The 41706-nt window shown below is 44.5% G+C and carries 41 protein-coding genes and 1 pseudogene (1 of these 42 running past the window's edge); 21 read left to right on the top strand and 21 right to left on the bottom strand.

Annotated features, from left to right (window positions below; all coding sequences use genetic code 11):
* Window positions 1-422 precede the first annotated feature (422 nt).
* Window positions 423-1661 carry a lipoprotein LipL46 gene (locus CH376_RS01630; RefSeq protein ID WP_100783880.1) on the bottom strand — a complete coding sequence of 413 codons (1239 nt, stop codon included), beginning with the start codon at window positions 1659-1661 and terminating at the stop codon, window positions 423-425.
* Window positions 1662-1726: 65 nt separating this feature from the next.
* Here CH376_RS01630 and CH376_RS01625 point away from each other — a divergent pair, with 65 nt between their 5' ends.
* The 6 genes from CH376_RS01625 (at window position 1727) to CH376_RS01595 (ending at window position 7235) form a co-directional block, all read left to right on the top strand.
* Window positions 1727-2992, top strand: coding sequence for an exo-beta-N-acetylmuramidase NamZ family protein (locus CH376_RS01625; protein ID WP_100783879.1), 1266 nt, complete (start codon window positions 1727-1729; stop codon window positions 2990-2992).
* On the top strand, window positions 2961-3584 hold the full coding sequence (locus CH376_RS01620; protein WP_100783878.1) for an LIC_11883 family protein: 624 nt from the start codon (window positions 2961-2963) through the stop codon (window positions 3582-3584). Before CH376_RS01625 ends, CH376_RS01620 begins: the two co-directional genes overlap by 32 nt.
* Window positions 3581-4432, top strand: a complete 852-nt coding sequence (locus tag CH376_RS01615; protein WP_100783877.1) for a DUF2797 domain-containing protein — start codon at window positions 3581-3583, stop codon at window positions 4430-4432. Before CH376_RS01620 ends, CH376_RS01615 begins: the two co-directional genes overlap by 4 nt.
* 45 nt (window positions 4433-4477) lie before the next feature.
* On the top strand, window positions 4478-5329 hold the full coding sequence (locus tag CH376_RS01610) for a M48 family metalloprotease (RefSeq protein WP_100783876.1): 852 nt from the start codon (window positions 4478-4480) through the stop codon (window positions 5327-5329).
* A gap of 191 nt (window positions 5330-5520) precedes the next feature.
* The gene (locus tag CH376_RS01600; protein WP_100783874.1) at window positions 5521-6693 is read left to right on the top strand and encodes a DUF2157 domain-containing protein; all 1173 of its coding nucleotides are present in this window, start codon (window positions 5521-5523) and stop codon (window positions 6691-6693) included.
* Window positions 6690-7235: a GDYXXLXY domain-containing protein gene (locus CH376_RS01595; protein WP_100783873.1), complete on the top strand. Its 546-nt coding sequence runs from the start codon at window positions 6690-6692 to the stop codon at window positions 7233-7235. Before CH376_RS01600 ends, CH376_RS01595 begins: the two co-directional genes overlap by 4 nt.
* Here the strand turns inward: CH376_RS01595 and CH376_RS01590 are convergent.
* The 5 genes from CH376_RS01590 to CH376_RS01570 are packed head-to-tail and all read right to left on the bottom strand — an operon-like array spanning window position 7207 to window position 11925.
* Window positions 7207-8082 carry an NAD(P)-dependent oxidoreductase gene (locus tag CH376_RS01590; RefSeq protein ID WP_100784075.1) on the bottom strand — a complete coding sequence of 292 codons (876 nt, stop codon included), beginning with the start codon at window positions 8080-8082 and terminating at the stop codon, window positions 7207-7209. The two genes, CH376_RS01595 and CH376_RS01590, sit on opposite strands and share 29 nt — an antisense overlap.
* Before the next feature lie 30 nt (window positions 8083-8112).
* Window positions 8113-8862, bottom strand: coding sequence for a mammalian cell entry protein Mce (mce, locus tag CH376_RS01585; protein WP_100783872.1), 750 nt, complete (start codon window positions 8860-8862; stop codon window positions 8113-8115).
* A gap of 33 nt (window positions 8863-8895) precedes the next feature.
* Window positions 8896-9660: an ABC transporter ATP-binding protein gene (locus CH376_RS01580; RefSeq protein WP_100783871.1), complete on the bottom strand. Its 765-nt coding sequence runs from the start codon at window positions 9658-9660 to the stop codon at window positions 8896-8898.
* Between the two features lie 4 nt (window positions 9661-9664).
* Entirely contained in the window at window positions 9665-10444 is a 780-nt protein-coding gene (locus CH376_RS01575; protein ID WP_100783870.1) for an MlaE family ABC transporter permease, read from the bottom strand.
* Entirely contained in the window at window positions 10441-11925 is a 1485-nt protein-coding gene (locus tag CH376_RS01570; RefSeq protein ID WP_165781670.1) for a hypothetical protein, read from the bottom strand. The genes CH376_RS01575 and CH376_RS01570 overlap by 4 nt, the downstream gene beginning before the upstream one ends.
* Here CH376_RS01570 and CH376_RS01565 point away from each other — a divergent pair.
* Window positions 11881-12936, top strand: a complete 1056-nt coding sequence (locus CH376_RS01565; RefSeq protein ID WP_100783869.1) for a D-alanine--D-alanine ligase — start codon at window positions 11881-11883, stop codon at window positions 12934-12936. The two genes, CH376_RS01570 and CH376_RS01565, sit on opposite strands and share 45 nt — an antisense overlap.
* Here the strand turns inward: CH376_RS01565 and metW are convergent.
* From metW to CH376_RS01550, 3 genes are all read right to left on the bottom strand, one after another.
* On the bottom strand, window positions 12933-13550 hold the full coding sequence (metW, locus tag CH376_RS01560; RefSeq protein ID WP_100783868.1) for a methionine biosynthesis protein MetW: 618 nt from the start codon (window positions 13548-13550) through the stop codon (window positions 12933-12935). The genes CH376_RS01565 and metW overlap by 4 nt on opposite strands.
* A gap of 7 nt (window positions 13551-13557) precedes the next feature.
* The gene (metX, locus tag CH376_RS01555) at window positions 13558-14658 is read right to left on the bottom strand and encodes a homoserine O-acetyltransferase MetX (RefSeq protein WP_100783867.1); all 1101 of its coding nucleotides are present in this window, start codon (window positions 14656-14658) and stop codon (window positions 13558-13560) included.
* Between the two features lie 112 nt (window positions 14659-14770).
* Window positions 14771-16075, bottom strand: coding sequence for an O-acetylhomoserine aminocarboxypropyltransferase/cysteine synthase family protein (locus CH376_RS01550; RefSeq protein WP_100783866.1), 1305 nt, complete (start codon window positions 16073-16075; stop codon window positions 14771-14773).
* 301 nt (window positions 16076-16376) lie between these two features.
* On the opposite strand from CH376_RS01550, the gene impL63 reads away from it, so the two are divergent.
* Window positions 16377-18029: a cytoplasmic membrane protein ImpL63 gene (gene impL63 / locus CH376_RS01545; RefSeq protein WP_100783865.1), complete on the top strand. Its 1653-nt coding sequence runs from the start codon at window positions 16377-16379 to the stop codon at window positions 18027-18029.
* Here impL63 and CH376_RS01540 read toward each other — a convergent pair.
* The 4 genes from CH376_RS01540 to CH376_RS01525 all read right to left on the bottom strand — a co-directional run bounded on the left by CH376_RS01540 (window position 18026) and on the right by CH376_RS01525 (window position 21556).
* Window positions 18026-18790 (bottom strand): 16S rRNA (uracil(1498)-N(3))-methyltransferase, encoded by a 765-nt coding sequence (locus CH376_RS01540; RefSeq protein ID WP_100783864.1) that lies wholly within the window; start codon window positions 18788-18790, stop codon window positions 18026-18028. The two genes, impL63 and CH376_RS01540, sit on opposite strands and share 4 nt — an antisense overlap.
* 15 nt (window positions 18791-18805) lie before the next feature.
* The gene (locus tag CH376_RS01535) at window positions 18806-19228 is read right to left on the bottom strand and encodes a hypothetical protein (protein ID WP_100783863.1); all 423 of its coding nucleotides are present in this window, start codon (window positions 19226-19228) and stop codon (window positions 18806-18808) included.
* Between the two features lie 60 nt (window positions 19229-19288).
* The gene (gene fcpB, locus CH376_RS01530; protein ID WP_100783862.1) at window positions 19289-20116 is read right to left on the bottom strand and encodes a flagellar-coiling protein FcpB; all 828 of its coding nucleotides are present in this window, start codon (window positions 20114-20116) and stop codon (window positions 19289-19291) included.
* 135 nt (window positions 20117-20251) lie between these two features.
* Window positions 20252-21556 carry an AAA family ATPase gene (locus CH376_RS01525; RefSeq protein ID WP_420843515.1) on the bottom strand — a complete coding sequence of 435 codons (1305 nt, stop codon included), beginning with the start codon at window positions 21554-21556 and terminating at the stop codon, window positions 20252-20254.
* 89 nt (window positions 21557-21645) lie between these two features.
* Here CH376_RS01525 and fliN point away from each other — a divergent pair, with 89 nt between their 5' ends.
* Window positions 21646-22170: a flagellar motor switch protein FliN gene (fliN, locus tag CH376_RS01520; RefSeq protein WP_100783860.1), complete on the top strand. Its 525-nt coding sequence runs from the start codon at window positions 21646-21648 to the stop codon at window positions 22168-22170.
* Window positions 22171-22508: 338 nt separating this feature from the next.
* On the opposite strand, the gene CH376_RS01510 is transcribed toward fliN, so the two are convergent.
* From CH376_RS01510 to CH376_RS01500, 3 genes are read right to left on the bottom strand one after another with little or no spacing between them, the layout of a single operon-like run.
* Complete coding sequence (locus tag CH376_RS01510; RefSeq protein WP_100783858.1) at window positions 22509-23456, bottom strand: SPFH domain-containing protein; 948 nt, start codon at window positions 23454-23456, stop codon at window positions 22509-22511.
* 1 nt (window position 23457) lies between these two features.
* A complete protein-coding gene (locus tag CH376_RS01505) occupies window positions 23458-24399 on the bottom strand; it encodes an SPFH domain-containing protein (protein WP_100783857.1) in 942 nt (313 codons plus the stop codon).
* A gap of 31 nt (window positions 24400-24430) precedes the next feature.
* A complete protein-coding gene (locus tag CH376_RS01500; protein ID WP_100784073.1) occupies window positions 24431-24895 on the bottom strand; it encodes an NfeD family protein in 465 nt (154 codons plus the stop codon).
* Between the two features lie 111 nt (window positions 24896-25006).
* On the opposite strand from CH376_RS01500, the gene CH376_RS01495 reads away from it, so the two are divergent.
* The 6 genes from CH376_RS01495 to fliM are packed head-to-tail and all read left to right on the top strand — an operon-like array spanning window position 25007 to window position 30440.
* Entirely contained in the window at window positions 25007-25447 is a 441-nt protein-coding gene (locus CH376_RS01495) for a heme-binding domain-containing protein (RefSeq protein WP_100783856.1), read from the top strand.
* A 22-nt stretch (window positions 25448-25469) separates the two neighbouring features.
* Window positions 25470-26882, top strand: a complete 1413-nt coding sequence (gene argH, locus CH376_RS01490; RefSeq protein WP_100783855.1) for an argininosuccinate lyase — start codon at window positions 25470-25472, stop codon at window positions 26880-26882.
* Window positions 26879-27754 (top strand): peptidylprolyl isomerase, encoded by an 876-nt coding sequence (locus tag CH376_RS01485; protein WP_100783854.1) that lies wholly within the window; start codon window positions 26879-26881, stop codon window positions 27752-27754. The genes argH and CH376_RS01485 overlap by 4 nt, the downstream gene beginning before the upstream one ends.
* Complete coding sequence (locus tag CH376_RS01480; protein ID WP_100783853.1) at window positions 27751-28380, top strand: hypothetical protein; 630 nt, start codon at window positions 27751-27753, stop codon at window positions 28378-28380. The genes CH376_RS01485 and CH376_RS01480 overlap by 4 nt, the downstream gene beginning before the upstream one ends.
* A 57-nt stretch (window positions 28381-28437) precedes the next feature.
* Window positions 28438-29418, top strand: a complete 981-nt coding sequence (locus tag CH376_RS01475; protein WP_100783852.1) for a hypothetical protein — start codon at window positions 28438-28440, stop codon at window positions 29416-29418.
* Window positions 29415-30440 (top strand): flagellar motor switch protein FliM, encoded by a 1026-nt coding sequence (gene fliM, locus CH376_RS01470; RefSeq protein ID WP_069607178.1) that lies wholly within the window; start codon window positions 29415-29417, stop codon window positions 30438-30440. Before CH376_RS01475 ends, fliM begins: the two co-directional genes overlap by 4 nt.
* 277 nt (window positions 30441-30717) lie before the next feature.
* On the opposite strand, the gene CH376_RS01465 is transcribed toward fliM, so the two are convergent.
* The gene (locus CH376_RS01465) at window positions 30718-30939 is read right to left on the bottom strand and encodes a ferredoxin (RefSeq protein WP_069607179.1); all 222 of its coding nucleotides are present in this window, start codon (window positions 30937-30939) and stop codon (window positions 30718-30720) included.
* Here CH376_RS01465 and CH376_RS24775 point away from each other — a divergent pair.
* The 5 genes and pseudogenes from CH376_RS24775 (at window position 30905) to CH376_RS01440 (ending at window position 37116) form a co-directional block, all read left to right on the top strand.
* Window positions 30905-31085, top strand: a pseudogene (locus CH376_RS24775) (hypothetical protein). The gene CH376_RS01465 and the pseudogene CH376_RS24775 sit on opposite strands and share 35 nt — an antisense overlap.
* Window positions 31086-31181: 96 nt before the next feature.
* Window positions 31182-32111 carry a surface adhesin Lsa33 gene (gene lsa33 / locus CH376_RS01455; protein ID WP_100783851.1) on the top strand — a complete coding sequence of 310 codons (930 nt, stop codon included), beginning with the start codon at window positions 31182-31184 and terminating at the stop codon, window positions 32109-32111.
* Between the two features lie 330 nt (window positions 32112-32441).
* A complete protein-coding gene (locus CH376_RS01450; RefSeq protein WP_165781669.1) occupies window positions 32442-33518 on the top strand; it encodes an AraC family transcriptional regulator in 1077 nt (358 codons plus the stop codon).
* A gap of 160 nt (window positions 33519-33678) precedes the next feature.
* Window positions 33679-34764 (top strand): AraC family transcriptional regulator, encoded by a 1086-nt coding sequence (locus CH376_RS01445; RefSeq protein WP_100783849.1) that lies wholly within the window; start codon window positions 33679-33681, stop codon window positions 34762-34764.
* Between the two features lie 162 nt (window positions 34765-34926).
* Complete coding sequence (locus tag CH376_RS01440; protein ID WP_100783848.1) at window positions 34927-37116, top strand: NHL repeat-containing protein; 2190 nt, start codon at window positions 34927-34929, stop codon at window positions 37114-37116.
* A 438-nt stretch (window positions 37117-37554) separates the two neighbouring features.
* Here the strand turns inward: CH376_RS01440 and CH376_RS01435 are convergent, their stop codons facing one another.
* Window positions 37555-37821 (bottom strand): SemiSWEET transporter, encoded by a 267-nt coding sequence (locus tag CH376_RS01435; RefSeq protein WP_100783847.1) that lies wholly within the window; start codon window positions 37819-37821, stop codon window positions 37555-37557.
* Window positions 37822-37838: 17 nt separating this feature from the next.
* Window positions 37839-38240 (bottom strand): preQ(1) synthase, encoded by a 402-nt coding sequence (queF, locus tag CH376_RS01430; protein ID WP_100783846.1) that lies wholly within the window; start codon window positions 38238-38240, stop codon window positions 37839-37841.
* A 96-nt stretch (window positions 38241-38336) separates the two neighbouring features.
* Between queF and guaA the strand changes: the two genes are divergently transcribed.
* Window positions 38337-40148, top strand: coding sequence for a glutamine-hydrolyzing GMP synthase (gene guaA, locus CH376_RS01425; protein ID WP_100783845.1), 1812 nt, complete (start codon window positions 38337-38339; stop codon window positions 40146-40148).
* On the opposite strand, the gene CH376_RS01420 is transcribed toward guaA, so the two are convergent.
* Both CH376_RS01420 and CH376_RS01415 read right to left on the bottom strand, forming a co-directional pair.
* Window positions 40149-41420: an adenylate/guanylate cyclase domain-containing protein gene (locus CH376_RS01420; protein WP_100783844.1), complete on the bottom strand. Its 1272-nt coding sequence runs from the start codon at window positions 41418-41420 to the stop codon at window positions 40149-40151.
* A gap of 2 nt (window positions 41421-41422) precedes the next feature.
* Window positions 41423-41706 carry the 3' portion of a pyridoxamine 5'-phosphate oxidase family protein gene (locus tag CH376_RS01415; RefSeq protein ID WP_100783843.1) on the bottom strand. 121 nt of this gene lie beyond the right edge of the window, so the window shows 284 of its 405 coding nt (coding positions 122-405); the start codon falls outside the window, past its right edge; the stop codon is at window positions 41423-41425.

Genomic DNA, 41706 nt, shown 5'->3' with positions numbered 1-41706 from the left:
TCCTCCACCCGATGAGGGTGGGGACCGCGAACTTTTTTACGGTAAGAATTCCGTTAGGACGAGTCTTGATATGGAGTTCCGTATTTTTCCCGGTGAAAATTACTTTAGATTTTGCAGTAGCTCCCACAAAATATCTTCCTTGAATAATGTTTCGCAATGAGTGCGGGATAAAATCGGGGAGACTTTCTCTATCATAAAAATCGGCTCTTAGCAAGGAAAATTTTCTCTCCCACAATCTTGTAGGAAGTACGACAAGATTCTCCTTAGATTTCCAAATCTTCGAAGTTCTTTGCGATCCTTCTCTTTTAAAAACTTGAAGGTTTGGTTTTATCAAAACGATACGTTATGCGGAATTGTTGGCGGGCAAAAAAATACCCGGAAATATTTCCGGGTATTTTTCTTCTGGATCGAGAAATTGAAATTTACTTCAGAGGTTTGAATTCTAAAGTCACAACTCCTCGAGTTGCCGATTTCACTTCTAACGACTTGCTGGATAAGAAAGAAAATCCTCTGTCTTTTTTGTAGACCAATTCTTCCTGGAAGAGGGAATCTTTTCCGGGATAAATCACTTCCCACTCGGAACCGTTTGTATCGGAAGTTCTTACGTTCACTTCTTTTGCGGCGGTAAACTCGGTAAGGTCGTCTTTGAACTTAGTCGCCTCGTCCGCATTGAGTCCGGTGAACTTCAGAACGATCGGATTATTTTCGGTAAGGTTAAACCATTCTTCTTTTAACTGCGTGTTTACTTTTTTAGAAACGGAGGCCGCCCACTCGGAGACCGCTTTTTCTCTGGAAACTTTTTGAGTGATGTCAGCGCCGCGTCCGTCCGCAGTTCCGCTATCTACGATTTTTCCGTCACCCCAAAGAAGAACTACTTTGTAAGTTCCAGTCGCAGCGGTGTTGTAGATGGTTCTTTCCAGAGACTTTCCGTTTACGGAGTCCAGAGGTTGTTGGTCTTCCGTTTCCACGGTTCCCAAAACCAGAACTTCCGCTTGTAGGGCTTCCGCAAGAATTTTGATCAAAGGAGATCCTTCGACTTTTTCCGGATCCACTTGATTCTTGCTTACTTTTTTCGCTGTCAGTGCGGGATCGATGATCTTGTTCCCGTTTTTCTTCAGAGCTTTGATGATTTCGGCTTCTCCGAAATTGTTCGGACCGGCCGGAAACACAGGAGCTCCTCCGACTTTTCCGAGAACCAAAACCGCAACTCTAGGATTTCCAACATCGGCAAGAAGATTGTCGACAGCGGTGGAAATTTTAGATTCTTCCACTTCGCATCTTACCGTGAGTTTCAGCATCGGCTGGGTATCGATCTTTCCTTCCGCTTCGTCTACGATATCATAACTTTTCACAAAAGCGTCCGTCTTGGAAAGAAGGCTGGAACCTAAACTTTCTCCGTCCGAAGCCTTGCTCTTGTTGCTGATTTCTTCTCCGATTACTTTTCTAACCGCGTTTATTTTTGCGTCTTTCAAAGCCCTTTGTTTTGCGATCTGTTTGTCGCCGTTGTAGATAGGAGCTTCTCCGATCACGGTAACTTTGTTACCTTCTTTTTCGTAGAATTCTTTTTTCTTTCCACGTGTGGATCCGGAAGAACCGCAGTTGACTGCGAACGTAATAACTGCTAGGGCTGCGATAAGCCTGATGGTAGGGAAACGATTCATTTTGTCGTTTTTCTCCTTGAAGAATAGGTTTGGGGGATTTTCTTAAACAAAATAGGAATTTTCGGATGCTCTACACAAAAATAAAGAAAAAATTCTTTCTCTTAGTCATTTTTTTTCTCTTCCTTCCTTCGGTTGCCTGCGCTGAAAAAGGCTTTCGGAAACATATTTCCGATTCAAAGCTTGTTCCTTCTGAAAACGAATTCTACTCCAGTATCCTTCCCGGACTTTCGGGAAAGAATGTCATTCTCATCACAAATCCTTCGGGGATCGGAAGAAGCCCGGAGAAAATTCTTAAAGAATTTAAAAAGCACGACGTAAAAATCAAACATCTCATCGGTTTGGAACACGGATTTCTCGGATTGGAAGAAGACTTCAGTAAATCACCCGTGACGGTCGATGAGTTTTTCAATCTTCCCATCTATCATATCTATCGGGTCAAAAACGCAGAGCTCCCCGCGATTCTCAAAGGCGCGGACGCAATCCTCTTCGACGTGCAGGACATGGGAATGAGATGTTATACGTATCTCACGGTTTTAAAAAGAATCATGGATGGAATTCCCGATCCCGCTTCCACAAGATTGATTCTTCTCGATCACGTAAACCCGGCGCTGTATCTGAAAGGAAGAGGGGAAATCATCGATAAAAAATTTCTCAACTTCGCCGGAGAATTTCCTTCTCTCTTTTTCAGCGGACTTACGTTGGGAGAATCCGCGAATTTTTATAACAACGAATATCTTGCTAAAAAAATTCAGTTGGAAGTTCTATCTCCCAAAAATGCGAAACGTTCCTTCGACTGGGACAAGGAGGGAATTCCTTGGACGACTCCTTCTCCGAATCTTCCGATGGTGGATTCCGCGATCAATTATCTCGGACTCGTTCTCTTGGAAGGAGTGAACGTTTCCGTAGGACGTGGAACCACGGCGCCCTTCGTCTATTTCGGTGCGCCTTGGATGACCGAGCCGGAAAAATTGGCGGAAGAATTAAATCAGAATTCCGGCGGAGATTATTATTATCAAACCGTGTTTTTCAAACCAGTCTTCGGACCTTTTAAGAATGAGATCTGCAGAGGACTTCGCCTAACCGTCGTCAATCGGAAATACGACCCGCTGAAGATGGCTTATAAGCTGATCACCGGCGTCAAAAATTCATACGGAAAGGATTTCAAATGGAGATCTTATCCGGATGGAACTCATAATATAGATTTCCTTTGGGGAACCTCCTCTTTTCGAAACGCGATCGAATCCGGAAAAACTTACGAACAGTATTCGGAATTTTTGAGTTCCACCGAAAAAGAATACAATGAGAAAATTAAAAAATACTATCTCTACTAAGATGAAAAAAAAGATAAACTCTCTGAGACCGAAGATATATGTTTTTATTATATTCTTTATTTTGAATGTGTCTGTCGGTGCCGACGGACATTCTTGGAAGGAATATCAGCTCAAGGAGTTGATCGGAAGGCTGAAATATTATACGTATGCGAAAGTCGCCCAAAGTCTTCGGGGAGTTTATCCCGCGAGCCAGGAACAACAATGGGAAAAGTCGGATTGTTTCGTATCCGTTCCCGAACTTCCGGGGCCTTTCTTTTGCGGTTTGCTTCGTCACCAACATCCGTCCTCGGTTTCCGATTCTTCTCTAAATGCGGAGACAAATCAAAACCCGGCTTCCAAAGAATTTAAGAATGTTCAACTCTATACCGGAACTACAATTTCCGGTAAGAACGTGGTGCAGATCTCTTCGGAGGAAAACCCGGGAGATTCTCTACGGGCCTTTTATCTTTCCAATGGACAGATCAGCCATTATGAGTTTCAGGATCGTATTCTGATTTTTGATTGGTCCGGTTCTAAGCTGAACGGGATTCTGGAAGTGAAAGTGGATCCGATTCTAAGACCGCTTTCCGGAAGAGAATTGTTATTTCCATGAGACAAATCGCTTCCGGTTTTCTGAGAATGATGGACCACGAAGGAATCGATCCGGTCCGATATATCTGGAACTGGGCGACCTATGATTCGGAATCGTCTGAAAAACAGGAAAGTCATATACAAGAAAATTCTAATATTCTAAATTCTCTCGGAAAAAAATACAAACTCGAATTTACGGGAAGAATCCGCTGCGTTTCCTGCGGAAGAATCACGAAAAAAAGTTTCAATCAAGGAAACTGTTTTACCTGCTTTCAAACCCTCGCGGAAAACGATCTCTGTATTTTAAGGCCGGACACCTGCCACTATCATCTTGGAACTTGCAGGCAACCGGATTGGGGCGATTCTCACTGTTTTCGTCCGCATACGGTTTATTTGGCGAACAGTTCCGCGATTAAGGTCGGAATCACAAAGGAGAATCCGGTCTCAAACCGTTGGGTCGATCAAGGCGCCGTGCAAGGAATTCCTTTGGTGGAAGTCACTTCGAGAAGAGACGCCGGAATCATAGAAAAAGAATTGTCCAAGGTCTTATCCGATCGCACTACCTGGCAGAAGATGGTCGCCGGCGATCCGGAAGAGATCGATCTTTCCGAAAGAAAAAAAGAGTTCTTACAAAAAATAGAGGACTTGGATCTCGATCTGGACTATCGTATTTCTCCGCAAACGGAACCGACTCGGATTCGCTATCCCGTTCTAAATTTTCCGCAAAAGATTCTTTCCCTTTCGCCTGAAAAAAATCCGATCATCGAAGACGTTCTCACCGGAATCAAGGGGCAGTATCTCCTCTTCCAATCCGGAGTGATCAATGTGCGCGCCTACGGAGGTTACGAGGCGACCCTCAGCGTGGAATAAAAATTCTGCTATGATTCTTACTTCCTCCCTAAAAAGAATGTTTGTATGAAAAAGATCGCGGTGAAGTTGGCTCTGTTGATATCCGTTGTTTCGTTTTGGAGTTGCGGCGTAATTATAGAATCCGTCGTTCCGGTCGAGTTGGATCTCCAGATCGGAAAATCGTTTTTAGAAAACGCTAAGGAAGGAAAAGAGGGAATGCATATCCTCAAGAATGCGGTTCTTGAAAAATATGTAAAGTCCGTCGCGGACAAAATTCTAAAATCCGATAAGATCCAATACAAAAAAGAATTTCCTTATAAAATCTCCATTCTCGACGACGACGATACGATCAACGCCGTATGTACTCCGGGAGGATATATCTTCGTCTACACGGGTCTTTTGAAATTGATCCAGGACGAGGCTACGCTCGCAGCCATTCTTGCACACGAGATCGCGCACGCGGAAAAGAGGCATTCCGTAAAACAGATCATCAGTTCTTTAGGAATTTATTTTACGATCTACATCGGTCTTACGATCTTTTTGGGTTCGGAAGCGGCCAATCTCATCAATCTTGGATCGAGAGTGGGCGGAGAAATTCTTACCCTCGCTAACAGCCGTTCGGCGGAAGCGGAAGCGGACGAAATGAGTTTCGAATATTTGAAGTCCACGAAATACTATCCTGGCGCGCTGGAATCCTTCTTTGTTCTCATCGAGAAAAAAGAAAAAGAGGAAGGCGGGGTGGATCCGGACAAACGTGTGATCAAATTTTTATCCACACACCCTTTGAACGAAGATCGAATCGCGGAAAATCAAAAACGTCTGGAGAAGATCGGAAACCCGAAGCCGACCGCGGAAAATCTCTACGCGGCTCGTTATCAATCCGTAATGAAGCGCGCTTTCGGATCCGAAGAGGAGTAAACGTTAGGCGGAATCGATTGCGTTCGATAAGACCGCGGCTGATCGGTTTTCGATTTTTAGATTCCCTTTTCTCGAAATGAAAATGCGGTTTAATAAACAAGTCGCTTTGGCATTTCTCCTCCGATTTTCAAAATTCTTGATAGGGAAAACTTCTTGTATTTCCATCCGTCCGCAGTAAAATTCTGCCATCTATGCGTCTGGAACACAAATTAAGAAAATGGGTGGAAGCGGGGCTGATCGGCAAGGAACAATCCGAATCGATTCTCAGTTTTGAGGAAAGCCGAAAAACTCCTTACTTGTATTATTCTTTTCTAATATTAGGAGTTGTGGTGATCGGAATCGGGATCATCGCGATCATCGCCGCAAATTGGGAGGAAATTTCCGATTTTGTAAAATTAGGCGCGGCTCTTTTCGTATTGGCCTCAATCGCGATGGCCGGGTTTTTAAAACGGGAAAATCCGAATCTTCTAAACGTGCTGATCGTTCTCAATTCTATTTTGATTTTAGGAATGATCGGTTTGATTTCGCAGGTTTACAACCTCGAAGGAAAATACTACGAAGCTGCGATGCTCTGGTGTATTCTAAATTTCTTATTTTTGATATCGACGGATTCGAAAACGTTTCTTCATCTTTGGCTGATCGGGTTTCAGATTTTTGTCACGGGATGGATTTTCGAAAAAGAATATTCCTTGGAGACTCTTTATTGGACCGACTATTTTTATTTTTCCGCGGTCGGTTACTTCACTCTTTGGTTAGCTTCTGAAAAGTTTTCTTTGGATTCGAGAAAGGGATCTTTGTTTCTCTGGGCCGTTTTGTTTTTGATCGCAGGAAGTTCTTTTCGCGGATTTATCGAAAAAAGTCCGCCCGAATCTCCGGATGATTTAGGTTGGATCTTTTTAAACCCCGACATCTCCTGGCTCCGTCTTTCTTTGCGTTTCCTTTCTTTTTTTCCGGCGGCTTATCTTTTGATTTCCAATTCCGAGTTTTCGAAGAGTCAAAAAAAATCACTGGGTTTGAGTGCTGTCTTTTTGTTCCTTCTTTACTTTCCATTTCCGTTTCAATACGTGAAAGCGGTTTCGTCTTTTTCTTATGTTTGGAACTATTCGATTTCCCTGCTGCCTGCTTTTCTGTTCCTTCTTTTTTGGTTGGGAATCGCGTCCGCCTTTCGTTCTCACAAAAAAATCTTCGACCTTTCGATTGCGATCATCGGGATCCGATTTCTATTTTTTTACTTCGATGTCTTCGGCTCCTTGACTTACACGGGTTTCGGATTGATTCTTTCCGGAATTTTAATCATCGGTTCGACGGTCGGATATTTGAAATACAAGGGTAAGGTAAGAACCTTACTCGGAGGAGAAGAATGAGAATTCTAAAATATCTGCTGCTCGTTTCCTTTGGAATTCCGGTTTTATTTTTCGCTTCTGAAATTCTTTATCTTGAGTTTGGAAAAAAATCCGGGAAGGAATTGATTCTTCCGATCCAAGGTTATGATCCGAGGGATTTGCTCGCGGGACATTATTTGAGATATAATATTTCCTACCAGACGGAAGCTCTTTGTTCGCAGATCGATTCGGAAAGGATTTTGAAAAGCGAAACTTCGAAGAATTCTCACTGCGTATGTTATTCTCATTCCGGAAAAATTCTGGAAGGAGAAGGATTCTTTGTGGAAGATTGTAATCCCGATTTACTCAAGAACGGCAATTACTGTCGGGTTTATTTGCGCGGAACCTGCGACTACGGCAGATTCAAGATCGGGAACGAAAGATATTACGTGAATGACGAAAAAGCGCGAGAGTACGAAGCCCGTCTCAGAAAAGAAAAGAACGTTCACATTCGTTTGAGAGTGGACGCAGAGGGAAAGGCGATTACGGAGGCGCTCATCTGGGAGGACGGATCTTCGCAGTAACTTCGTTGAGGCTACAGAAATCGTCTTCCCCAAATCCCGCTTGTATTCCTTTGTCAAAAATTTCAGGAAGATTTTGACAAAGGGAAAGTTTTGTCTTGGATTCTTCCGCGAGTTGCATCGCGTGATAGACGTCCTTTCTCATGTTCTTGAGCGAAAAATGGGTTTCGTAGTTTCCGCCGAATACGAATGGAAACTTGAATTCTGCGATTCCCGATTTTGCCGCGGATTGAAGAAGGATTTCCTTTAGTATTTCCGCATCGACGCCTGAATTTTGAACGAGCGCAAACCCTTCCATATAGATTTCGAAAATTCCCGCTTGGATCAGATTCAAGGCGAGTTTGGCTTTTTGTCCGTCTCCGACCTTACCGCAATAGACCGTATTTTTTCCGCAGATATCCAGGAAGAATTGAACGTCTACGACTTCTTCCTTCTGAGCTCCGATCATAAAAAGAATCTGCCCGTCTCTTGCGGCGTTTTTCGATCCGGTCATAGGTGAATCGTAAAATCGAACGTTATTCAGCGCGCATTCTTTCGCCAAACGAAACGTGAGAGGAAGGGAAGTTGTTCCGCAATCCAGGATGACCTTCGGATTCGTTTCCAATAAACGAGATCGTAAAACCTCTTTTTCGACGACTTCGTCCTCGGTCAGGCAAAGAACTACGAGATCGCTTTCCGCCGCCGCTTCAGTCGGTCTTTTAAAAACTTTGGAATTTTCTCCTTCGAGATCACGGATCTTTTCGGCGTTTCTTGCGTAAAGCCGGACCTTGTGGCCTGCGTTTAAAAGATTCGAGGCGATTCCCCGGCCCATAATCCCTGTTCCTATGATTGAAATGGTATATTGGTTTATCATAATATAGAATAAAATTAAATTAAAATATTAGAAAGCGCTTAAAGCGGCTCTGATGAAGCTCGTTACGGGCGCTTGTTCTCTTGTGTCTTCAAGTCCTTCTCTTAGTTCGCGCAGAACGATTTGGGCGTCCGTCAGAACCGTGTTTACGTTTTTGTGAACGTCGTCGTTGTTGATCAATCTCCCCAAACTTCCGTCTCCGGTGTTGATTTTTGTGGTGATATCGGCTATATTGGAGAACGTTTTTCGGATATCGCCTCGGTTCTCGGAGATAAGTTCGGACAAGCTCACGAGCGGATCCTGAAGTACCCGTCCTTTCAGAGCCCCGGCCGTTTTATAGTCGATCATCGTAACAGGAGTCGATCTCGTTTTCAGTTTTTGCGATTCCGGATCGGTCGTTCCCGGATCGATCGATATGACTCGACCGGTCAAAAGACTTTCGTTTTTGATGATGATATCGTAGTTGTCGTAAAGTCTGATCTTTTCCTTCAGGAGGAGGGTGACTTCCACTCTGGTTCCGATTCCCAGATCCCCGCTTTGCACTTCTAATCCGTTCTCGTCGATTTGTATGAGTCGGATCGAGGAAACATAGCCGAAGGGAACTCCTTGTACGGTGACTTTGTTTCCGACTTTGATTCCTTCGGCGTTTCGAAAAGTGATCTTCATAAATTCTCCGCGCTTTTTGACGGGGCCGCCTTCGGTGATGATCGTAAAATAACCTACGACTCCGACGGCCGCGGTAAAAATGATTCCGACGAGTAAATAACGCAGTGAACTCATATTCGTTTCTCCTAATAGATCTCTCGTTTGTTTCTATTTTGTTTCCAGGATCATGGGACCCTTGGTTTTTCCGTGAATGAATTGTTGTATCAGCTCGTTCTCGGAGTTTTGGATCTCTTGGGCCGTTCCAGTAAATACGATCTTGCCCTTGTAAACGAAGCTGATTCTATCCGCGATCATGTAAGCGCTGGACATATCGTGAGTTACCACAACTTGTGCGGCTCCCGTTTCTTTTTGAATTTTCAGAACCAACTCGTTGATCACGTTAGACATCACCGGGTCCAAACCGGAGGTCGGTTCGTCGTAGAGTATGATCTCCGGGTTTGTAGTGATCGCTCTTGCGATTCCGGCTCTTTTTTTCATTCCCCCGGAAATATCGTTCGGAAAATTATCCTTTGCGATCACCATATCCACTAATTTTAATTTTTCCATTACGATTTCTCGAATTTTATCTTCGGAAGCGAGTTTGTGTTCTCTCAAAGGAAGGGCGACGTTGTCGAAGACCGTCAGCCAGTTGATCAATGCTCCCGACTGAAACAGAACTCCCATTCTCGCGCGAAGTTTTTCCTTGGTCTTCGTGTTCACTCTGGAAATACTTTCTCCGAAGATATAACATTCTCCGGCGTCGGGTTCGAGAAGTCCTGTGATATGTTTGAGCGTAACCGACTTTCCGGTTCCGGATGGGCCCACGATCACAAGGGTCTCTCCCTTTTTTACCTGGAGATCCAAGCCGGAAAGAATCTTCCTGCTTCCAAAACTTTTGTGAATGTTTTTGAGTTCGATTGCGAGGGGTTCCATTTTTCTACTCTCTATAAAGAAGCGCCGTGATCATATAACCCGTAAAGATCACCATCAAAAAGGAAGTTACTACGGATTCCCTGGTCGCGCGTCCGACCCCGATCGCGCCTCCCGACGTTCTAAGTCCGTGGGAACAGGAAATCGAAGAGACGATGACTCCGAAGATAAATCCTTTGAGAATTCCCACATACAAATCCTTGAGTCCAGGGATGGACGCGATTCGATCAAAGACGTCCCTAAAATAAGTGAAGTAATCGATTCCGAGTTGGAAATATCCGACGATCGCGCCTCCGATAATTCCCAGTATCGTGGAATAAATACAAAGGACCGGTACCATTACGGAAAAACCGAGGATTCTCGGAAAGATCAAATAACGCACCGGATCGATGGACATCACTTCCAACGCGTCGATTTCTTCGGAGACTTTCATCGTTCCGATCTCGGCGGCCATTGCGGATCCGATCGACGCGGAAAGAATCAAAGCGGTCATAAAGGGAGACATCTCCCTAGTCAAAGTGATCGTCATCAAAAGACCGATTTGTCCTTCCGCTCCGAAGTCTTTTAATCCGAGTCCGGTGTTAAGCGACATGATCATTCCAGTAAAAACGGCGACGATCGATACGACTGAGATGCTTCCGACTCCTGTGATATACATCTGATCCAGGATTTCCTTTCTTTTGAAAAAGCTGTAGGGAAGGTTTAGAATACTCTCATATACAAGGAGAATGGTAAACCCGCTCGCGTAAAAGAATTCGGTGGATCTGGATTTTAATTTTTCGATCATATTTTGATAAACCAGAGCAGTTGTAGATTCCGATTCGATTCGATTCTTTCATAACCGATGAGACCGTAAAGGAATTTCCAGGACGTTTTTTCGGGCGTCAGCGAAAGTTCCAATACGAACGGAATACTAGCGTGAAATTCGGTTTCAGTCCATCTCTGAGAATAGGCCCGCATCAAAACCGAGAATCTTTTTTCTCCGTTGGAAAGTTTTTGATATTCCACGAGGGACCAAAGCGGATCCCAGATCCGATCCACGACTTCGGACTTGATCGGAAAAAGGGATAACAGATTCCAGGCTACGTTTCCCTCTCTGTCTTTTTGGTATTTAAAAAAAGGCCAGACTTTGAGATAACGTTCGTCCCGATCCCACTGAACATAACGTCTTCTCGAATTGAAAAAAAACGGAATCAAAAACGTGTCGTCCGATTGGATATGATACGTGTCGGATTGAAGGTGAAAGTAGAACGGACTTACGAAAGTAGTTTCTTTGGAAGCGAAGCGGTAGTTCCCGTAAAAGGGAAAAAGTATTAGCTTTTTATAATCCTCGTCCTGGTTGCTTCCGTATTGGATAAAAAAGAATAGCGCGTTGAAATCCTTTTCACCCGTTCGATTGTCGTATCCGTATCCGATAAACGATCCCAAAAGCGGAAGAATGAAAAACCCGCGCGATTTCATGTTGCCTGCTTCCGAGTCCTTGAATCCGAAAAACGGAAAGAAGATCGCATAACGCACCGGTTCTTTTTTGTCCTGATAGGTTGTTCCCCACTGAAAGAAAGGCCAGAGAAAGGAATAACGTTCGTATTTGCCGCGGTGGATCTTTTTGGAGAAGAGAGGAAAAATTCTGAATTCTTCTCTCGTTTCCGAAGAACCGTAAAGAAAGATCGGCCATAAGATTCCGGTCGCTTCGTAGTCTTTGTATTTCCAATTGGAGTAGAGCGGGAAAAGCGCGAAACTGAGTTCGGAATAGGAAACCTTGTTTCGCATTCTTCCTAAGAACGGGAAGAAGCCGAAATACTTTTCTCTCGCAGTATCGCCCGATCCCCAAAATAAAAGCGGACTTAAGACGTCCGAATCTTCTCCCGTGTCCTCGTGCAACTGAGAAGTTCCCGTGATAAAAAAGAGAAAGGTCCAGACTTTCCAATATTTGGTTTCTTCGCTGTAATAGACAGGATAAAGGACGGTCTGAAAACGATACGCGGACTTTTCCTCTTTGTAACTCGAATAAAAAGGACGGAAGATGATTTCGGATTCTCCCGCTCTGATTTCCTTCTGATACAAAAACCAAAACTGATCATACTCCGATTTGAATTCTCCGATCGGCTTGGAAGGATATTCCGAAAAGATGTTTTCAGAGGAGAAGAGAAGAATTAGGATGCAAAAGATTCTAAACTTCTTCCCGAAGTTCGAACCGAACCCATTTTTTTTGGAGAAATTTTTTTGGCTAAGATCGCAGTCTTTTTTGGTGGCAGTTCTACGGAACACAGTATCTCGATTCGAACCGGATGTTTTATTTGTAAGACTCTGCATACGATGGGACATTCGGTCAAACCCATTCTCTTAACCAAGGACGGAGGTTGGGTCGTTCCTTTAGATTATCGGATGGAGATTCCATTTGAGTCAGTCAATTCTCCGGATTCTTTTTTGGAAGAATTTGAAAAAAGGAACGGCGTAAAAAAATCTCCGATTCTTCCGAGCCTCGACGCGGAGATCGTCTTTTTAGGACTTCACGGCGGAAAGGGCGAGGACGGTTCGATTCAGGGGTTCTTGAGCGTATTAGGAATTCCATATACCGGGTCGGGTGTGACCGCCTCGGCGATCGCTATGGATAAGACCCGGGCGAATCAGATTTTCCTGCACGGAGGACAGAAAGTCGCTCCGTTTTTTGAGATTCGCAAATCGGAATACGAAACTTCTCCTGCCGCCGCCGTTTCCAAGCTCGCGAGTCTCGGGTTTCCCCAGTTTCTCAAACCGGTCGAAGGAGGCTCCAGCGTTTCCACGCATAAGATCGGCGATTCTTCCCAACTCGAAACCCATTTGGCAACCATGTTTCAAACCGATACCAAGGTGATGAGTCAGGCCTTTCTTGCAGGAACCGAAGTTTCGTGCGGTGTTTTGGAACGTTATCGAAACGGAGAATTACAAACGATCGCGTTACCCGCAACCGAGATCGTTCCAGGCGGAGAATTTTTCGACTTCGAGTCCAAATACAAGTCGGGAGGTTCTAAAGAAATCACTCCCGCGAGAATTTCGGACGATCAGATGAAACGTGTAAAGGAACTCGCGGTTTCCGCGCACAGATCTTTGGGTTGCAGAGGTTATTCTCGAACCGATTTTATCATCGCAAACGGCGAACCTCATATCTTGGAAACGAACACGTTACCCGGAATGACGGAGACGAGTCTCATTCCGCAGCAAGCCGCCGCGGCAAAAATTCCGATGGAAGAAGTTTTCTCCGATCTCATAGAAATCGGTCTGAAACATTCCCTTTCTTAAGAGATTACAAAAAGCGCAAGTTTGGAAAAGAAGTTGGGTCTGAATTTCACACGGCTTAGATCTCGGAAGTAGGCCCGGTCTTCGATCTTAAATTTTTGGATCTCGCAGAATTCTATAAAGTCCAGGACTGAAAGAAAGTGAAGATTCGGCGTGTTGAACCAGCGATAGGGAAGAAGATCCGTCACGGGAGTTTTTCCCGTCGTCAAAATCGTCCAGCGAACGTTCCAGTGACCGAAGTTAGGAAACGCGACGATGACTTTTTTTCCGATCCGTAAGGATTCTTTCAAAATCTCTCCCGGGTTTCTCGTTTCCTGAATCGTCTGGTTGAGAATCACAAAGTCAAAACGTTTGTCCTGATGATGCTCGAGTCCTTCGTCGATATCGCCGTGATGAACATAGACCCCGCGTTGGATACATTCCACGATGCAGTCTTCGTCTTTTTCGATTCCTTGTCCGCGGATTCCTTTTTCCTTGAGGAGATAGAGGAGCGTTCCGTTCCCACAACCGAGATCCAAAACTCTCGAACCGGAAGGAATTAGATTGAGAATGTAGGCAAAGTCCGGTCTTTCTTTGAGAGTGAGATCGACGGATGTTTTTTTTTCCAGTGGAGTCATGATCGGATCAGTTCGAACCTTCTAAAAATCCTTTTAAGATTTCGATTTGTTTCGTATTTTTGAGAAGAAACGAATCGTGTCCTTCTCCGGATTGCAGTTCCAAATAAAAAACCCTTTTGTCCGCCGCTTCGAGAGACTTTACGATTTCTCTGGATTGAGCCGGCGGATACAACCAATCCGAACTGTAAGAGACGACTAAAAATCTGCAAGTCGCCGGGGCAAGAGCTGCGGTCAATTCTTTGCCCTTTCCGAGACTGTAGTGGTCGAGAGCCTTGGTCACGTAGATATAAGAATTCGCGTCGAAACGATCCACAAAACTTTCGCCCTGATAGATGAGATAACTTCCCACGGCGAAGTCTGTGGAAAGAATGTTTCCGCGAGGCGGGTTTCTGCCGAACTTTTCTCTCATCTTGTCATCGGAAAGATAGGTGATATGTCCTACCATTCTTGCGAGCGCCAAACCCTTGCGCGGAGAATTTTCGTCGTAGAGGCCGTTGTTCCAATTCGGATCGGAGACGATAGCCTGTCTTCCCACTTCGTTGAAGGCGATCTGCATCGCGGAGTGTTCCGCAGTCGAAGCCATCACGATGCAATTGAAAAGAGAATCCGGATAAGCGATGCTCCATTCCAAGGCTTGCATACCACCCATAGAACCTCCGGCGACGCAGAGGAGTTTGTTGATTCCTAAGGATTCCACCAAAAGTTTCTGAGCGCGCACCATGTCCTGGATCGAAACGAAAGGAAAACGGGAGCCGTAGGGCGTGCCGGATTCCGGATGAATCGAAAGAGGACCCGAAGAACCTTTGCAACCGCCGATGACGTTGGAGCAGACGACGAAGTATTGATCGGTATCGAAAGACTTTCCCGGCCCGATATAGTCGTCCCACCATCCGGGTTTTTTATCGGAAGAAGAATTATAGCCCGCGGCGTGTGCGTCTCCCGAGAGGGCGTGACAGATCAGAATAGCGTTGTCTTTGGAAGGAGAAAGTCGTCCGTATGTTTCGTAGGCGATCGTGACGGGAGATAAAACGGATCCGTTGTTCAAAGGAAGTTCTTTGAACTCCGCAAATTTTGTTTCTACAATTCCGATCGATCCCGAGTCATTCATACAATTTGATAGCCACTTTCCTTTCCACCGGATAACTTTTCAGTTACTTTCTTGGACCGGCTTCGAAAAGAAAAGTGGCTTCCATGGCTAAAAAAGTTCGATTCCCTTCGGATCAAACTTTCTTCAGAGCTTCTTCCAAATCGAAAAGAATATCGTCGATGTTTTCAAGACCTACGGAAAGACGAACGAAGTCCGGAGTCACACCCGCTGAAAGTTGTTCTTCCGGAGTCAACTGTTGGTGAGTCGTGGAAGCCGGATGGATCGCGAGCGATTTTGCGTCTCCTACGTTTGCGAGTAAGGAGAATAATTCCAGACCGTCGATGAACTTCTTCGCTTCCGAGACTCCGCCTTTGACGCCGAATCCCAAGATCGCACCGTAGAGATCTCTCTTGTGATATTTTTTCGCAAGAGCGTAGTTCTTGTCGGTTTTCAAACCCGGGTAGTTGACCCAAGATACTTTCGGGTGTTTGCTCAGATATTCGGCGACGGCCAAGGCGTTTTCGGAATGTTTGCGGAGTCTAAGCGGAAGGGTTTCCACGCCTTGTATGATCTGCCAAGCGTTGAAAGGAGAAATGGCCGCGCCGGTGTCTCTTAAACCTTGCACTCTCGCTTTGATGATGTAAGCGATATTGACTCCGCCGAACGGTTCGAATTTTCCGAAGACGTCCCAGAACTTCAGTCCGTGATAACTCGGATCCGGCTCGGTAAAATTCTTAAACTTCCCGTTGCCCCAGTTGAACTTACCGGAATCGATGATGATACCTCCGATCGAAGTTCCATGACCGCCCAAAAATTTGGTAAGAGAGTGAACTACGATATCGGCTCCGTGTTCGATCGGGTTCACCAGATACGGAGAAGGGAGGGTATTATCTACGATAAAAGGAACCCCGGATTCGTGGGCGACTTTGGCGATGGCTTCCAGATCCAGTGTATCTAACTTTGGATTTCCGAGGGTTTCCGCGTAAAAGGCTCTGGTCTTGTCGTTGACCGCCTTTCTGAAATTTTCGGGATTGGAAGGATCCACAAAGTGAACCTTGATTCCCAGTTTCGGGAAAGTATAATGAAGAAGATTGTAGGTCCCGCCGTAAAGAGAAGCGGATGCGACGATCTCTTGGCCGGCTTCTACTATATTCAAAAGGGCTAAAGTTTCCGCTGCTTGACCGGACGCCGTCGCAAGCGCCGCGACTCCGCCTTCCAAAGCTGCGACCCGTTGTTCTAAAACGTCCGTGGTCGGATTCATCAGTCTTGTGTAAATATTACCGAATTCTTGCAGGCCGAAAAGTCTTGCGGCGTGATCTGTGTCCTTAAAAACGTAAGAAGTCGTTTGGTAGAGGGGAACGGCTCTGGAAGTCGTAGTTGGATCAGGTGATTGGCCCCCGTGGAGCGCGATGGTTTCTGGTTTATAATTTCTAGGCATAGAATCTAGTTCTCCTTTTTTTGAATCCTGGAAACTATATAGAATATGTCAAACAAAAATCTGTTATATTAAACTAAAAATCTGCTTACACGAATGGATTTGTCAAAAAATTTCCATTGCATTTTCTGCGGGTTCTGATTCTATTCTTCCTCTGATGCCAATTCATCGGATAATTTCCGCAATTTCAGCGGTTATAGATTCAGAAACTGGCACAATACGAACCGATAATGGTGTAGGAACCTTGACGGAGAGAATTTAACGAAGTTCCCCTTGGAATTTTCAATGGATAACTGATCCAACTATGATCAAACGCTCGAAATACTTCTTTTTATTTCTTTTTTTATTCTTAGTCACCGTTTCAGGGATCTTCTCACAGGGAACGCAGCTCTGGACCCCGCCAGGAAGGCAGTATATGCACCCGACGGATCCATTCACCTACGATATGGGGATCAACCGATACAATAAGGATTACTACCTCTATGTTGCCCCAACGGCGAATTTTAACTTCGGCGGGGATTTTGGAGCCTCTCTAACGGTTCCCCTGAACTTTCTTCTCTACGACGTCGAACCCAAGCAGGAAAATTCCAAGATCGGAAAGCTCCGCTCTTTCGATTACAACGAAAAGAGCGATTACCTTCGTTTGATCAACAATATCTGGTTCGGTCAGTTTGGGAAATATACTCCCGGAGAAATCACGTATTCCGCTTATTTGGGGAAGATGTTCGACGGTTATATCGGTCACGGAACGATTGTAAACCGTTATATCAACAATCAGAGATTGGACGTCTACAACGTCGGTCTTCAGGCGGATATGAACAGCGACTTCGGAGGAGTTCAGGTTTTTTCAAACTCGATCTACACTCGGGAGGTGAGTTCCGCACGCGTATATATCCGGCCGATCGCCGCCGGATTCAAACTTTTCGACATCATCACCGGCAGATCCAAAACCTTCGCGATGTTGACCGTCGGGCAGGGAAACGTAGCGGACGAGGCGGGGAGAAAAAAGGTCTATGAAGAAGTGGGAGCCGAAGAGAAAGAATCCTACCGCGCTTTGATCGAAGACCAAAAGACGAAGGAAAAAAAAGAAGAAATGATTCCCGCGGATAAAAAACCGGAGAAGAATCAGAATCTAAAAGAACTATTCAATCAGGATAATTTCGCAAATCGTTTTGCGATCGGTTATACGACCGCATTCGACAACAAAGCTCCTACCGAACTGAAATTCGATACGACTGGAAAACTCAGAGTGGACGACAACGACAATCCTCTCGTAAAGTCCGTCGAAAAACTTACGATTTCCGGTTACGACTTCGAATACAAACTTCTGAGCGCCAAATACATAGAGCTCACGCCTTATTACGACGTGAATAAAATCAAACAGATCGACGGCGCTCATGGAACTCACTACGGTGCCGTTCTTCGTTTGGGCGGGAAAGACGTCTATGTGCAGATCAAACCGGAATATAGAAACATGACGTCGAATTATATTCCTATGTATTTCGACAGTTTTTACGAATTGGAAAGATATCAGAGCAATCTACAGAGCAACATTCCTCAGACAAAACTGGAAGCCGCGAAACTAAAGGATCCGGACGGACCGAAGGTAAAAGGATATTATACGACAGTCCTATTTAATTTTTATAAGATCGCGTTGGAAGGAAACTACGAGAACTATTCCGGACCGAATAACTCAAGGGTGTTCGTGGGAGTTTATCTTCCGATCGGAAGTCTGGTTCTTTTGAACGGCTATTATATGAAGAAGGGCTTCGACGAAAATAAGGAAGCCTTTAAGTTGGACGATCGTTCTCAAGGAGCTCTTGAACTCGCGATCAATCTCGGATTTGCAGCGGTTCGTCTTCAAAACGTAAGAAAATGGGTTTATGATACTTCTTCGAATCAGTATGTAGCTCAGGACGAACAGAAGGTGTTGTTTTCGAGCAATCTGACTTTTTAAAAAAGGGAAACCTCTTCCAAACGCGACAATAAAAAGGCTACCGCCGTTTCCGTTCGGAGCACTCGACTGGAAACCGTGACGTTTTCAAATCCGTATTTCTGGAAGAGTTCGACTTCCTTTTTTACGAAGCCGCTTTCCGGTCCGATCGCCGCCAAAATTCCAAAATTGGAATATTCAAAATTTTTGTTTTTCCGATTTTCGAAAATCCGAACGATCGATTTTCCCTTTCGATCGAGTAGAAATCGAAAGGGAAAGTTCCCGTTTTTTTCCGTTTCCAAAAGGATCGTTTCCGGGCGATTCTGAAAATCCAAATGAACCTTGGGAAGAAAAATGTTCGTTCCTTGTTCCATTCCTTCCCAAAGCTCTTTCTCCATTTCCTCCGATTTCCAAACGGGGGAGGTGAGATAATCCTTTCTGGAATTTTTAGAAAGAAAAAAACGAATCTCTGAGACTCCCCAGGTTCCTGAGAGTTCTAAAATTTTTCGAACCGTGGGAGGACGATTCACTGCGAGCAGAATTCGCACTTCCGGAAAACGGCGTTTCGGCTTTAAGATAGGTTTGTAAGTTCCTACGATTTCGTGCGAGTTGGATTCTTCGATCAGCCATTGTCCGAGGCTTTGATTTACGATTCCGGCCTTGATTCGATCGCCGATCCGCTTTTTGAGAATTTCCGATATGTGTTTTATTTTGATCGGGTCGGTGATACGGAAACGGTTAGAGTTCGCGATTCTCCATTCTTCTTTGCAAATGAGCAGATTCACTGATGCAAATAAGAATCAGATTTGAAACTTGGGATTCGCTTCCGGTTCGGAAGGTGGATTCGGAACGGAAGGTTCTTCGGGAACAATCTCCTGCGGTTCTTGGGAAGAATTCGGAATCGGATTTGAGTTCGGGAGATCGGTAAACGGAGAAAAAAAACAGGTTCGAACGATTCCGATCGCAAGAAGAATCAATAGTAAATTTCTGGCGAATCGTTTTCCGGGGGTTTGTCCCAGAGTTCCTAAATCCTGAAACTTCGTTTTGACGCCGGAAAAGGAATTCTTTAAATTCTCCCAAAAAGTTTCGAGAGAAGTTTTTCGATAAGGGCTGTTTGGCTTCGAGTCCGTTTCGAAATATCCGGACTTATATTGACCGGTAGAATCCGGATCGAATAGGAATGATTCATAGCACCGCGGACACCGGACGGTCAGTTTTCCCAAATCAATGGGAATCCTGAGTTCCGTCTGGCATCGGGGACAGGGGAGAATGTAACGCACTTCTTAGTAGCGGAGAGATTCCTTCAGAGCGTCTACGTTCTCTTTATAATTTTCGTTTCCTAACTGATCGTTATAATCGAAAATTTTGGTAAAGAGTCTATCAAACTGATCCAGGTGTTTGATATAAAATTCTTTTTTGAAAGAGTTGCGGATCGGGTGAGTTTTGGTGTTTTCAACGCCTGCGAGAATGTATTTTCCAACACCTTTTTCGGCAGGGGTTTCTGGACGACCATACTCCGGATAATTGTCTTTTTGAAAGAAAATTTCGATCTTATCGTTATGACCAGGCTGGCTGTTCGGTCCTCTGTCCATAACTTCGGAAATGATCTTATCTTCCAAAATCATATTATTCTTATAGATTTTTGATTTCAGTTTATTGATGTTTCTCGGAGCTTCGGTTCTTGGCTCGGGATCGTTGCTGTTCTGTCCTTCGTAATAGATTTCCATGTACTTCGCGAGAGAACCTTGAACGGTTTTGTTCAAACCTCTTTCTTCGTCGCGGATGAAATCGTATACTTCCACACGAATACAATTGTTAGCCGGATCTTCCTGGTTGAGAGCGGGGGCGCATTCGTCGTTGTTCGCTTTTCCCTTGAAAAGAACCGTTCTGAAAGGAAGAACTCGAACTTTCATTTTCATAAGAACCGTATGACGTGTGAGTCTTTGGTTCAGTTCGAATACTTTTTCATCCAGTTTCTTTTCCGTATCCAAAATGGAAGCGCCCAATTGAGCGTCCGACGGTGATTTCTGATCTGCATTGGAATTTTGCTGAGAAAATACCGCAGTTGAAATTGCTACGAGAACCACTAAAAATAGCTTTTGAAGTTTCATTTCCCCTTGTCCTTAGTAAGCGGATATTTGAATTCTTAAATTAGGTTACGCCTAATTATAGAACCCTATGTGTATTATCGGAATAATAGACTCCGGATTGAATCAATGCACGACTTTTTATTGAAAAATCAGCGATTATTTCGAAGATACGGAGCTGGTTTCCAAATACAGTTCATACGGTGGTGGGACCGGATTCAATCCTTTTTCAATGAGGTAAGAAGCCCATTTTCTTTCCACGAGATCGCAGAAATCGCGTATGGTTCTTCCTGAATGTTCTTTCAATCCTTCGGCAATCTGCATTCTTTCCTTCTCTGTCAGATGAACGGCATATGTCTCCAGAACCTTCGCCCTTTCGCCAATATCCGGCAGAGGAAAGTAGATGGTTCGATCGAATCGAGAGAGAAGCGCATGGTCTAAATCCTGTTTTCGATTGGTGGCTCCTATGGTAACGGAGTTTCTTTGGCTGCTAAAGCCGTCGATCTTGCGTAAAAGGACGGAAAGGATTTTTCGAGTCGCTTCGAACATTCCTTCTTCTCTGCTTCCGGCTAAGGAATCGATTTCATCCAAAAAGATGAGACAGGCTGGAAAAAGGGCGGCCGCGTCAAAAACGTAAGCCATGTTTTGAGCGCTTTCCCCGTAGTATTTGCTCATGATGGATTCCACCGGGACGTAGATCAGAGGAAGTCCCGTCATACAAGATACGACCCTTGCCATAGTGGTCTTTCCGACCCCCGGATCCCCTTCGAAAAGAACTGCCCGAGGTCGGATATCGGTCGGAAACTTCCGGGTGAGTTTGGAAACTTCCGCGAGAAGATCCGGATTTTTGAGAGGAAGGATGATCGATTCTAAGATCTGTTGTTTTACGCCTTCGTATCCGGCGACGTGATCAAAGGTGACCGACTTTCCGTATTTTTCCGCGACGCCCGGATCAAACACTTCCACCCCTAAGGCCGCCAATAATTCTTCCGGCTTGGCCGTTTCTGCGTTGTTTCCGGATTTTAAGAATTTAAAAAGCGAGAGTGTGGCGAAAAGTTCTTCCCTTGTAAAATCGCCTTTTTTGGTGATTTCGACTCGATTTTTCGTTCTTCCCGAGTAGAATCGAAAGCGGATCGTATCGAGAAGGTTTTTTGTTTCGAATAGATTTTCGTTTAGGGCTTGGATGCAGTAGTAGCCGGGTTCGAAGGTATGAATTCTTAGATTTTCAATATGGTTTTTGAGAATCTGGAGACAATCCAAAAGGGCCGCTTTGGAAATCGAGGAGACTTGAAATTCTATCTTCAGATCTTTTTTTTCGGAAGATACGATGGGAAGTTCCGCGGCGGAGAAACCGAGGGTGGTCAATTCCCCGTGAAGAAAACTTTTCGTTTTCGTAAAATCCACTTCGGAGAGCGTACGGTCTTCGGAAGAAGAATCTTGTGTAAAAGGGGAACTCAAGCGAATAATACCTCGTTGGAATCTGAAAATACTCTTGTAGGAATCTTGGATTCTGTCGATTTCTTTACTATCGGATTCGGTTAGGAGAAGGAAAAATGGGAGAAGGGTCACTCTCACAGGAAGACATAGACGCACTATTAACGGGCGGAGGCGGAGACGCTGCTGCCGGAGGCGGCGGAGCGAGCGGGTCCGATTTTAATCTCAGCGGGGAATTGGATTCTCTGTTGGGTGGAGGAGGAACCGGCGGCGGAGACGCTTTGGGCGGTGGAGCGGATTCTCCTTCGTTTGCGGATATTTCCGCGGCGCTCGGACCTTCGGCCCCGCCAACATCGGCTCCGAGATCACCCAACCGGCAAGCCTCTCCGTCCCAATCGACGAACTTAAATCTGCTCATGGACGTGAATCTCGCTCTCACAGTGGAGTTGGGAAGAACGAATATGTTTATCAAAGACGTAAACGGTCTGAACGAGGGAACCGTCGTTGAGCTTGATAAGAACGTAGGCGAGGACTTGGACATTCTTGCAAACGGCCGTTTGGTGGGCCGGGGGAAATTGGTTGCAATGGACGATTTTTACGGAATTCAAATCACGGAAATCGTGGATCAAAGCAGAAGGTTGTAATTTTAGAAAAATAGAATATTCTAAATCTCTGTTAGATAAAAACCCGGCTGTCTTAGGCCGGGTTTTTTATTTCGATTCGATCTCTCGCTTCAAACGTCCGATCCGAAAACTTCGCAAGTTCCGCAATCTTTCCTAAAACAAATCCTTTTGAAAATGACTTGTTCGGTTATTTTCAAAAGGATTTGAAAGCCGATTTTCGATATCTTTTCATAGAAAGCGCCGAGTTTCGATTCTTCCTGCAAAAGAAACCTTTTCGACAAAAAAGGCTCGAAGTTTTTTTGTCCGATTTCTAGTAGAATTCGGCCCAACCGGCTCTTTTACGGAAGGACCAAAAATTCTTATCCTTTGGCCGAAGGAGTATCCGTGGTTCCCAAGACCGACTTCAAGATGGATCGGAAGTTCGTAAGATTCATCGGAAGTACGATTTCCGTTTTTTTGCCGGAGATCTTTTCGAATTCTTTTATAAACTTCTGACCGATTCTGAGTTTAACCGCATCTTTTCCACCTTTTGAATTGATGGATTGTGCGAGGAGTTCGATTCCCTTTGCGGTAGCGACCGCGATCGCTTCGACTTCTTTGGCAACCCCTTCCGCTTCGTTGATCCGTTTTTGTTTTTCCCCTTCGGATTTGTTGATCGCTTCCTCTTTGAAACCGAGGGAACGGTTGATTCTTGCGTCTCTATCCCCTTCGGAAAGTGAGATCTGCGCCTTTTTTGTGATTTGAGCTTTTTTCTCCTTTTCCATCGCCTCGAGAATCGACTTTGGAGGAGTGATGTTTACGATTTCGTAACGGTTGACTTTGATTCCCCAGGACTCGGTGGCTAAGTCCAACACTTCGAGAATTTTGCTGTTGATCGCGTCTCTCGTTTCAAACGTAACATCCAGATCCATCGTTCCGATGATCGCGCGCATCGTGGTTTGCGCCAATTGAGAGGAAGCGAATTGATAGTCGTTGATCCCGTAACTTGCCTTGTGCGGATCCAAAACTTTCAGATATAGAATTCCGTCCATCTCCACTTTTACGTTGTCTTTGGTGATACAGGTTTGCGGAGGAACGTCGGTCGCCTGTTCTTTCAGAGTGTGATAGTAGGCGTCTCTTTCGATAAAAGGCCAGAGAAGATGAAGACCCGCGTGTAAGGTCCTGCTGTATCTGCCGAATTTTTCCACGACGATACAATCCTGCGCCGAGACGATTCGGATCGAACGGTAGAGTTTATAGGCGAAGTAGATTCCGAAAAGGGTCCAGAAAATGGTGACAAACGTCGCTTGTGCGGATTGAAAAAACATCTTACTTTTCCTCCTTTCCCGTTTTGATTTCGGGAAGTTTGCCGGTGACTTTGGAAAGTCCTTCGAACACTCCGGCGATGTTTGCGAGTTCTGCGGGAAGAATCGTAGCCTTCGATTCGTTCAGGATCGTTCCAAGGCCCGTGAGATAGTCTTCCGTGATCTGCAAGTTGACCGCTTCGGAACCTCCTTCTCTTGAGATGGATTCGGCGATCATCTGGATTCCTTTCGCTTTCGCCGCGGCGATGACTTCGATCTCCAAAGCCTTACCTTCCGCTTCGTTGATCTTTTTCATCTTTTCTCCTTCGGAAACGTTGATCGCTTCTTCTCTTTCTCCGACCGAACGATTGATCCGCGAGAGTTTTTCCCCTTCCGAGATCGTGATCTCCGCGCGTTTGACTCGTTCCGCTTTCACTTGTTCTTCCATCTCGTGAAGAATTTCTTTAGGAGGAGAAATGTTTTTGATTTCGTAACGAGTGACCTTGATTCCCCAAGGATCCGTCGCTTCGTCCAAAGCGCGCACAACGTGAGAGTTGATGTCGTCCCTTTCCGCGAAAGTCTGATCCAGGATGAGTTTACCGATTTCGGAACGAAGCGTGGTTTGAGCGAGCTGTTGAGTCGCGAGCATAAAATTTTCGATCGCATAAGAAGCCTTATACGGATCCACCACTTTGAGATAAAGAATTCCGTCCACCGAAATGGAAACGTTATCCTTCGTGATGCACATCTGAGGCGGAATGTCGATTGCGATCTCTTTTAGATTTTGTCTGTATTTTACGACTTCGATGATCGGCCAAAGAAAATGAAATCCTGCTTCCAGAGCTCCTTTGAAAACTCCGACTCTTTCCACGACAAAACAATACTGTTGCGGTACGATGATAAACGTCTTCCGAATCAGATAGATCAACGCAATGAAGAGTAACGTGAATATAAATCCTGCTGTCATAAATTCTCCTTTTAGTTTTTTAATTTTAAGTTCATTCTTCCGGAAGTTCCAAGGGTTCCACGAGGAAGGTAAGATTGTCTCTGCTCAAAATTCTTGCTTGGCTTCCTTGAGGAATGCGGCTTTTTTTTGAAATCGCGTCCCATTCCACCCCTTGAAATAAAACCCTTCCTCCCTTTCTTTCCACGAGGACGTCTTTGACGACCGGAACGAGTCGTCCGATCTGATCGTCCGTTGGAACCGCGTGTTCGGTCTGAGCCGGAAAAATTTTTCGGATCGTCTGGCTGCCCACGTAAATCAGCCCGGTCGAAAGAGAAGCCCAGATTCCCAATTGCCAACCGAGGCTTAAGTCAAAAAAATACAATAGGATTCCGGTAAGAATACCGGCGGTTCCTAAAAAGGCGACGAAGGTTCCTGGAATAAAAAATTCGGCAAGAATCAGAAAGATTCCTCCGCCGATCCAGACGGTCACGGGTAGATTGGTAAGAAAATCAGGCATGAAAGACGCATTCTCCCGAGTGGAACAGATTCGTAAATTTTTTTCGGAGTTCAATCCGTTTTTTCTATTTTAAAAAAAAGGGAAAGGATCGAAATGATCCAAGGTAATCGTATGAAAAAGAAAATTCTTCTCGTTTTGTTAACCGCATTCGTTTTGCTCCAATTTCTCCCGCTGACCGCGCCGAGCGGAACCAACCCGAACGAAATCAAAGGAAACGAAGAAGTCAAAAAGATATTGAGGAAATCCTGTTACGATTGTCACTCCGATCTGACGGTTTGGCCTTGGTACACAAAATTGTTTCCGGTCAACGTCTATCTCTATCATCACGTGGAAGAAGGAAAAGCGGAATTGAATTTTTCGGAATGGGAAACCTTGAGCAAGAAGGACAAGGCGAAAAAAGGCGATGAAATTCTGGAAGCGCTTGAGGAAGGAGAAATGCCGCTTGGGGATTATATTCTTCTTCATCCGAACGCGAAAATATCGAAGGAAGAGCTGGAAGTTTTGAAAAACTGGATCCAAGGTTTGGAAGAAGACTTCCAGAAAGAACCGTAAAAAATAAACTGACGAAGTTCTTATGACTCAAAATGAAAAAAAACTCTGGGGCGGAAGGTTTCAAGAGAAAGCGTCTTCGATTTTGGAAAGAATCGGAGAATCCGTCTCCTTCGATCATAAACTCTACAAAGAAGACATCCAGGGAAGCGTCGCGCACGCGAGAATGCTCCAAAAAATCGGAATTCTAAACAAGGGAGAATTGACGCAGATCGAAACCTCGCTCTCACAGATCCGCAAAGAGCTGGAGGAAGGAAAACTCGAATTCAGATCGGAACTCGAGGATATCCACATGCACATCGAATCCCGTCTTACCGAATTGATCGGCGAGACCGGAAAAAAATTACACACCGCTCGTTCCAGAAACGATCAAGTGACTCAGGACGTAAGACTTTTTATTCTCAATCAGGGAAAGGAAATTCTAAGATCGATCGTAAACTTGAGAAAGTCTCTCTATGAAAAAGCGAAACTCAGTTTAGACGTGATCATTCCCGGTTATACGCATCTGCAAGTCGCTCAACCGATTCGTGCGTCACAGTACTTGCTTTCCTGGTTTTGGGCCTTGGAAAGAGATCAGGAATTTTTTCGTTTTGCCCTTGAGTCTTCGAGCGAACTCGCTCTCGGTTCTGGAGCGATGGCGGGGGTCAATTATCCGACCGATCGCGAATTCCTAAAAAAAGAATTGGGGCTCGCAAAAATTTCGCATAACTCCATGGACGGGGTCGCAAGCCGGGATCATATTCTACAATTCTTATTTGCCGCGAGTCAGTTGATGATTCACGCTTCTCGGATCTGCGAGGACATCATTCTTTATTCTTCTCAAGAATTCGGAATTCTAAAATTACCGGATTCCTTGACGACGGGTTCCTCCATCATGCCTCAAAAGAAGAATCCGGACATAGCCGAACTCATCCGCGGAAAATCGGGAAGGGTAGTAGGAAATCTAAATCATATTTTGGTTTTGTTGAAAGGTCTTCCTTCTACATACAATCGGGATCTGCAGGAAGATAAACTCGCGCTTTTCGATTCGATCGAAACCGTACAGATCAGTTTGGAAGGAATTCAAGCGATGGTCGAAGGTTGGGTCTGGGTTCCGGAACGGGCGGAGGCTTCTCTGAAAAACGGTTTCGCAACTGCGACCGATCTTGCGGATTTTTTAGTCGGACAAAAGAAAATTCCATTCCGCACGGCTCATGAACTTGTCGGATCCTTGGTCGGAATTTGCGTTGAAAAGAAAAAGACACTTTTCGATCTTCCCGAATCCGATCGAATTTCCATTTGTGAACACTTCGCGGGAAAAGAATACGAAGACGCCGTTTCTCTTTCTCTTTCCGCCGATAAAAAAATTTCCTACGGAGGAACTTCTCGGAAAAGACAGGAAGAACAATTAAAAATTGCGCTGGAATCTTTGAAGGAAGCTGAAAAATGGCAGTTATGAGAAAAATTTCCCTGATCTTAGTTTTACTTTGTTTTTTTGCCTGCAATCGAAATCCGTTTGCTGAATCCAGATATCAACCGGTCGCTTATTCTCCTTCTTCGGTGGTGGTTCCGAGACCGGATAACGCGGTCGTTCCTTTGCCGGATAAGCCCGCTATCTACGCGATCTTTCTTACAACTCAGGGAAATCTTGCGGTTGAACTTTTCGATAAGGACGCGCCCAAAACGGTTCAGAACTTTATTGATCTCGCACAGGGAGAAAAAGAATTCACGACTCGATTCGGACAAAAGGTAAAAAAACCTTTTTACGACGGACTTACGTTTCACCGAGTGATCAAGGATTTTATGATCCAAGGCGGATGTCCGAGAGGGGACGGAACCGGAGGACCGGGTTATGAATTCGACGACGAGATCAACGGTAAGTCCCTGGGTCTCGATAAGTTAAAAGCCGGAGAAGCTCCTTATTATCAGTATCAATTGCAAAGAGCGGTCGCGGGCGAACTTCAAATCAAAAGCAGGGAAGAAGCGGAATCGAAACGCGAACAAATCGAAAAGGCTTTCGAAGACGCGAAAAAATTATCGGTCCTTGAAATTCTTTTTAGAACCGGATACAAATACAATGAGACCTTAAACTCTCACAGGGCGATCAAAGGTTCTCTTGCGATGGCAAACGCGGGACCGAACACGAACGGTTCTCAATTTTTTATCAATCAAGTGGACACTCCGCATTTGGACGGACTTCACACGGTATTCGGACAATTGGTTTCCGGAAACGACGTCGTGGACCGGATCGTAAACGCAGGAAATTCGAAAACCGTAATCAAAAAAGTTTTGATCGTAGACAAAAGAACGGCACCAACCTCGACCCCATGACGACCGAATCGGACAAAACCAAAACGGGGAGTTTTCTCCCGGTTGTAAAGGAGCTGGCGGCTTATTCCTCCGGCTCCAGCACGAATCGAATTCTCGAAAAACTTTCCACGTTTTCGGTGCAAGAGTCCGAGTGCAGGGTCGCCATCATGGAGACCAACGACGGAAAAAATCTTCCGGATCATCTCGTAGGGATTCTGAGACTTTTTCGGATCGTAAATTTCAAAAGACAGGAAGTGAATTCGTATTACGAAACCGCGATGTCCAAATACGGAGTCATCAATTCTTTGACCGCGAAAAGAAGGCCGACTGACGACGAGGCGAGGATCAAACAGGTTCTAACCGATTACATTCTAAAAATTGAATCTTATTTCGAAAAGAACGATATTGGCGACGAGGCGTTGATCAAGGAGATCAACCGGTTTTTAACGGAACTCGAATCCTTCAATTTGTTAAACGAAGACAACCTTGGTTCCTTGGTTCTTTCTGCGAAAGCGATTTCACTTTTACAACCTCCGATGGAAAAATTGATCGCGTGTTACAAGGACTACGACCAGGTCGAATCCATCCTAAAACGCCTCATTCGGATCGGTGAAATGATCATCGAGGACGCAAAAGCCCCGGGTTGAAGTAAAAAGCGGGATTTTTTCAAAACTTTTCGGAGAAAGTGCCGAAAATAAACCAGAATGATCCGGATTCTCCTCGTCCTAATTTTAACTCCTTGGATCCTAACGGCCTTCCCGAAACGGGACGCACGAGGTTCCGTTTCCGAAAATTATCTCAAACAACAAGGAATCATTTCCTTGGATCTGAAAAAGATTCACTTCCGCGAGAATGATCGGATTCCCGTAAAAATGTCCATCACCAACACAGGAAATGAAGTAGTCAGAATCTTTCCTTCCGGAAGAGATTTGGAATCCTATCGAATCGTAGTTCGAGACGAAGACGGAAATCAAATTCCGGAAAGGGACGACGAAAGAAGAATCGATCCCGTTTTAAAACGCAGAAACACGATCGAATCCCTGGAAGGAAAAGAAATCAAAGAAATCATTCTGCACAAGGACGAGGTCTTTTCCAAGGAGATCGATCTGAATTCCCGCTTCGATTTGAATCCCGGTAAGAAATACTTTGTGACGGCTTACTTTCATCCGAATATCACGGAGATGCCCGCTCTTTTTATCCGTTCTCGAAATCAGCCCTATTTCTTTTATGAGGAAAAACACAAGGAGCCGGTTCTTTCGGCGATTCCCGAAAAAGACCCAACCGTGGACGGACTCGAACCTGAAGAGGTGATTCATCTTTTTCTCGGTTCCGAAAAGAAAAAAAATTGGACGCATCATTTCAAGTGGATTTATTTTCCGGAATACATTCAGGCTTATGATCAGTATTCGGAAGAATACAATCGCGCCGAGGAATCCGAAAGAGATTTCCTTCTGGAGAATTTCAAAAAGTATCTCACCGAGTCCAGGGCCGGGCTCTTGAATTCTTATAGAATCCAGAGTGTCGAAAACGTCACACCGAGTCTGGCCAAGGTGACCGTCTTTGTGGAAAGAAGATTGAATCGACTCCGTTCTAAATACGAATATACATACACTCTCCGAAGAGTTCCCGACGAACAAGGAGGCTTTTGGAAAGTGTCTAACTTAGTGGCGAAGGTAAAGAAATGACAGAGATTTTATCGCAGGATGAAATTGACGCGCTGCTCAGCGCCATCAGTTCGGGTGAAGTAAACGAGTCGGACTACGCGTCCGTTTCCGAACAGAAGAAAGTTAAGATCTACGACTTCAAACGTCCGGATAAATTTTCGAAAGACCAGATCCGTACTTTGCAGATGATGCACGAGACGTTCGCCCGTCTTGCGACCACCGGTCTTTCCGCGCAGCTTCGAGCTCTTGTTTCGGTACACGTGGCTTCGGTGGATCAGTTGACTTACGAAGAATTCATACGCTCGATTCCGAATCCGACGACGCTCGCGGTCATCAACATGGATCCTCTGCGCGGGTCCGCGATCTTAGAGATCGATCCTTCGATATCCTTTACGATCATCGATCGTCTGTTTGGCGGTAAGGGAGAACAGGCGAAGATTTCCAGGGAACTTTCGGAGATCGAGATGAGCGTAATGGAAGGGATCATCGTAAGAATTCTCGGGAACATGCGGGAATCCTGGTCCACGGTAATCGACTTAAGACCTCGTTTGGGAAACATCGAAACCAATCCTCAGTTCGCGCAGGTCGTTCCTCCGAACGACATGGTGGTTTTGATCACTCTTGAAACCAAGATCGGGGAAGTGGAAGGGATGACCAACCTTTGTATTCCTTACATCACGATCGAACCGATCATCAATAAATTGTCCGCTCAGTATTGGTATTCTTCGATTCGGAAAGGAGAACTGGACGAGAACCGCGCCGTGATCCAAGAGCGATTAGATCAGGTTGCAATTCCGCTCATCGCGGAGGTCGGTTCCGTGGACGTTTCCATCAACGACTTTATGAATCTTTCCGTAGGAGACGTCGTAAAACTCGAAAACACTTCGACGAGATCCGAAATGACAGTAAAGGTCGGAGAAAGAAAAAAATTCAAATGTCTTCCGGGAAGAGTGGGAAGCAGACTTGCGATTCAGATCGGAGATCGGGTGGAAGATATTCCGGACGAACTCTTAGGATCTACAAGATCTGAACAGGAATATTGATCTTTAACGCCTTGAACGATCCTCTCAACCGGTCATCGTAGAGTTTACCATGAAGAGGAGATTCTCTTTTCTTGGTTTACTCGAAAGGGACTTGAAGGCCGTTTGCAAGAAAGTTTTAAAAAGAGGTTCGCTTTTCGGAAGAAAATCGGCGCGGTTCTTGCAATTGCGGAAGAATTCCACAGTTGTAGCGCTTCGATTTTTTGAGCTGAGAATTCGGGCACAAAAAAGGCGGCTCAAGGGCCGCCTTTTGCGTTTCTTCAGGAAAGAAGCGTGAAAATTACTTTTTCCACTGAATACATTCACCGGGGCATTCGTCCATTTCTTTCTGAACGATTTTCCAGTCTTCTTCGGGAATCGCAGCGTTGTTGATGGTTTCTCCGCCGATATGAGTTTCCGAAGTATCATTGTCATCCATCTGAAAGTATTTCGGAAGATTGTCCGCACATTGATTACAGGAAGTGCAGTTGTCCTTATCTACATACGCAATTTTAGTCGCCATAGGCTTCGATTCTCCTGGGTTGGTCTCCCGGTCGCTTAAAAAACAGGTTCCAAGATCAATTTTCTAATCATCCTTTAGACGGCAACTCCTTTTCTTTGGTTCTTTTCCCTTCGAATTTGGGCATGAGAAGAATTCTTGAGAAATAGCAATCCACAATGAGATTCAAAAGAGGGAAAACTCTGGACTAGAAATAAATTTCGTGCTACCTTGCCGGGAAAGAATTTTTAAATGGGAGAACCAGAATGATTCAAAAAGGTTTATGCCTGGCTTTGATCGTCTTATTCGCAATCGACTGTAGTAAATCCAAAAAAGAAGATCTTCAGGGCGGTGTTTTTACTTTTATCAAAGGTTCCGTGAAACTTACGGATAAAGCGGGGAAGGAAAAGAAAGTAGGGGTTTCTGAATTCATTCTTCCGGAAGATAAGATCGAAACTGGAAAGGCTTCCTACGCAGACGTGCAATTGATGGACGGAGTGATCGTAAGAGTAAAGGAAAACACGATTCTTACTCTCAACAAGATTTTTGTGGATTCTAAAAACGCGGAAATTTACGCGGACTTAAGCCTCAACAAAGGAAAGATCTTTTCCAAAGTTGGAACCAAGTTGGACAAATCTTCCGGCTTCAAGGTAAGCACACCTACCGTCACCGCGGCCGTTCGTGGAACCGATTTCCAAGTAGAAGTCGAAGGAAACAAATCGGAGACGCTCGTGTCCGACGGTTCCGTGGAAGTCGTGGATAATGATAATCCGGATCAAACCAACGTAGCCGACGCCGGAGAAAAAGTTACTTCAGACGGTAAAAATCAGAAGGAAGAAAAGTTATCCGAGGATGAACTCAAGGAACTTCAAGAAGACGCAGCGACCGTTCAATCCGTAACGGAAGAACAAAGAAAGCGGATCGAAGAAATTCTAAAAGATTTTAAGGAGAATAAAGAAAGAATCCTTCAAGGTCTGGAAGAACAAAAACAGAGAAACCAAGAGTTGATCAATTCTACAAAAGAAGAAAATAAAAGAATGATCGACGAAGTGAAGGAATCCGGAAAGGCCGAAAAAGAAGCCATTAAGAATGCCGCGGACGAAGAAAAAAAGAACATAAAGTCCGGCATTGATAAAGACAAAGAAGCCTTGGAAAATTCCAGAAAATCTCTCAAAGACCAAGTCAAACCTCAATAAGATATTTCTTTAAATCCCCGGCTTTCTTTGTTAAGCGAAGTCGGGGGTTCTCTCTTCCCTCATCCAGTTTATCCCAAACCCTTTCCGAAATCGTATGTCGAGCTATAAGGCGGATAACTCCTTATAACCTTTGAAATAAAAAAAATTAGAGCAGTTTCCTCGGAATATTTTCCTCCGAATTTATCATTTCGGGGGAATCTTTCCCTTCTCGGAATTATACTTAGGTGATTTTTTATTGAAAGGGGAATTATGGATTATCGCTTCTTAACCATATCGGCTCTGCTTTACATTTTTATAGGATTATTGCGCTTCAGGAAAGCGTGTTATGAATTGGAATTTTATCGAGCTCTTCTTTTTATTTCCTTGGGAGCGATTCTTTGGTCTTATTCCGAAAGCAGTTGTACGGCAGAAAGCGGACCTTATTGTTCGATCTTGGAATTCTTCTTTGTATATTCGTCGATTCTGGCCGCGCTCGTTTTCTTTCATTTCCAAAGAAAGTTGAGATCTCTCAAGGATGAGAGCGGCCTTTTTTCGAAATGGACTCTAATGGATCCGCTCAGGATCGGAGTTCAGACGGTTTTCGCTTCCGCCTTTGTATTTGCGGTTTGGAAAATTTTCGCAAAGAAGGATCTTCCGAATTTGATCTCAACGGTTTCCTTCCTAATCTGTATCTATTACATTCTTATCTTTATCGATATTCTCTTTCGTTTTAGAAAGACTCGGAGGGAAACTCTGAATCTACTTCCCTTTCTTACGGTGATCTTAATCGTAGAGGCTTTCGAAGCGATCAAACAACTGCAAGGCTTTGCGGGAAATCTGACTTTGACTATCCTTGACGAATACTTTGTTCTGATCTCACCGATCGTTCTTCACGAAATTCTTCCTCTGGAAAAAAGAAATTTCGTTCGCGCGGAAGAATTCGGAAACCATTCCGATCTCGTTTCCGAAGAATTGAAAATCAAAGGAGCTCCTTATCCAAATCGGAAATCGCAGATGAAATACAATCTTCTTAACAATCTAAATCTTCCCGCGGTCGATCAAAAATTAAAAATCCTTTTTGAAGAGGACAAGGTTTACTTAGACGAGGATTTGAGGCTTCCCGCCCTTGCTGAAGAAATCGGAATTTCAGTGCATCATCTTTCCGCCTTTATCAACGAATATTTAGGACTGAGCTTCAACCGTTTTGTTAATTCCTATCGAGTACAAGAGGCGAAACGTATGCTTTTGGAAGAACCCGAAAGAACGGTTTTATCAATCGGAATGGCCGTCGGATTTAATTCAACCTCCTCCTTTCACAGAGCTTTTTTTACGGAAACGGGTCTCACTCCGAAACAGTTCAGAGAAGATCGCTTTGGAAGTCGACTCGATATGACATCCTCGGCTTTAGAGAATTTTAATCTGAATTAGAGGGTTTCTTGCGGAAACCGGAATGGACCTTTCTTAAAAATTCCGCTTCCTCTTTGAAATTGAGGAAACGATCGATTTTTATCAGTTGTTTTAACGGAATCATCGTCTATTGAAAAATAGCTATATAGAATTCTTATTTCATTGTTTCCGAGATTGTGAGATGTTAAATACTTTTTATTTATTCGGATCTCTTCTTTCATTTATGCTCGCGTTCGTGCAAATCCTGAAGGGATTTGCTGCGAGGAATTGGATATTATTCGGAATCTTTATGTCGATGGGAATCTTTTTAATCAAAGGATATCTTATCCTTAATCGTTACTGGCCTGAGTATTCTCACTTTTATGCGCTTGAAATTTTCTTTATCATTCTGATCGGTCCTTCGCTTTTTATTTATTTTAATATGTTGATCGGTAAGAGATTCTCTGATCGTAGAATTCTCGTCCATCTTCTGCCTTCGTTTGTTTTTTTGATTTATTATCTCTGTGATACTGTCTTCATTTCGTTAACCAATCCTACCTTTCGGGATCTAAATCCTGATTTTAAAAGCCGGTATCAGCCTCTTTATTATACAGTCTCCTTTATTCCGTGTTTTTATCTGCTCGTTCTTGCCCGAAATTTTTATAAGATATTCAATGGAAATTTTTTAAGAATCCGTTGGCCGTTTCATATCTTTGCGATTTTTCTCATGGCGCTCTTTTCCACGTTTATCAGTATTTTTATGGGAACTCGGTTCCTGCTTAATTTTCAAGGTCATTTTTTGGAGTTGTATCAAGCGCTCCTGTTCTTCTTTTCTTTTATCGTGGTTTATACTTTTTTTGTAAGCCAGATCTATCCTATCACTTTCAATCTGCTGTCGGAGACGATGATCCGTCTTCAATATGAAAAGAGCACGCTCGGCCGGCTGGACACAAAGGTTTTGAAGGAAAGGATTGCCTCCATTATGGAAGTGGAGAAGGTTTACTTGGATCCGAATCTGAATTTAAAATCGATGGCCGATAGATTGGAAATATCCGCTCATCAACTCTCCGAACTCTTAAATCAGCATCTGAACACGAATTTTAATTCTTTTGTGAACGGTTATCGCATTGAAGAAGCTAAAAAACTTCTACTGAACGCGAGACAAAAAACGATTCTTACAATCGCCTTTGAAAGCGGTTTTAATTCTCTTTCGGTTTTTAACGCTACTTTCAAAAGGGAAGCGGGGGTTGCGCCCAGCTATTTTCGAAAACAGAATAGCGTCAATTGATTTCAATTTGAAATGGCGGAGTTTCCGAGAACAGATTAGGATCTTATAAAGTAGCGATTTTGGCTTTATAAGAGTAATTCCAAAGAAGCTTTTTTTTCAGTAGAGTATCCTGACTTCAAACCTAGCAAGTCGTTTGAAGCAAGGATACCCGGGAGAAAACGTATGAAAATTTTTGGAATCGTTCCTTTCTATTTAGCTTTTTACTTTCTGTTTTTCTTCGGCTGTTTGGGAAATCGAAATGATTCGGATTTTTCGTTTAAGGGAATTTTTGGTTTTCCGCTCACTTCCGTAGTTGGCGGGTCCGGTCCGTTTAAAATTTCGGGAACAGTGTCCGGACTTACGGGCACGGCTTTAATATTACAACTGAATGGGGATGAGACTGTAAACGTTTCTTCGAACGGCGTATTTGAATTTAAAAGCCAACTCGAAAATCAAAAGACGTATCTTGTTACGGTAGTTTCGAACCCGGTATCACCGAATCAGATATGTTCCGTTACTAACGCGTCTGGTTTGATTGCTTCGAGAGACATTTCCGATATCCGTGTCGTTTGTTCTTCTACAGCTTACACGGTGAGCGGAAGTATCGTCGGTTTATCCGGAAGCGGTTTGATTTTGTTAAACAACGGAGCCGATTCCCTTAGCGTGACGGGATCTTCCTTTACGTTTTCAACTTTGGTAGCGAGCGGAGGAAGTTATGCAGTTTCGGTTTCCGCAAATCCCTCTACTCCGGCTCAGGTTTGTTCGGTTTCTAACTCAAGCGGTACCGTAACCTCGTCGAATATTACGAATGTCCTTGTTACCTGTTCTACAAACTCTTATACCGTAAGTGGTACAATCTCAGGTCTATCCGGGTCCGGATTCAAATTGAAGAACAACGGCGGTGATGAAATTTCGCCGTCGGGAACAAGTTTCGTGTTTCCAACCGCGGTTGCGGACGGAGGAGCTTATTCAATCAGCGTTTCGAATCAACCGAGTAGTCCTAAGCAACTTTGTAGTATTACTTCCGGAGCAGGCGTCATAGCCGGTGCAAACGTTTCCACTCCTTCCATAACGTGCGTGAATCAATACAGCGTTGGTGGAACCGTGACCGGTTTATCCGGGAGTGTCACGTTGAAAAATTTAGTAAACTCCGATACGTTTACCGTTACTGCCGATGGAAATTTTACAATGCCGACGGGTTTGATTGCTTCTGAAACGTTCAACTTAACGGTCACTTCCAATCCTTTCGGGCAATTTTGTAAAGTGGCGATGATGTATGGATCGATCGTAAGTTCTCATATAACCGACATTCGGGTTCATTGTCAGAATGGAACGAGCGGCCCGATATCCGGTGGAAATTCGATTCTCTCCGATCTTTCTTTTCTAACGGGAAATATGGAAGTACTTCCGCCCTTTACCAATTTAATCTTTACGGGTAAGGTTGGTATTAACGGTTATTCGAATGGAATCGGAAACGCTGCGACTTTCAATACTCCGGGGCAAATTGCGACGGATGGAAAAAGAATTTTTGTCGCAGATACTCTAAACGATAGAGTCAGGGCAATCGAGATAAGCACAAGAATTGTATCGGATCTTTTTAATTTTAGTAACGTAAAGGGAGTCGCGACCGACGGCGTTTTTGTTTACGCTTGTGGTGAGAATTCTTCTAACATCGTAAAATACGATTTAGGAACCGGGACAACCTATGATATCGTTCCACCCAATGCGTTCGGAACTGTAGACGGTTTGCTTGGAAGCGCGAAGCTGAATAAACCGAATCATCTTTCGGTGGATGGGGTGAAAATTTATGTTTCCGATACGGGAAATCATAAAATCAGAATGATCGATCAGAGGGCAGGGACGGTGAATACGATCGCGGGAACGGGCGTTGCCGGGATTGGGAGCGGTCCGGCTATGGCGACTCCATTGAATTCGCCGAAAGGGTTATACTTACAAGGGAATTCTCTTTTTATCGCAAGCACGGATGCAGATGCGATCGTAAAGCTGGATTTATCTCTGTCGACTCTTTCGGTCTTAGCAGGAGGAAATACCGGTTCTTACGACTCGGCGGTAGGAACAGGAGCTGCATTCTCGGGACCTACTTCTTTGATTTCGGACGGATCCAAACTTTATTTTACCGATGCTGGAAGTGGATTGATTCGAACTATCAGTCTCACCTCTCCTCATCCAACGAGCACCATTTCGGGTTGTGCCGGAAAATCAGGAACAAGTTCCGGGGTTCATTACGCGGCGCCTTGTCCGTCAAGCGCGACAACGGCGGCCTCCTTCGGGATTCCTTATGGAATCACTTCGGACGGGGTGAACATTTTTATATCCGATGCGGCCGATCACATCGTTCGAAGAATGGAATGAGTATATTAAAATCTACGATCGGAACAGCGTAAGATGAGAATGAAAATATTTCCGATTTTCATAGGAAAGTCCTGTGAGGAACTGCTTTTTGAATCTTCGATATTACATATTAGTAAAACTAAATATACTAAAATGCCGAAAAAGAATTATCGAAAAAGAAAACGGTTAAAGCCATCTAAACCGGAGAAGCCGTAGTAGTTGCTGCTTTTTTTCGTAAAACCCGCGCACCGCCCTAATAAACTCCATGCGTCACTCGTTATGAATCGTGCCGCAGGGTGGTGGAGGGGGGAAATCCGTAATATTCTCTAATGCAAAATGAAACGTAATTCCGCGCAAAAAGGCCCGAAACGTTATAGGACCTACGGAAACCTTTTAAAAAAAACGAACGTTCTTGTCGGAACTACGGCAAAGCAACTTGAAAAAGGATTGATTATTTCCTCATTCTCCCTTTGCGTCGTTTTTTAATTTAAAATAAAGAATGATGGAAGTGAAGATAAAAGTAAAGATATTCGCGAGGATGATCGGAAAGTCCTCTTTGAGACATCCGTAGACAAACCAAAAAACAACGCCCGTGATAAAGACAATATACATGTTTCTCGAAATGTCTTTGGTGCTTCCTCCCATAACGATTCGGATCAACTGAGGAAGAAAAGAAACCGTTGTCAAAAGAGAAGCAATATAACCTAAGAATGTAATCGAATCCATTGTGAATTAAAATCCCGTTATGCTCTTTTGTATTCTCTGGTTACGATCGTTTTGATTCCGCCGCGCGGATTGTAATCTCCGATCACTTTCAAGTATTTCGGATCGATCGCTTTGACTAAATCATCTAAGATCTTATTGACTACAAATTCGTGAAAGATGCCGACGTTTCTGTAGCTCAGAATGTATTCTTTGAAAGATTTGAGTTCGATACAACGATTGGTGGGAACATAGGAAATTTCGATAATTCCGAAATCGGGAAGACCGGTCTTAGGACAAACCGCGGTGAACTCTGGAACCGTAAAATCGATTGTATAATCCTTTCCCTCGTAAACATTGGTGAAAGATTCGATTTCGGGAGTTTTTAGGGCCGGGATATGATCTTGTCTTCCGTCGTAGGTCTCTGGATTGATTGTTTCCATGGATTGTTCCTTTCATGACCAGACTTTTCAATCTTTCCCCCAGGAAAATTCTTTTTCCTGAATCCGAGTCTCTATCAAAGTTCTCTGAGGGGTGGAATGGAAATCCAAAAGAAAATAGCCGTCGTTGATTTCGGAGGGCAGTATGCTCACCTGATTGCATCCAGGATTCGAAGACTCGGCGCTTATACAGAAATTCTTTCCAACGAAGAACCACTTTCCAGCTATCAAAAATATTCAGGCATCATCCTTTCCGGAGGACCCGAAAGCGTCTACGAACCGGACTCTCCGACGATCACTACAAAACTTTTTGAACTCGGAATTCCCGTCTTAGGAATCTGTTACGGTCACCAACTCATCATGAAACTTTTGGGAGGAGTTGTGGAACGATCCGGTACGGGAGAATACGGACCTGCTTCCTTGGAACTTCATTCTCAAAACGGAAATTCTTTATTGAAGAATTTTGTGGGCGGAGAACAAGTCTGGATGAATCACGCGGACGAGGTGGTAAAACTCCCCGAAGGATTTTCCAGGATCGCTTCCTCCAAAGACTGCGGTTACGCGGTTGTGGAAAATTCTTCCAAGAAAATTTTCGGAATTCAATTTCACGCGGAAGTGAGTCACAGCGAAAAGGGATCCGTTCTTCTTGAGAATTTTATTCAGATCTGCGGAGCTTCTCGCACCTGGGGAATCGATCAATTTCTCAAAGAGAAAATCAAAGAAATCCAAGAGACAGTGAAGCCGGAACAAAAAGTTTTTATGCTCGTTTCGGGCGGAGTCGATTCCACGGTTTCGTATCTTCTTCTCTGCAAAGCGCTCGGAGCAGAAAGGGTTCTCGGGTTTTTAATCGATACCGGATTTATGAGGAAGGGAGAAGTGCTTCCGCTTCAGGAAAAACTAAAATCCCAGAATATCCACCTAACGGTGAGAGACGAATCGAATCTATTTTACGAAAGCCTAATAGGTAAATCGGATCCTGAAGAAAAAAGGAAGATCGTTGGAAATCTTTTTTTGGAAGCGAGAGATCGCGCCGTAAAAGAACTGGATCTCGAACACGGGGATTGGCTCCTCGGTCAAGGAACGATTTATCCCGACACCATCGAATCGGGCGGAACCAAACATTCTCATACGATCAAGACGCATCACAATCGAGTCGAAGCGATCCAGAAACTCATCGAAGAAGGAAAAGTAATCGAACCGATCCGCGACCTTTACAAAGACGAGGTTCGAGACCTCGGACTTCTTCTCGGCTTGGAGCCGGAATGGGTCGGACGACATCCTTTTCCCGGCCCCGGTCTTGTGGTTCGAATGCTCGCCGTGGAAAAAACGAGCACGGACGAGGATCAAAAGGAAATCGATTCCTATCTTTCCACTCAGAACGGATTGTCCGGAAGAATTCTTCCGGTCGCGAGCGTCGGAGTGAAAGGAGATCGTAGATCTTACGCCAACTGCGTCGTGTTAAACGACGTCGAAACGGATTGGAAAATTCTCGATCGTGTAGCGACTCATCTTTCCAACCAATTCTCCTTTATCAATCGGGTAGTTCTTCTTCCTTTTGAAAAGGAAGTAAAGAATCTAACCTTCCGTTTTACGGGAATGCACTTGGATAAAAAGTGCTCCGATCTTCTCAGAGAAGCGGATTCCGTTGTCGAGTCATTGATCTTCAAAGCCGGACTTTACAATCAAATCTGGCAAATGCCCGTGGTCCTTCTTCCCATCGGTGAAAAAGAAAACGAAAAAAGTATCGTGCTTCGTCCTGTGGAATCTCAGGAGGCGATGACGGCTAACTTCTTTCCGATGAGACGAGAACTCTTAAAGGAAATCAAAACCGAGGTTCTCAAGATTCCCGGGATTCGTTACGTATTCTTCGATCTTACGAACAAGCCTCCGGGAACGATCGAATGGGAATGATCAGTCTTCCGTTTTGATCTTGTAGATTTTGACCGCTTGAGATTTTCCCTTTACCGTAACTTCATCCAGAAATTCGTGAGGAAACCGCTCTGAATCTCGCAGAGAAGCGATCGTCACTTCGCTTGCGACGATAGGACATCCGAATTGTTTCGTAAGGCCTTCGATCCGTGAAGCAAGATTTACGCTGTCTCCGATGACCGTACATTCCATTCGATTTTCATGACCGATGATTCCGAGCATCAGATGACCCGTATGAATTCCGATTCCGATATCCACCGCCTCTTGATTCCGGTCTTTTCTGATCTCGTTGAATTTCCGAAGCGTTTTTCTCATATCCAAAGAGGCTTCGATCGCGTCTTCGGCGCGGCTGGGAAAGATAGCCATTATCGCGTCTCCGATAAACTTATCGATAAACCCGTGGTGTTCTCGAATCACGGGGGCGATCATTCCGAGGTAGTCGTTGATAAAACGGAAATTTTCGCTGGGAGTCATCTTTTCGGAAAGCGTCGTAAAACCCCTGATATCGGAAAACATCACCGTCATCAATCCCTCCGTTTGATCCGCGAGCTGAGTCTCTAAGATCGAACGTTTACTCAGGAGCGCGAGAGTTTCCTTAGGAACGAAACGGCTGTAGGCTTCGGAGAGTTGTTGTTGCGTGTGATAGGCGGCCGCGTTTTCGATTGCAACGGCGATTTGATTTCCTACGATGCTCAGAATCATTTCGTCCAGCAATTTGAATGCGTTCATCTCGGAGCTTTCAACGGCGAAAACTCCGAGCAGTCTTTCTTTCACAAGAAGCGGAATCGCGATCTGACTTTTGGCGTCTTTCAAACCTGGGAGGTCGATTCTTTTTTCTTCCTTTCCCATCGATTGACCTACCTGTCCCGCATAACGCATCTGAGTCGAAATCCCGACCATCCGCATGATTTTTTGTCTCTTTGCTACGACCCCGATCACCCCTTGTCCGAATTCCACCTTGGCTCCGATCCCGGCTTCTTCGTATCCTCGGCTGGCTACGACTTTTAGAATCTCCGTTCCCTCTTGCAGAAGAAGAATCAGGGCGTGTTTGAAACCAAATACTTCGTCCATCACTTTCATAATCCTTTCGAAGATTTGATCGAGATCGAGGGTGTTTAAAATTTCTGCCGAAATGGATTGTATGATCTCGACTTCTCTCGTCTTTCGATGGAGTTTCTGGTTTAATTCTTCGATTCCTTTTTGATTTTCGACGAATTGTTTTTTAAAGTCTTCGATCTCCTGATCGTTCGGCACGATTAGGTCTCCTTCGCTTCGACGAGATTGCTTACGGAACGAACTTCGAAAATATCGGCCGCTTTCAGTTTGAATACGTCGCTCATTCCGGACATCGACGCAATGGCTTCCAACTGCATTTCCATCGCTTCGAACAATTCGCCTTCGGTTTCCGTTCTTTGATAATAGATTTCAAGGATCCAGGGTTCCAAGTTTTCCGGGTTCAAAACTTGAAGAACGGCATGGCGATTTTCCACCACATTCTTATGAGTCTTTCCAAAAAATTGATTGGAGATTGCGACGTGAG

The organism is Leptospira adleri, assembly GCF_002811985.1.
In the GTDB taxonomy this organism is placed as follows: Bacteria; Spirochaetota; Leptospiria; order Leptospirales; family Leptospiraceae; genus Leptospira; species Leptospira adleri.
The sequence above is the reverse complement of the archived record's forward strand: the minus strand, read 5'-3'. Positions and strand labels throughout refer to the sequence as shown.

What these genes read in the sequence shown, in the direction of transcription:
- CH376_RS01630 (WP_100783880.1), bottom strand. Translation starts at nt 1,661, where the DNA reads ATGAATCGTTTCCCTACCATCAGGCTTATCGCAGCCCTAGCAGTTATT.
- CH376_RS01625 (WP_100783879.1), top strand. Translation starts at nt 1,727, where the DNA reads ATGCTCTACACAAAAATAAAGAAAAAATTCTTTCTCTTAGTCATTTTT.
- CH376_RS01620 (WP_100783878.1), top strand. Translation starts at nt 2,961, where the DNA reads ATGAGAAAATTAAAAAATACTATCTCTACTAAGATGAAAAAAAAGATA.
- CH376_RS01615 (WP_100783877.1), top strand. Translation starts at nt 3,581, where the DNA reads ATGAGACAAATCGCTTCCGGTTTTCTGAGAATGATGGACCACGAAGGA.
- CH376_RS01610 (WP_100783876.1), top strand. Translation starts at nt 4,478, where the DNA reads ATGAAAAAGATCGCGGTGAAGTTGGCTCTGTTGATATCCGTTGTTTCG.
- CH376_RS01600 (WP_100783874.1), top strand. Translation starts at nt 5,521, where the DNA reads ATGCGTCTGGAACACAAATTAAGAAAATGGGTGGAAGCGGGGCTGATC.
- CH376_RS01595 (WP_100783873.1), top strand. Translation starts at nt 6,690, where the DNA reads ATGAGAATTCTAAAATATCTGCTGCTCGTTTCCTTTGGAATTCCGGTT.
- mce (WP_100783872.1), bottom strand. Translation starts at nt 8,862, where the DNA reads ATGAGTTCACTGCGTTATTTACTCGTCGGAATCATTTTTACCGCGGCC.
- CH376_RS01580 (WP_100783871.1), bottom strand. Translation starts at nt 9,660, where the DNA reads ATGGAACCCCTCGCAATCGAACTCAAAAACATTCACAAAAGTTTTGGA.
- CH376_RS01575 (WP_100783870.1), bottom strand. Translation starts at nt 10,444, where the DNA reads ATGATCGAAAAATTAAAATCCAGATCCACCGAATTCTTTTACGCGAGC.
- metW (WP_100783868.1), bottom strand. Translation starts at nt 13,550, where the DNA reads ATGACTCCACTGGAAAAAAAAACATCCGTCGATCTCACTCTCAAAGAA.
- metX (WP_100783867.1), bottom strand. Translation starts at nt 14,658, where the DNA reads ATGAATGACTCGGGATCGATCGGAATTGTAGAAACAAAATTTGCGGAG.
- CH376_RS01550 (WP_100783866.1), bottom strand. Translation starts at nt 16,075, where the DNA reads ATGCCTAGAAATTATAAACCAGAAACCATCGCGCTCCACGGGGGCCAA.
- impL63 (WP_100783865.1), top strand. Translation starts at nt 16,377, where the DNA reads ATGATCAAACGCTCGAAATACTTCTTTTTATTTCTTTTTTTATTCTTA.
- fcpB (WP_100783862.1), bottom strand. Translation starts at nt 20,116, where the DNA reads ATGAAACTTCAAAAGCTATTTTTAGTGGTTCTCGTAGCAATTTCAACT.
- fliN (WP_100783860.1), top strand. Translation starts at nt 21,646, where the DNA reads ATGGGAGAAGGGTCACTCTCACAGGAAGACATAGACGCACTATTAACG.
- CH376_RS01510 (WP_100783858.1), bottom strand. Translation starts at nt 23,456, where the DNA reads ATGTTTTTTCAATCCGCACAAGCGACGTTTGTCACCATTTTCTGGACC.
- CH376_RS01505 (WP_100783857.1), bottom strand. Translation starts at nt 24,399, where the DNA reads ATGACAGCAGGATTTATATTCACGTTACTCTTCATTGCGTTGATCTAT.
- CH376_RS01500 (WP_100784073.1), bottom strand. Translation starts at nt 24,895, where the DNA reads ATGCCTGATTTTCTTACCAATCTACCCGTGACCGTCTGGATCGGCGGA.
- CH376_RS01495 (WP_100783856.1), top strand. Translation starts at nt 25,007, where the DNA reads ATGAAAAAGAAAATTCTTCTCGTTTTGTTAACCGCATTCGTTTTGCTC.
- argH (WP_100783855.1), top strand. Translation starts at nt 25,470, where the DNA reads ATGACTCAAAATGAAAAAAAACTCTGGGGCGGAAGGTTTCAAGAGAAA.
- CH376_RS01485 (WP_100783854.1), top strand. Translation starts at nt 26,879, where the DNA reads ATGAGAAAAATTTCCCTGATCTTAGTTTTACTTTGTTTTTTTGCCTGC.
- CH376_RS01480 (WP_100783853.1), top strand. Translation starts at nt 27,751, where the DNA reads ATGACGACCGAATCGGACAAAACCAAAACGGGGAGTTTTCTCCCGGTT.
- CH376_RS01475 (WP_100783852.1), top strand. Translation starts at nt 28,438, where the DNA reads ATGATCCGGATTCTCCTCGTCCTAATTTTAACTCCTTGGATCCTAACG.
- fliM (WP_069607178.1), top strand. Translation starts at nt 29,415, where the DNA reads ATGACAGAGATTTTATCGCAGGATGAAATTGACGCGCTGCTCAGCGCC.
- CH376_RS01465 (WP_069607179.1), bottom strand. Translation starts at nt 30,939, where the DNA reads ATGGCGACTAAAATTGCGTATGTAGATAAGGACAACTGCACTTCCTGT.
- lsa33 (WP_100783851.1), top strand. Translation starts at nt 31,182, where the DNA reads ATGATTCAAAAAGGTTTATGCCTGGCTTTGATCGTCTTATTCGCAATC.
- CH376_RS01445 (WP_100783849.1), top strand. Translation starts at nt 33,679, where the DNA reads ATGTTAAATACTTTTTATTTATTCGGATCTCTTCTTTCATTTATGCTC.
- CH376_RS01440 (WP_100783848.1), top strand. Translation starts at nt 34,927, where the DNA reads ATGAAAATTTTTGGAATCGTTCCTTTCTATTTAGCTTTTTACTTTCTG.
- CH376_RS01435 (WP_100783847.1), bottom strand. Translation starts at nt 37,821, where the DNA reads ATGGATTCGATTACATTCTTAGGTTATATTGCTTCTCTTTTGACAACG.
- queF (WP_100783846.1), bottom strand. Translation starts at nt 38,240, where the DNA reads ATGGAAACAATCAATCCAGAGACCTACGACGGAAGACAAGATCATATC.
- guaA (WP_100783845.1), top strand. Translation starts at nt 38,337, where the DNA reads ATGGAAATCCAAAAGAAAATAGCCGTCGTTGATTTCGGAGGGCAGTAT.